Origin of the sequence: Paenibacillus sp. FSL R5-0378 (genome assembly GCF_038009285.1) — a bacterium.
Classification (GTDB): domain Bacteria; phylum Bacillota; class Bacilli; order Paenibacillales; family Paenibacillaceae; genus Paenibacillus_AQ; species Paenibacillus_AQ favisporus.
The window spans coordinates 5547184-5603835 of record NZ_JBBPAY010000001.1 but is presented as its reverse complement, the minus strand read 5'-3'; the positions used below and the strand labels follow the sequence as shown (position 1 = coordinate 5603835).

Annotated in this window: 66 protein-coding genes and 1 other annotated feature (2 of these 67 cut by a window edge); of the genes, 63 read left to right on the top strand and 3 right to left on the bottom strand. The window is 53.0% G+C overall.

What is annotated here, in order from left to right:
- The 6 genes from MKY74_RS25940 to MKY74_RS25915 form a co-directional block, all read left to right on the top strand.
- Positions 1–305, top strand: the final stretch of a protein-coding gene (locus MKY74_RS25940; RefSeq protein WP_076170063.1) for a pseudouridine synthase. Its footprint begins 436 nt before the window's first position; the window shows 305 of its 741 coding nt (coding positions 437–741); its start codon lies beyond the left edge, outside the window; the stop codon is at positions 303–305.
- 128 nt (positions 306–433) lie between these two features.
- Complete coding sequence (resA, locus tag MKY74_RS25935; protein ID WP_076170064.1) at positions 434–958, top strand: thiol-disulfide oxidoreductase ResA; 525 nt, start codon at positions 434–436, stop codon at positions 956–958.
- Entirely contained in the window at positions 958–2649 is a 1692-nt protein-coding gene (gene resB, locus MKY74_RS25930) for a cytochrome c biogenesis protein ResB (RefSeq protein ID WP_244169256.1), read from the top strand. Before resA ends, resB begins: the two co-directional genes overlap by 1 nt.
- Positions 2646–3908 carry a cytochrome c biogenesis protein CcsA gene (ccsA, locus tag MKY74_RS25925; RefSeq protein ID WP_076170065.1) on the top strand — a complete coding sequence of 421 codons (1263 nt, stop codon included), beginning with the start codon at positions 2646–2648 and terminating at the stop codon, positions 3906–3908. Before resB ends, ccsA begins: the two co-directional genes overlap by 4 nt.
- A gap of 181 nt (positions 3909–4089) precedes the next feature.
- Positions 4090–4806, top strand: coding sequence for a response regulator transcription factor (locus tag MKY74_RS25920; RefSeq protein ID WP_076170066.1), 717 nt, complete (start codon positions 4090–4092; stop codon positions 4804–4806).
- A gap of 1 nt (position 4807) precedes the next feature.
- Positions 4808–6241 (top strand): ATP-binding protein, encoded by a 1434-nt coding sequence (locus MKY74_RS25915; RefSeq protein ID WP_076170067.1) that lies wholly within the window; start codon positions 4808–4810, stop codon positions 6239–6241.
- Between the two features lie 163 nt (positions 6242–6404).
- Here the strand turns inward: MKY74_RS25915 and serA are convergent, their stop codons facing one another.
- Entirely contained in the window at positions 6405–8000 is a 1596-nt protein-coding gene (gene serA, locus MKY74_RS25910; RefSeq protein ID WP_076170068.1) for a phosphoglycerate dehydrogenase, read from the bottom strand.
- Between the two features lie 245 nt (positions 8001–8245).
- Positions 8246–8480 (bottom strand) — a binding site (T-box leader).
- Between the two features lie 247 nt (positions 8481–8727).
- Here serA and MKY74_RS25905 point away from each other — a divergent pair.
- The 3 genes from MKY74_RS25905 to MKY74_RS25895 are packed head-to-tail and all read left to right on the top strand — an operon-like array spanning position 8728 to position 10612.
- Positions 8728–9321 carry a CPBP family intramembrane glutamic endopeptidase gene (locus MKY74_RS25905; protein ID WP_076170069.1) on the top strand — a complete coding sequence of 198 codons (594 nt, stop codon included), beginning with the start codon at positions 8728–8730 and terminating at the stop codon, positions 9319–9321.
- Positions 9318–9761 (top strand): hypothetical protein, encoded by a 444-nt coding sequence (locus MKY74_RS25900; protein ID WP_076170070.1) that lies wholly within the window; start codon positions 9318–9320, stop codon positions 9759–9761. The genes MKY74_RS25905 and MKY74_RS25900 overlap by 4 nt, the downstream gene beginning before the upstream one ends.
- Positions 9755–10612, top strand: coding sequence for a metallophosphoesterase (locus tag MKY74_RS25895; RefSeq protein WP_076170071.1), 858 nt, complete (start codon positions 9755–9757; stop codon positions 10610–10612). Before MKY74_RS25900 ends, MKY74_RS25895 begins: the two co-directional genes overlap by 7 nt.
- 45 nt (positions 10613–10657) lie before the next feature.
- On the opposite strand, the gene MKY74_RS25890 is transcribed toward MKY74_RS25895, so the two are convergent.
- The gene (locus MKY74_RS25890) at positions 10658–11608 is read right to left on the bottom strand and encodes a polysaccharide deacetylase family protein (RefSeq protein WP_076170072.1); all 951 of its coding nucleotides are present in this window, start codon (positions 11606–11608) and stop codon (positions 10658–10660) included.
- 95 nt (positions 11609–11703) lie between these two features.
- Here MKY74_RS25890 and MKY74_RS25885 point away from each other — a divergent pair, with 95 nt between their 5' ends.
- The 24 genes from MKY74_RS25885 (at position 11704) to MKY74_RS25770 (ending at position 31719) form a co-directional block, all read left to right on the top strand.
- A complete protein-coding gene (locus MKY74_RS25885) occupies positions 11704–12012 on the top strand; it encodes a hypothetical protein (RefSeq protein WP_076170073.1) in 309 nt (102 codons plus the stop codon).
- A 186-nt stretch (positions 12013–12198) separates the two neighbouring features.
- Positions 12199–12813, top strand: coding sequence for a genetic competence negative regulator (locus tag MKY74_RS25880; RefSeq protein ID WP_076170074.1), 615 nt, complete (start codon positions 12199–12201; stop codon positions 12811–12813).
- 127 nt (positions 12814–12940) lie between these two features.
- Complete coding sequence (prsW, locus tag MKY74_RS25875) at positions 12941–13636, top strand: glutamic-type intramembrane protease PrsW (protein WP_076170075.1); 696 nt, start codon at positions 12941–12943, stop codon at positions 13634–13636.
- 78 nt (positions 13637–13714) lie between these two features.
- The gene (locus MKY74_RS25870) at positions 13715–13864 is read left to right on the top strand and encodes a hypothetical protein (protein ID WP_163879344.1); all 150 of its coding nucleotides are present in this window, start codon (positions 13715–13717) and stop codon (positions 13862–13864) included.
- Between the two features lie 84 nt (positions 13865–13948).
- Positions 13949–15310 (top strand): germination protein YpeB, encoded by a 1362-nt coding sequence (gene ypeB / locus MKY74_RS25865; protein WP_076170076.1) that lies wholly within the window; start codon positions 13949–13951, stop codon positions 15308–15310.
- Between the two features lie 148 nt (positions 15311–15458).
- The gene (locus MKY74_RS25860; protein ID WP_208629297.1) at positions 15459–16112 is read left to right on the top strand and encodes a flagellar brake protein; all 654 of its coding nucleotides are present in this window, start codon (positions 15459–15461) and stop codon (positions 16110–16112) included.
- 69 nt (positions 16113–16181) lie between these two features.
- Positions 16182–16403, top strand: coding sequence for a hypothetical protein (locus MKY74_RS25855; protein WP_076170077.1), 222 nt, complete (start codon positions 16182–16184; stop codon positions 16401–16403).
- A 106-nt stretch (positions 16404–16509) separates the two neighbouring features.
- Entirely contained in the window at positions 16510–17214 is a 705-nt protein-coding gene (gene cmk, locus MKY74_RS25850; RefSeq protein ID WP_076170078.1) for a (d)CMP kinase, read from the top strand.
- Positions 17211–17807: a lysophospholipid acyltransferase family protein gene (locus MKY74_RS25845; RefSeq protein WP_285855049.1), complete on the top strand. Its 597-nt coding sequence runs from the start codon at positions 17211–17213 to the stop codon at positions 17805–17807. The genes cmk and MKY74_RS25845 overlap by 4 nt, the downstream gene beginning before the upstream one ends.
- Before the next feature lie 123 nt (positions 17808–17930).
- Positions 17931–19160 (top strand): 30S ribosomal protein S1, encoded by a 1230-nt coding sequence (gene rpsA / locus MKY74_RS25840; RefSeq protein ID WP_076170079.1) that lies wholly within the window; start codon positions 17931–17933, stop codon positions 19158–19160.
- Between the two features lie 252 nt (positions 19161–19412).
- A complete protein-coding gene (gene der / locus MKY74_RS25835) occupies positions 19413–20735 on the top strand; it encodes a ribosome biogenesis GTPase Der (RefSeq protein WP_076170080.1) in 1323 nt (440 codons plus the stop codon).
- A gap of 11 nt (positions 20736–20746) precedes the next feature.
- Positions 20747–21370: a glycerol-3-phosphate 1-O-acyltransferase PlsY gene (gene plsY / locus MKY74_RS25830; RefSeq protein ID WP_076170081.1), complete on the top strand. Its 624-nt coding sequence runs from the start codon at positions 20747–20749 to the stop codon at positions 21368–21370.
- Complete coding sequence (locus MKY74_RS25825) at positions 21360–22400, top strand: NAD(P)H-dependent glycerol-3-phosphate dehydrogenase (protein WP_076170082.1); 1041 nt, start codon at positions 21360–21362, stop codon at positions 22398–22400. The genes plsY and MKY74_RS25825 overlap by 11 nt, the downstream gene beginning before the upstream one ends.
- A gap of 70 nt (positions 22401–22470) precedes the next feature.
- A complete protein-coding gene (locus MKY74_RS25820; protein WP_076170083.1) occupies positions 22471–22746 on the top strand; it encodes a stage VI sporulation protein F in 276 nt (91 codons plus the stop codon).
- Between the two features lie 224 nt (positions 22747–22970).
- Positions 22971–23150, top strand: a complete 180-nt coding sequence (locus MKY74_RS25815; protein WP_076170084.1) for a DUF2768 family protein — start codon at positions 22971–22973, stop codon at positions 23148–23150.
- Between the two features lie 23 nt (positions 23151–23173).
- Positions 23174–23476, top strand: a complete 303-nt coding sequence (locus tag MKY74_RS25810; protein ID WP_084203878.1) for a 2Fe-2S iron-sulfur cluster-binding protein — start codon at positions 23174–23176, stop codon at positions 23474–23476.
- Positions 23477–23503: 27 nt separating this feature from the next.
- Positions 23504–24145, top strand: coding sequence for a hypothetical protein (locus MKY74_RS25805; protein ID WP_076170085.1), 642 nt, complete (start codon positions 23504–23506; stop codon positions 24143–24145).
- Entirely contained in the window at positions 24142–24501 is a 360-nt protein-coding gene (locus MKY74_RS25800) for a 2Fe-2S iron-sulfur cluster-binding protein (protein ID WP_076170086.1), read from the top strand. Before MKY74_RS25805 ends, MKY74_RS25800 begins: the two co-directional genes overlap by 4 nt.
- A gap of 78 nt (positions 24502–24579) precedes the next feature.
- Entirely contained in the window at positions 24580–25341 is a 762-nt protein-coding gene (locus MKY74_RS25795) for a DUF3939 domain-containing protein (RefSeq protein WP_244169257.1), read from the top strand.
- 471 nt (positions 25342–25812) lie between these two features.
- Positions 25813–27291 (top strand): stage IV sporulation protein A, encoded by a 1479-nt coding sequence (gene spoIVA, locus MKY74_RS25790; RefSeq protein ID WP_076170087.1) that lies wholly within the window; start codon positions 25813–25815, stop codon positions 27289–27291.
- Between the two features lie 286 nt (positions 27292–27577).
- Positions 27578–28654, top strand: coding sequence for a sugar ABC transporter substrate-binding protein (locus MKY74_RS25785; protein WP_144025412.1), 1077 nt, complete (start codon positions 27578–27580; stop codon positions 28652–28654).
- A gap of 149 nt (positions 28655–28803) precedes the next feature.
- Entirely contained in the window at positions 28804–30300 is a 1497-nt protein-coding gene (locus tag MKY74_RS25780; RefSeq protein WP_076170189.1) for a sugar ABC transporter ATP-binding protein, read from the top strand.
- Positions 30290–31276, top strand: coding sequence for an ABC transporter permease (locus MKY74_RS25775; protein WP_076170089.1), 987 nt, complete (start codon positions 30290–30292; stop codon positions 31274–31276). Before MKY74_RS25780 ends, MKY74_RS25775 begins: the two co-directional genes overlap by 11 nt.
- A gap of 170 nt (positions 31277–31446) precedes the next feature.
- Positions 31447–31719 (top strand): HU family DNA-binding protein, encoded by a 273-nt coding sequence (locus MKY74_RS25770; RefSeq protein WP_076170090.1) that lies wholly within the window; start codon positions 31447–31449, stop codon positions 31717–31719.
- A 45-nt stretch (positions 31720–31764) separates the two neighbouring features.
- On the opposite strand, the gene MKY74_RS25765 is transcribed toward MKY74_RS25770, so the two are convergent.
- Positions 31765–31941 (bottom strand): hypothetical protein, encoded by a 177-nt coding sequence (locus MKY74_RS25765; RefSeq protein ID WP_167372869.1) that lies wholly within the window; start codon positions 31939–31941, stop codon positions 31765–31767.
- A gap of 104 nt (positions 31942–32045) precedes the next feature.
- On the opposite strand from MKY74_RS25765, the gene mtrB reads away from it, so the two are divergent.
- From mtrB to qcrB, 30 genes are all read left to right on the top strand, one after another.
- Positions 32046–32279 carry a trp RNA-binding attenuation protein MtrB gene (mtrB, locus tag MKY74_RS25760; RefSeq protein ID WP_076170091.1) on the top strand — a complete coding sequence of 78 codons (234 nt, stop codon included), beginning with the start codon at positions 32046–32048 and terminating at the stop codon, positions 32277–32279.
- Between the two features lie 185 nt (positions 32280–32464).
- Complete coding sequence (locus MKY74_RS25755; protein ID WP_076170092.1) at positions 32465–33016, top strand: hypothetical protein; 552 nt, start codon at positions 32465–32467, stop codon at positions 33014–33016.
- Between the two features lie 124 nt (positions 33017–33140).
- Positions 33141–34022, top strand: coding sequence for a heptaprenyl diphosphate synthase component 1 (locus MKY74_RS25750; RefSeq protein ID WP_076170093.1), 882 nt, complete (start codon positions 33141–33143; stop codon positions 34020–34022).
- A gap of 8 nt (positions 34023–34030) precedes the next feature.
- Positions 34031–34765 carry a demethylmenaquinone methyltransferase gene (locus MKY74_RS25745; protein WP_076170190.1) on the top strand — a complete coding sequence of 245 codons (735 nt, stop codon included), beginning with the start codon at positions 34031–34033 and terminating at the stop codon, positions 34763–34765.
- Positions 34758–35630 (top strand): UbiA-like polyprenyltransferase, encoded by an 873-nt coding sequence (locus MKY74_RS25740; RefSeq protein WP_076170094.1) that lies wholly within the window; start codon positions 34758–34760, stop codon positions 35628–35630. Before MKY74_RS25745 ends, MKY74_RS25740 begins: the two co-directional genes overlap by 8 nt.
- Entirely contained in the window at positions 35627–36280 is a 654-nt protein-coding gene (locus tag MKY74_RS25735; RefSeq protein ID WP_076170095.1) for a UbiX family flavin prenyltransferase, read from the top strand. The genes MKY74_RS25740 and MKY74_RS25735 overlap by 4 nt, the downstream gene beginning before the upstream one ends.
- 180 nt (positions 36281–36460) lie before the next feature.
- Positions 36461–37435, top strand: a complete 975-nt coding sequence (locus MKY74_RS25730; RefSeq protein WP_076170096.1) for a polyprenyl synthetase family protein — start codon at positions 36461–36463, stop codon at positions 37433–37435.
- An 89-nt stretch (positions 37436–37524) separates the two neighbouring features.
- Positions 37525–37968 carry a nucleoside-diphosphate kinase gene (gene ndk, locus MKY74_RS25725; RefSeq protein WP_076170097.1) on the top strand — a complete coding sequence of 148 codons (444 nt, stop codon included), beginning with the start codon at positions 37525–37527 and terminating at the stop codon, positions 37966–37968.
- Complete coding sequence (locus tag MKY74_RS25720; protein ID WP_076170098.1) at positions 37959–38798, top strand: CheR family methyltransferase; 840 nt, start codon at positions 37959–37961, stop codon at positions 38796–38798. The genes ndk and MKY74_RS25720 overlap by 10 nt, the downstream gene beginning before the upstream one ends.
- A gap of 81 nt (positions 38799–38879) precedes the next feature.
- Positions 38880–39044, top strand: coding sequence for a hypothetical protein (locus tag MKY74_RS25715; protein ID WP_167372870.1), 165 nt, complete (start codon positions 38880–38882; stop codon positions 39042–39044).
- A gap of 347 nt (positions 39045–39391) precedes the next feature.
- Complete coding sequence (aroC, locus tag MKY74_RS25710; RefSeq protein WP_076170099.1) at positions 39392–40561, top strand: chorismate synthase; 1170 nt, start codon at positions 39392–39394, stop codon at positions 40559–40561.
- A gap of 2 nt (positions 40562–40563) precedes the next feature.
- Complete coding sequence (gene aroB / locus MKY74_RS25705; RefSeq protein ID WP_076170191.1) at positions 40564–41670, top strand: 3-dehydroquinate synthase; 1107 nt, start codon at positions 40564–40566, stop codon at positions 41668–41670.
- Entirely contained in the window at positions 41663–42037 is a 375-nt protein-coding gene (gene aroH, locus MKY74_RS25700; protein WP_076170100.1) for a chorismate mutase, read from the top strand. Before aroB ends, aroH begins: the two co-directional genes overlap by 8 nt.
- 316 nt (positions 42038–42353) lie before the next feature.
- Positions 42354–43907: an anthranilate synthase component I gene (trpE, locus tag MKY74_RS25695; RefSeq protein ID WP_076170101.1), complete on the top strand. Its 1554-nt coding sequence runs from the start codon at positions 42354–42356 to the stop codon at positions 43905–43907.
- A gap of 25 nt (positions 43908–43932) precedes the next feature.
- Complete coding sequence (gene trpD / locus MKY74_RS25690) at positions 43933–44973, top strand: anthranilate phosphoribosyltransferase (RefSeq protein ID WP_076170102.1); 1041 nt, start codon at positions 43933–43935, stop codon at positions 44971–44973.
- Positions 44963–45793 (top strand): indole-3-glycerol phosphate synthase TrpC, encoded by an 831-nt coding sequence (gene trpC / locus MKY74_RS25685; protein ID WP_076170103.1) that lies wholly within the window; start codon positions 44963–44965, stop codon positions 45791–45793. The genes trpD and trpC overlap by 11 nt, the downstream gene beginning before the upstream one ends.
- The gene (locus MKY74_RS25680) at positions 45786–46457 is read left to right on the top strand and encodes a phosphoribosylanthranilate isomerase (protein WP_076170104.1); all 672 of its coding nucleotides are present in this window, start codon (positions 45786–45788) and stop codon (positions 46455–46457) included. The genes trpC and MKY74_RS25680 overlap by 8 nt, the downstream gene beginning before the upstream one ends.
- On the top strand, positions 46454–47653 hold the full coding sequence (gene trpB, locus MKY74_RS25675; protein WP_076170105.1) for a tryptophan synthase subunit beta: 1200 nt from the start codon (positions 46454–46456) through the stop codon (positions 47651–47653). The genes MKY74_RS25680 and trpB overlap by 4 nt, the downstream gene beginning before the upstream one ends.
- Complete coding sequence (gene trpA, locus MKY74_RS25670) at positions 47650–48456, top strand: tryptophan synthase subunit alpha (protein ID WP_076170106.1); 807 nt, start codon at positions 47650–47652, stop codon at positions 48454–48456. Before trpB ends, trpA begins: the two co-directional genes overlap by 4 nt.
- A 28-nt stretch (positions 48457–48484) precedes the next feature.
- On the top strand, positions 48485–49585 hold the full coding sequence (hisC, locus tag MKY74_RS25665) for a histidinol-phosphate transaminase (RefSeq protein ID WP_076170107.1): 1101 nt from the start codon (positions 48485–48487) through the stop codon (positions 49583–49585).
- A 24-nt stretch (positions 49586–49609) separates the two neighbouring features.
- The gene (locus tag MKY74_RS25660; protein ID WP_076170108.1) at positions 49610–50707 is read left to right on the top strand and encodes a prephenate dehydrogenase; all 1098 of its coding nucleotides are present in this window, start codon (positions 49610–49612) and stop codon (positions 50705–50707) included.
- A 499-nt stretch (positions 50708–51206) separates the two neighbouring features.
- A complete protein-coding gene (locus MKY74_RS25655) occupies positions 51207–51800 on the top strand; it encodes an RNA polymerase sigma factor (RefSeq protein ID WP_076170192.1) in 594 nt (197 codons plus the stop codon).
- Positions 51797–52399 carry an anti-sigma factor family protein gene (locus MKY74_RS25650; RefSeq protein WP_076170109.1) on the top strand — a complete coding sequence of 201 codons (603 nt, stop codon included), beginning with the start codon at positions 51797–51799 and terminating at the stop codon, positions 52397–52399. The genes MKY74_RS25655 and MKY74_RS25650 overlap by 4 nt, the downstream gene beginning before the upstream one ends.
- A gap of 40 nt (positions 52400–52439) precedes the next feature.
- Entirely contained in the window at positions 52440–53027 is a 588-nt protein-coding gene (locus MKY74_RS25645; protein WP_076170110.1) for a histidine phosphatase family protein, read from the top strand.
- A 93-nt stretch (positions 53028–53120) separates the two neighbouring features.
- Complete coding sequence (locus tag MKY74_RS25640; protein ID WP_076170111.1) at positions 53121–54248, top strand: hypothetical protein; 1128 nt, start codon at positions 53121–53123, stop codon at positions 54246–54248.
- A 44-nt stretch (positions 54249–54292) separates the two neighbouring features.
- Positions 54293–54799, top strand: coding sequence for a gamma carbonic anhydrase family protein (locus tag MKY74_RS25635; protein ID WP_076170112.1), 507 nt, complete (start codon positions 54293–54295; stop codon positions 54797–54799).
- 24 nt (positions 54800–54823) lie between these two features.
- Entirely contained in the window at positions 54824–55003 is a 180-nt protein-coding gene (locus tag MKY74_RS25630; RefSeq protein WP_076170113.1) for an IDEAL domain-containing protein, read from the top strand.
- Positions 55004–55154: 151 nt separating this feature from the next.
- Entirely contained in the window at positions 55155–55595 is a 441-nt protein-coding gene (locus MKY74_RS25625; protein WP_076170114.1) for a DUF2487 family protein, read from the top strand.
- Positions 55596–55765: 170 nt separating this feature from the next.
- Complete coding sequence (locus MKY74_RS25620; RefSeq protein ID WP_179232023.1) at positions 55766–56308, top strand: ubiquinol-cytochrome c reductase iron-sulfur subunit; 543 nt, start codon at positions 55766–55768, stop codon at positions 56306–56308.
- A 15-nt stretch (positions 56309–56323) separates the two neighbouring features.
- Positions 56324–56652 carry the 5' portion of a menaquinol-cytochrome c reductase cytochrome b subunit gene (qcrB, locus tag MKY74_RS25615; RefSeq protein ID WP_076170115.1) on the top strand. 343 nt of this gene lie beyond the right edge of the window, so only the first 329 of its 672 coding nucleotides appear in the window; its start codon is at positions 56324–56326; its stop codon lies beyond the right edge, outside the window.

Below are 56652 nucleotides of genomic sequence, written 5' to 3'. Positions count from 1 at the left end.
TGGACAAGCTCAAAGCCGGCATTCAGCTGGAGGACGGTATGACAGCCCCTGCCGAAGTCGAATATAAAGATATCGACACAGAGAAGAACGAAGCCGTAATCAGCATCACGATTCATGAAGGCCGCAATCGGCAGGTCAGACGAATGTTTGATGCGATCAAGCACCCGGTGATCCGGCTGAAACGTGTGGCGTTCGGCGACCTGCTGCTGCACAATTTGAAGCGCGGCTTGTACCGCCACCTGACAAAGGATGAAGTGCAAAGTTTATTAAATATGGCTAAATCGGGAAATTTAAACAAAAGATAGAACGGAAGGACACATAATTTTCAAATACTCCCGGAGCACCTGTGACATTATTTCGCTATAATTGTTCATAGGTTGTTCAAACTCTGCGCTTAAAATATGTGATTTGTCATGGAAAGGGAGCTTTTGGCATGGGTAAATCTAGAAAAAAGGTTCAAATCATTATCCTGCTGTTGATTGTCATTTTGGGCGGTTACGCCATTACGACACAGGTTTCGGGCTCTAATGGCAAACCGACGGAAGGCAGTAAGGCGCCGAACTTTGACTTGCTCGGGCTGGACGGCAAGGTTCATACGCTCGATGAATATAAAGGCAAGGCGCTTGTTGTCAATTTCTGGGGAACCTGGTGCGAACCATGCGTGAAGGAAATGCCCGCTCTGCAGGCCCAGTATGATAAGTGGAAGGATAAGGATGTCGTCATCGTTGGCATCAACGCCGGCGAGGACAAAATGGCCGTGGAAAATTTTGTGAAGCAGGTCCATGTCAGCTTTCCGGTAATGCTGGATCCCGAGAAGGACGCCATTCAATCCTACGGAATATCCCCGCTGCCTACGACGTTTTTTGTCTCGCCTAACGGGAAGATCAATAAGATCCATCTGGGACAGTTGGATTTGCAAACTCTCGATCAGCAAATTGAAGAGTTGGTGAATTCCTGATGATGAAGGAAGTTATTGCATTCAAGAACACCAAGTGCGAGTGCGGGCACCAAAACCCCGTGGGTACGGTGCTCTGCGAGGCTTGCGGAAGGCCATTGGAAGAACAAGACCGCGAGTCCAACGAAGTTCTGGAGATGCGCTATGACGGGATGGCACGACGCTCTCAGCGTGCCAACCCGAATTTCATAGACCGGATCTGGAACTTCTTTTCGTCTGTAAAGATCGCCGTATACATGATTATCCTGACCCTGCTCGGATCGATGCTCGGGACGATTTTCCCCCAGGAAAACACATTTCTGAACATCGATCCTTCAACGTACTACAAGGAAACTTACGGCACGCCCGGATTGATTTATTACAAGCTGGGCCTGTCGCATACGTACGAATCCTGGTGGTTTGTCCTCCTGCTCGTCATGATCGGCGCGTCGCTGGTCATCTGCAGCCTGGACCGGGTGCTGCCACTGTACAAAGCGCTTACCAAGCAAAGAATTTTGAAGCATAAGCAGTTCCTGACCCGTCAGCGCGTGGTGTATCAGGGACCGGTAGAGCTGGAGTCCAAGGAATGGGTGGAGCAGGCATCCGTCCACATCAAGAAAAGAGGCTACCGTGTACATACCTTGGATAACGCTTTACTCGCAGAAAAGTACCGCTTCAGCCGCTGGGGGCCATACGTCATCCATATCGGGCTGATCATTTTCCTGCTGGCCGTGCTGGCCCGCGGCTTGCCCGGTCTGCACATGGATCAGCATGTCGCTTTTCCAGAAGGCGAAATCAAGCACATTCCGAATACGTCGTATTATTTGAAGAACGAGAAGTTTACGGTTGAATATTACTCGGAACAAGATTTGCCAAAGGAATTTCAGGGCAAAAACAAGGTGCTTCCAAAACTGTTCAAGACGCAGGCGACCCTGTACGAATGTACGGCCAACTGCAATGATCCGTCCAAACAGCCTACGCTGAAGGCCGTTGATCATCACAATATCGAGGTTAATGACCCGATGGATTACAAAGGCCTGAAGGCCTATCAGTTTGACTACGATTTGACACCGGTCCTCCGTTCGGTCAAGCCTTCCCTGGTGGACAAGAAGACCGGCAAAGATTACGGAACGTTCCAGCTGAAGATCAAGGATCCAGAGCGGAACTACAAGGTAGGGCCATATTCGCTTGAGTTGAAGGAGAAGTACAACGATTTTGGGCTGGACGAGAACGGTCAGCCCGTCACGAAAACTCCGAATCCAAACGCGCCGGCTTTTCTCTTCCTGATTAAAGGGCCGAATTTGCCAGCCGAAGGCGTACATTATTTCTATTTCCCGAAACAAATCGACAAGGAGCGCTTCCAGCAGGATGCCATAAACGCCAAAATGAACGGCGGCAGCGTTCCACTTGAGCTGGATGTCAAAGGAATGGGAAATGTGGACTTATCGATGTCGACCACCTATTTGAACATCCGGGTGGACAAAGCGATGCCTTTTGTCTGGGTAGGCGCAGCCATCGTCATGCTTGGACTTGTACTCGGCTTCTATTGGCAGCACCGCCGGATCTGGCTGCGGATTGACGACGGGAACCTGACCCTCGGTGCGCATACCAACAAGAACTGGTTCGGCATCCGCCGGGAAATTGCGGCAATACTTCGCAAAATGAATCTGGAAGTGGACGAGAAGTCCTTGGATAACGGAGGGAATCACTCATGAGTGGATTGTTAAATTTCAGCAGCAACATGTTCGTCGTCGCATTCTTCCTGTACTGCGCGGCGTTCATCCTGTTCGCGGTCGCCATTATGGGCCGCCGGTGGAGCAACAGGGATCCGGAGTCGCACCGCAGGAAGTGGGGGAATATCGCGTTCGGGGTATCCTCTCTCGGCCTGGTGCTGGAGCTAACGTACTTCTTTACCCGGTGGGCGGGCGGCGGACATATTCCCGTCAGCAACATGTACGAATTCATGTCATTCCTTTCGATGATGGTCATGGTGGCGTTTACGGTGGTATATCTCATTTACCGCAAAACGATACTCGGCTTGTTCGCCGTTCCGATCACGATCATCATCATGGCATACGCCGCGGTGTTTCCGCAGGAGGTGCAGCCGCTGATTCCGTCGCTGCAGTCCTATTGGCTGAAAATCCACGTCACGATGGCGGCGGCCGGAGAGTCGTTCTTCGCGATCGCATTTGCGGCAGGCTTTATGTACCTGCTGCGCACGGTGAATTTCAGCAGCACGGATAAAAAGGACAGACGCCAGCGGCGCTGGGTCGAAATCGTATTTTTCTCGATCATTCTGGTTATCTCGTTTATCATTACGGTCTTTGCCTTCCGTGCAGCCGGTTATGAATCCGTGTTCACCCAGACGAAGGCTTCCGGAACGGCCGGGCAAACGGCGAGCGTTACGCAGACCGTCGAATACAAGCTGCCGCCGATCGTAGCGCCTTACCACAGCAAGGTCGAAAGCTATCAGCCGTTCCTCGGCATGACGAAGCCCCTGTTCAGCGCTCCGTCCTGGATGAACGGGATCAACGCGGGACGCAAGTTCAACACGATAATTTGGACGGTGATCTCCGGCATTATCCTATACGGAATCCTCCGGTTGATCGCGCGCAAGCCGCTTGGACGTGCGGCCTCTCCGTTCCTGGACGGGATCGACCCCGATGATTTGGATGAGATCAGCTACCGTGCGATCGCCATCGGGTTTCCGATCTTTACGCTCGGCGCCTTGATCTTTGCAATGATTTGGGCTCAGGTGGCCTGGGGACGCTTCTGGGGATGGGATCCGAAAGAAGTGTGGGCGCTCATCTGCTGGCTGTTCTACAGTGCCTACCTGCACCTCAGATTGTCCCGCGGCTGGCAGGGGCGCCAGTCGTCATGGCTGTCGGTTCTCGGCTTCCTGGTGGTCATGTTTACCCTCGTCGGCGTGAACCTGGTCATTGCCGGACTTCACTCCTATGCGGGTACAAACTGATCCAGTTATGACAATTTATATAGATTGAACTGGAGTTAATTGTCACTCTAGTTCAATCCATTTAGCACTGAATAATCCGTTTCACATTGCTCGCTTGGATGTTGAAACGGATTTTTGTTAAGATTAGCATGGAGTTATGACAAGTTCTTCACAGAAACATAGAAGGGGTTGAGGTTGTCTTATGTCAGAACATACAAACCGGATCCTGGTCGTGGACGACGAGGAACGGATCCGCCGCCTGCTGAAAATGTATTTGGAGAAGGAAGGCTATGAAGTCGAGGAGGCCGAGGACGGCGAAACCGCGCTCCGTAAAGCTTCCAATCAGGATTATGGCCTGATCATGCTGGACTTGATGCTGCCCGGCATGGACGGCATCGAGGTGTGCAACCGGCTGCGCCAGCTCAAATCGACGCCTGTGCTGATGCTGACCGCCAAGGGCGAGGAGATCAACCGGGTTCAAGGCTTTGAAGTCGGCGCGGACGATTATGTCGTGAAGCCATTCAGCCCGAGGGAAGTCATTTACCGGGTAAAAGCGATTTTGCGGCGCTCTTCGGCAACGGCGTACCTGTCGAAGGAAACGAATTCGAGCAACAACATCGTGTTTCCGCATCTTGTGATTGAGCACGATGCCCACCGGGTGACAGCGAACGGACAAGAGGTCAGCTTGACGCCTAAGGAATACGAGCTGCTGCATTACCTGGCGGTCTCGCCGGACAAGGTTTTTTCCCGGGAAGAATTGCTGAAGGATGTATGGAACTATGAATTTTTCGGCGACCTGCGGACGGTCGACACGCACGTAAAGCGCCTGCGGGAGAAGCTGAACAAGGTATCACCGGAGTCGGCGGCGATGATCACCACCGTCTGGGGCGTAGGCTACAAGCTCGAGGTACCGAAATAACATGAATTTCTGGACCTCTCTTGTCGGGAAGCTCTGGGCTACCATCATCTGCCTGGTAGCATGCATCCTGATTATTCTCGGGTTATTTCTGCTTCCATACATCGATATGAATTATTCGAACTCCGGGGACATCAAGCGGCTGTTTACGTACACAGCTATCATCGGGTTTTCAATGACGACCTTCTTTGCGCTGTTTCTGCTGACGAAGATTACGCAGCCGATGCAGCAGATGATTCAGGCTACCGAAGCGATCCGTAAGGGCGAGTACAACACGCGCTTGTCGATCAATACGAGCGACGAGATCGGAAAGCTGGCGAACACGTTCAATCATATGGCGGCTGAGCTGGAAGACAATATCCGCAACTTGAACCAGGAAAAGGAGCATTTGGCGAGCGTCCTCCGAAGTATGAGCGACGGCGTCATTACGTTCGATACTTCAGGCAAGGTGATCTTGACGAATCCACCGGGACAGAAGCTGATCACCCAATGGAAGGATATCCACTGGAACTTGGACCAGGAGGACGCCGAAGGGGAGGAAGAACAGCAGGTACCTGAGCCTTTGCTGGACCTGTTCGACAATATGCTGGAAGGCAGCGGCGACACGAGCACGAATCTTCACGTCAAGCAGGGCGTCTGGTCGGTTCATATGGCGCCTCTGTATTCGGATAACGACATCCGAGGGGCGGTTGCGGTGCTCCGCAACGTAACCGAGGAAGTGCAGCTGGAGAAAATGCGCCAGGACTTCGTTGCCAACGTGTCGCATGAGATCCGCACGCCGCTGTCCATGATGCAGGGATACAGCGAAGCGCTGCTGGATGGCATGGCGGCGTCGCCGGAAGAGAGCCAGGAACTGATTCAGGTCATTCATGACGAATCCCTTCGCATGGGGCGGCTGGTTAAGGATCTGCTTGACATGGCGCGGATGGAAGCGGGGCATGTCGACATGGCCAAAAAGCAGCTTGACCTCAACGAGCTGCTCGAGCGCGTATACCGCAAGTTTATGGTACGGGCCAAGGAACGGAATATCGAGCTCCTTTATGACCGTAAGACGGAGGATATGGTGCTTGAGGAGGCCGACGAAGACCGTTTGGAGCAGGTGATGACCAACCTGCTGGACAATGCGTTCAGGCACACGCCAGAAGAGAAGAAGATCAGCATCCTTGCCGACCGTGTTCTGTCGGACAAAAAGCCGATGATCCGAATCGTGGTAAAGGACGAGGGCGTAGGCATTCCGCCGGAGGATCTGCCGTTCGTGTTTGAACGGTTTTACAAGGCGGACAAGGCACGGGTACGCGGGGAATCGGTCGGTACGGGTCTTGGGCTAGCCATTGTTAAGAACATCGTAGAATCGCACCAGGGCAGCATTCAGGTGGACAGCATCCTGGGCGAAGGAACGGCCTTTACGATGCTGCTGCCTGTCGAAAGCCGTAAATAATGGAAAAAGAACAGGAAACACCTCTGACGGGGTGTTTTTTTGTTGAAGAAAAAAGATTAATCTTGTTCAACGTGGAACATCGCTTGTTTCCCACCAACAAAAAACAGCGTAAGCCAGGCTCACTTGACCCTGCTTACGCTGTTCTTCATAAAGTATAGACCGATTAGGAAAGGACGATTTCGACGGCACTGTTGAGTTCCGGAATCGTCGTCAGCTCATTCAGCACTTCTTTCTGCACGCCTTTGTCGACGGTCAGAATCATGATGGCTTCGCCGCCGATAATTTTCCGGCCGACCTGCATCGAAGCGATGTTAACGTCGTTCTTGCCGAGCAGCGTTCCGACTTGGCCGATAATACCCGGTTTGTCGTTATGGGAAATCAGGATTTGATGACCCTCCGGAGCGATATCGACAGGGAACTTATTCAGCTGCACGATCCGCTCGCCATAGCCGTTAAGCAGCGTGCCCGCTACCAGACGCTCTTCGTTCTCGGAGGTTTTGAGGGTCACGGTAAGCAGGTTCGTAAAGCCTTTGGATTTAGGAGCCGTGGATACGGCCACGTTGACTTCACGGTTTTTGGCGAGATGCATGCAGTTGACGATATTGACTTCGCTGCCAAGGTGGTGGGCAAGCACGCCTTTGACGATATAGCGGGTCAGCGGAAGGGTGTCAATGTCGGACAAATCTCCCGCATAGTCCACGTGAATTTCATGGATCGCCTGGTTTTTCGTAATTTGGGCGGCAAAGCTGCCCAGTTTCTCCCCGAGCGAGAAGTAAGGCTGCAGACGGCTCATGATGCTCGGTGCCACCGGCGGCATGTTGACGGCGTTCTTGAACGGCTCGTCGCGCAGAATATGCAGCACTTCTTCGGACACGTCAATGGCTACGTTCTCCTGGGCTTCGATAGTGGAAGCGCCGAGGTGAGGCGTAACGATAATTTTCGGATGGTTCAGGAACGGATGGTCCTGCTGCGGCGGCTCCGATTCAAACACGTCGAATGCGGCGCCGGCAACGATGCCTTCATCAATCGCTTCAACCAGGGCCATCTCGTCAATGACGCCACCGCGGGCGCAGTTGATGATGCGCATACCCTTTTTCATCACTTCAAATTGCGGACGGGAAATCATATGGCGGGTCTCCGGCGTAAGCGGCGTATGCACTGTCATAAAATCGGCATTCCGGATAATATCATCCACCGTTGCCAGCTTTACTTCCAGCTTCTCGGCGCGTTCCTGGGTCAGGAACGGGTCGAATGCCAGTATGTTCATGCCGAACGCTTTGGCACGTTTGGCCACCTCGCTGCCGATCCGTCCCATACCTAGTACGCCAAGCGTTTTGTTGCGAAGCTCGACGCCAAGGAACGATTTGCGGTCCCAGGTTCCGCCGATCGTTTTGGCATAAGCTTGAGGGATGTGACGGGCCAGTGCCATCATCATCGCAAAGGTATGCTCGCAGGTGGTGATCGTATTGCCGTCAGGGGCATTAATAACGATGATGCCGCGTTGGGTTGCCGCTTCGAGGTCGATGTTGTCCACGCCGACACCGGCGCGGCCGACGACTTTCAGGCGGGTTCCCGCGGCCATAATTTTTTCGGTAACACGCGTTTGGCTGCGAACGAGAAGGGCGTCATAATCCCCGATGATCGCCGCAAGCTCGTCTTCGGAGAGCCCTGTATTTTTCTCTACCGTAACATCAGGTGCATCGACTAACTGCTGGATTCCGAGATCGCTGATCGGATCCGATACTAACACTTTAAACATTGGTTTCCATCCTCCTTAAATATCTAGAACGCTTATATATAAGGACATGTCCGATAGGAACATATCCGTGAAGCCGAGAGTGGAGCCGCTGAGCAGCCTATGGGAGACAATCAGGCGGACGCCTAAGTTCATTCCGTAAAGCAACGCGGTACTGTGCCAAAGGATGAACGTGCAGCTGGCCGGATTTTTCTCCTTATTCTTGGTTGGACAACAAAAAAACTCCCGATCCGCATACTACTTCCGTAGTAAGGGACGAGAGTTATCGTGGTGCCACCCTAATTCACCGCCGTCTTCGCGAACGGCAGCCTCAAGGTCTTCCGATTGGAGACCTGATTGATAACGGAATCATCCGACTGCACCTACTGGGTAGTTCAATGCAGTTGCTCTGGAACGCTAAAGATGACTTCTCTGTCACCGGTTTGCACCAACCACCGGCTCTCTGGAGACGATAAAGCCTCTTCTTTCCTTCATCGTGTTTCGCTCAATTAATTTTTCCATAATGTATCACGCGCCTATCAGGCGTGTCAATAGGTAAAAGTGCTTCCCTTGAATGTTCTGCTCTTAATCTGCTATGATTCTAATGCTGGGAGGACTTTTTTAACAAAGTTAAATCGTATATTTCGGGGGTCCCGCAGAACACAAACAGATGTTGGAGTAAAGCCTTCACGTTGTGGGATGTTTGCAACCACTCTAGTAACAGAAACTTAATAGACAGGCAGGCCTCATCATGAAAAAAAGGAAATGGAAATTACCCAAAATTCAGCAGGCTAAGCCTGAACAGCTGAATGACCGTCTACTTCTGATCAATTTGTATATCACCCAGGGCCTAACCTTATTGATCGGTCTCGTATGGATTCTGCTGCAGCGAAGAAATCCGCTTGCCTTGTTTCAGCTTCAGCATCCCGGACAAGTTGCGGCATGGGGGCTTGGGCTGGCCGCCGTTATGTTTGCCGTCGATTTCCTCGTCTCCCGGATTACGCCGGAGGAAGTGATGGATGACGGCGGAATCAACAACATGCTGTTCCAGCGCCGTCCCGTATGGCATATTATAGTCATCTCCGCGGTCGTGGCGGTATGCGAGGAGCTGCTGTTCCGTGGAGCCGTACAGCATGCATTCGGTCCGTATTGGACCAGTATATTATTTGCGGTCATTCACGTCCGGTATTTGAAGCACTGGATTCCAACCGGCTGGGTTTTTTTGAGCAGTTACGGCCTCGGATATATCTACATACATTCCGGAACACTGCTTGCCCCGGTCTTATGCCATTTTATGATTGATTGTGTATCCGGGCTAGTGATTCGATTTCGGAGGGAAGCATGAACAGCGAATTGAGCAGAGTTGAAACGTACAGAAAAAATCGGAAGAAGACCCCGGTAAAAAAGGCGCCTTCAGCCGATGCCGGTCAACGGACTACGCCCAAGTCCAAGGCAGCAGAGACGTCTTCAACACGGGCGGCCGGAACGCTGAGACGCGGAAAAACGGCAGAAAATGCAGGGAAGCGGCCGGCGGCCGCCAGAACTGCTGCAGCCGCTTCCGGCTCGGCGGCAGCCCCGCAGTCCCGGCGGAGTAACCGGACTGCCGGAAAAAGAGAGGCAGGCGAGGAATCCGCCGTTCCGGCAAGAGCGGACACTTACGGTTCCCGGCGCATCAAGATCAGTAAATATTTTACGAACTCTTTAATCTTTTTATTTATCGGCTTAACGGCATTTCTTGTTTATTGGGGAATTAAGGGCGCCCCCCCGCTGGAGGACCTATGGTAGCCCCCTGGCTCGTCTGGGCAGGGGCAGGCGTCGCGGCTGCGGCTGCAGCGCTTTACGCCAGGATGTCGTATGAAGCGAGGCTGGAGCTGGTTCAGCAGGCCGACGTGAGGCTGGAGAGGCTGCCAAAGCCCTTTGACGGCTGCAAGCTTCTGTTCATATCGGATCTGCATAGCAGAAGGCTGACGGGGAAGACGATACGGCAGCTGGCCGGAACGGTTGATTGGGTGATCCTTGGCGGGGATATTATGGAACGGAATGTACCGCTGAGCCAGGTGGAGCACAACTTAAGGCTGCTCACGGAAATCGCCCCGGTATATGCCGTATACGGCAACCATGATTATAAGGCCGATCCCGAAGGTTTGGAAAAGCTGATGAACGCATGCGGAGTCACTTTGCTGCGGGATGAGAACGTTCCTCTCCTGCGAAACGGCGCGCGCCTCTGGTTAACCGGTGTTGATTATCCGCGGTACAAACGAAACGATTATCCTCCGGTTCCACAGCTGCCTGTCCGTGACGCCGGTGCGGAATGCCGCATCCTGGCCGTTCATGACCCAGCCTGGCTTCAGAAGCAGAAGACGATCCAGGCGGACCTTGTGCTTGCCGGCCATACCCATGGCGGACAAATTACGCTGCCTTGGCTCGGACCGATCCGGCTGAATCAATTTTACCGCAAGTATGCTTCGGGATGGTTTGAATGGGAGCAGCCGGAAGCGGAGGTCCGCCGGCCGCGCATGCTGATCAGCCGCGGTTTCGGCACAAGACGCGTTCCGCTCCGCCTGTGCTGCCCTGCAGAAATGCATGTCCTTACGCTAAGGACAGAATCCATAGAAAAAACACAGATAAACGAGTAAAAGCAGCCGATATGCCGGCTGCTTTTTTATGCATTGCATGATTCCTTACTTGATTTGAGTATCGATGCTTTCGGGATCTACAAAGGTGTAGCCTTTGCTTTCCAGCTTGGTAAGGAGCGTATCCAGCGCTTCGACGGTCCACGGAAGCTCATGCATTAAAATGTTGCTGCCGCTGTGCAACTGGTCCAGCACGTGTGAGATAACCTTGTCGGCATTGCCGCTGCTTTTGGAGCTCATCGTCCAATCGAGCGAACCGTTGGACCAGGTCATGTACAGGAGACCGTTCTCCTTGGCGATTTTCTTGCCGGTATCACCGCCAGCCCCATTGGGGGGACGGAAAAATACCGGCGCTTTGCCAACGGTTGCCTTGACGATCTGCTGCGTATCCTCGATTTGTCTGCGTACTTCCGCTTCAGGCTTATTTTTGAGGATGATATGGTCCCAGCTGTGGTTGCCGATGGTCTGCCCGCGGTCCGCTATTAATTTCAACAGCTCGGGATGCTGCTTGACGCGGTATCCATTGACAAAAAATATCGCCTTGGCGTGATGCTTGTCCAGCGTATCGATCAACCCGTTGATCATTTCGGCCTTTTTAGGGCCGTCGTCGAAGGTTAGCAGTACGACTTTTTTCGAAACCCCTTCAACACTCGGAACGATATCGTAAGCTTTATTCATGCGATACTGCACCTTTACCGCTTTTGTACCCGACTGCTGATCGTTGGAATCCGGCTTGGATGCGCTGCCTTGATTCGTTTGATCGTTATTCGTTTGATCGTTATTCGTTTGATCCTTATTCGTTTCCGGAGAACTTTCCGGTACCGATCCGCCGGGTTGAACGCCGGACGTCCCGTTTGTTGTGGTGCTGCCTGGATGGTTTGTATGTACTTCGTTTGTTTGAGCCGGAGGGACCGCCTTTTGGTCTTTTTGTCCCTCGTTTCCGCAGGCGCTAAGGATGAGCAGGGAGCATAGAGCCAGCGCCGCCGTGATTTTAACCATGATTTCATCTCGCTTTCCTGAATTTATGCCGCATGAGCAGGACCATATTCGCTCAAAATATATTCGACTTCATCCCATAAGGAGGTTGTACCTAAATGAACACTTCTGCTTTTATTGGCGGTATTTTGATTGGTGCTGCTGCAACGACGCTCTTGTCCAGAAACCGGGGACGCAGCATGATTACGTCTGTCATTGGCGGCAATGCCAAGGACAAAATGATGGATATGGCGAACATCGGCATGGGCTCGTCCCATCGTCACGACGCTCATGGTTCCCACAACGATTCGTATTCCAAGGGATCGAGCGTTACCCAGATTAAAGATTTTATCCGCACCAATCCGGATGTCAAGCGGGAAGTGGACATGATTCTGAAAGAGACAAATACGGTGATACCTGGATTGTAAACGCGTCAAACCCATTAGAATCATTTAAAGGGCGGTTATCCGCTCCAAATGATTCTTTTTTTGTCCATTTTACAGCGTGCATTTATGGTTATATAATGATAACATACTTACATAGAACTATTTTCAGCACATATTATGGGAGACATCATAATTTGTTATAACAATGCTTACAAGGAGGATCCTGTCATGAAAATAGAACGCTTAAGCTCAGATAAGATACGGATTTTCCTTACGTTTGACGACCTGAGTGAACGGGGCATCCAGAAGGAGGACATGTGGCAAGAAATCCCGAAGGTGCACGAGCTGTTTACCGAAATGATGGATCAGGCCTATAACGAACTGGGCTTTGATGCAACGGGACCGCTCGCCGTGGAAGTGTTTGCCCTTCCTGCTCAAGGAATGGTCGTCATCGTGACCCGGGGGAAATACGATCATCATCAGTACAGTCAACTGGGTGAAGATGAACTCCCTGAAGAAGTTTACGAAATGGAAGTCACGCTTGAACAAAGCGACTCCATCGTGTATGCTTTTAACGACTTCGAAGTGCTGATCGAAGCTGCACACGTACTTCAACGACATATCACCGAAGCCGGGCGGCTTTATCATTATAGAGATAAATGGGTACTGTACATGGACCCCGAAGAAATCGACGCTAATCAGCTTCCTTCGCTGATCGCGGTTCTTGCCGAGTTCGGAGAAGCTGCATCCTATACGGAAGCCGTACTTGAGGAATATGGCAAAGTCGTCATTGCCGAGAATGCGGTCGACGTCATTTGCACACATTTCAAGCGCCAGGATTAACACCGTTGTCCTGATTGAGACATCCCATGAGGATTCATCTTCATGGGATGAACTTTGCTTTGAAGCTGGAGTTACATTCGGCAGGGCCGCTTAAGGTCACTGCCAGGAAGTGGAGGGATTAAGAACGGTGCTTTTGTTTTCGGTTATTGCGTCGGCATTGGCGCCGGGTCTTGCCCTACTGACCTATTTTTATTTAAAGGACAGATACGATCAGGAACCGCTGCTTATGGTGATCAAGGTGTTTCTGCTTGGTTTTATGATCGTGGTTCCGGTCATGATCATCCAGCGGGGCCTTACAACGGGGCTCGGCGGCAATCCGTATCTGGATTCTTTTGTCATATCGGCGTTTGTTGAGGAATTTTTGAAATGGTTCGTGCTGTTTCACATGATATACAACCATACGGAGTTTGACGAGCCGTACGACGGAATCGTGTATGCCGTAGCGATTTCGCTTGGTTTCGCGACTGTGGAGAATGTGATGTATGCCTGGTACAGCCACGCATCCTTCGGGGCGATGTTCCTGCGGGCGCTGCTTCCGGTATCGGGGCATGCCATGTTCGGGGTGATGATGGGTTATTACCTCGGCAGAGCGAGGTTTTCGACCGGAGCCAAGGCCAAGCGTTTTCTGGTCTATTCGATGATCATCCCGTGGTTCTGGCACGGGGTCTACGACTTTATTTTAAGCACGATGACGCATTATTGGATCTGGTTTATCGTCCCGCTGATGGCTTTTTTATGGTACGGAGGCATGGGCAAGGTATACCGGGCCAACAACCGCTCCCCGTTCCGTTTCCTGAAGCGGGAGGAAGAGGTTAATACGTAATTAAATTGGGCACACTTTATCCTAAGAAGTTACAATCCGCATTCGGATACAATCTTTTTAGGATGGAGGTGTCCTTTTTTGCGTGTCAAAGTAAAAATCGTCTGCAGGCAGTGCGGGGAACGCTACGTGCTGCGCGGCAAAAAAGAACGCGGGAAGATCGAAACCGGCTTCAAGCAGTGCCTGTGCAACAACCAAAGCCAGTTCGATATCGAAGAAGACCCGTTTTGAACCGATACCTGGGAAACGATGCATAAGACTCCTTTCTTCTAGTCAAACTAACACCAGCTTTAAGTTGATGAAAGGAGACTTCACATGTACAAGCGATTAAGCGCTGTTTTATTTCCCATAGTCACCCTGTTTATGATCGGAGCGTTTGTGTGGGGGTACCAAGAGAACCAGGAGAAGAACGCCGTGCTGATCAAGGCGGAAAACCAGTATCAGCGGGCTTTTCATGACCTGTCCTATCATATGGACCGCCTGCACAGCGAGCTTGGCAATACGCTGGCCGTAAGCTCGGCTTCCAATGCGATGCACCGGAAAGGGCTGGTCAACGTGTGGCGGCTGACAAGCGAAGCGCAGAACGAAATCAACCAGCTGCCGCTCACCATGCTGCCGTTTAACAAAACCGAAGAGTTTCTGTCCAAAATATCGAAGTTTTCCTACCAGACCTCCATGCGGAATTTGGAGAAAGAGCCGCTGTCAAATGAGGAGATCAAAAACCTGAAGGCGCTCTACGCCAACTCCGGACAAATCACCAAGGATCTCCAGGACGTGCAGTCCAAGGTGATCAGCAACCGGCTGCGCTGGATGGACGTGGAAAGCGCGATGGCTACGGAAGACAAGAAGCTGGACAACACCATTATCGACGGCTTCAAAACGGTAGACAAAAGGGTCGGCGAGTACCCGGAATTGAACTGGGGTCCGTCGGTATCCAGCATCTATGACAAGCGATCGGTGAAAAAGCTGTCCGCACAGCCGGTATCTCCCGAGGATATCAAGCGGAAAGCAGCCGATTTTGCCGGCGCGGGAGGAGGCCAATCCAACGTTCAAGTTACCGAAAACGGTAAAGGAACCGAATGGGCATCCTACACCGCCACCGTCAGATCCAACAATAGGCCTGCTCCGCTGTCGCTGAACTTCACCCGTCAAGGCGGCCACTTGATTTCCTTTTCCGATAACCGGGAAGTCGGACCGAAGGCGGTTACGATGGAAGAAGCCCGTAAGAAGGCCGATCAGTTTCTGCAAAGTAAAGGCTATAAGGATATGACGGCCGTTACAGCAGACCAGTATGATAATATGGGCAACTTCACATATGTGCGCAAGCAGGACGGCGTACTGGTGTACCCGGAAAAAATGACGGTTCGGGTCGGACTCGATAACGGCGAGGTGACCGGGTTCCAGGCCAGCGATCTCGTTTACGAGCAATCCCAGGCGCGTAAAATTCCAAAACCGAAGCTGACCTTGAGCCAGGCGCGAAAGAAGCTGAATCCCGAGTTTAAGGAAAACTACAACCGGCTGGCGCTGATCAAGGACGATTCGGGCCAGGAAGCTCTCTGCTACGAATTCGGAGGCAACATTAACGGCTCCAGATACCGGATATACATGGATGCCAATGACGGCTCTGAACGGGTCGTAGAGGAGCTCAAGGATTCGGATAAAAAAGCGGTAAAATAGGCAAAAAGTTGCAAGGATCAAGTGATGAGCAAAGCCTCTCGGATCAGTCGAGGGGCTTTTTGTATTGCGCAAAAACACTGCTTACCTATGAACAAAGACATGGTATAATCAGGATAGAATGCTATTTTACAGGCTGGCGGTGAGTTTGTTGTTTCCTAAAATCAGCGATCAATTGTTTATCTCCGTGGATTCCGGAGACCAGAAAGAAGCGGGGATGGAGTACAAGTCCCGCATCACGGATGTGGAGGACGACTCCATTCTGATGGAGGTGCCCATCCAGGAAAAGACCGGGCAGCTGAAGCGGCTGCACATGGGTGACGAGCTTTCAGTGTATTTTTTGACCGACGGCGGCGTTAAAAATTTTTTCAATACTTACGTGCTCGGCTTCAAGGAAGACGTCGTCCGGATGGTGCGGATCCGCAGGCCTGAGCCCGAGTCGATCGGCAAAGTCCAGCGCCGAAGCTTTTTACGCGTCAATGCCGGATTGGAGGTGGCGGTCCAGACCGAACACAATATCCGCTTCGTCACGCGTACAGAAGATGTCGGCGGGGGCGGCATTTCCTTTTATAGTGACGCCGACATGGCGATCCGGGAAGGTGACATGCTGTCCTGCTGGGTGCTCGTACCGTATAAGAACGGAAACCTGGAGCACGTTCCGTTTAAAGGCAGCGTCGTCCGGATCCAGCAGCTCGACAACGGCCGGAAAATCATGATGCTGAAGTTTGAAGCGATTACGGATATGGAGCGGCAAAAGCTGATCCGGTACTGCTTCGAGCGCCAGTTTGATTTCCGGAACCGCTGAGAGATCGGGTGAGGGAATATTTTGCAATGCCAAGGATACACTAGTAGGAAAATTCAGGGAGTGTATCTGATGGATGAACAGGATCGCGTTCGGCAGTATCTCCGGCTGTTCGGGGAATGCTTTGACGTTTTGTCCAAATGGGTGAAAAGGGCTTTGATTGTGCTTGTCGTTATGCTGATCCTCATACAGGGGGCGCTTCATATCAAGCAGGTCAGACCATACTTGTCCCCGGTGTACAAGCTTGACGGCATCCCTGTCAAAGACCGGGATGTCAGGGATTGGAAAGAGTAAAATGGAGGGACGTTTTTGCATCGGAATAGGTTGTGTGGTATAATTTTCTCGACGCAGGCAATGCCTGCTTTTTTCTTGAGGCTTATGTTTGAGGAGGAATGCCCCTTTGGTTAGGCAGGGGACAGAGGATAACTTGAAAATCAACATTGCGATCGATGGACCTGCCGGGGCCGGCAAAAGCACGATTGCCCGCCTGGTGGCGAGAGCCCTCTCGTACATATACGTGGACACCGGAGCCATGTATCGGGCCGTAACGTGGTTTATGATGGAACAAGGAATTGGACCGGAATTTCCTGAAAAAGTGCTTCAACTCACCCAAAAGATGGTGATTGAATTAATACCCGGGGAAGACGGGCAGAAAGTTCTGGTCAACGGCGAAGATGTGACCCCTTACATCCGTTCTTTGCAGGTGAACGGGATGGTATCCCAATACTCGCAGATTGAAGGAGTAAGACGCCACCTCGTTGCGCTGCAGCAGCAGATGGCTCTGCACAAGGGCATAGTGATGGATGGACGAGATATCGGAACGACCGTGCTTCCCGATGCCGAAGTGAAGATTTTCATGACGGCAAGCGTCAAAGAGCGTGCTCTCCGCCGGTACAAGGAAATGAACGATGCGGAAGGATTGACACTTGAACAGCTTGAGAAGGATATCGAAAGACGTGACCGTCTGGATGCAGAGCGCGAAATTTCGCCGCTTCGCTGCGCCGATGACGCCATTGTCCTGGATACGACTCACATGGATATACCTCAGGTTGTCGACACCATCGTTGATTACTGCAAAACGTACAGGGGTGGGGAGAAGAATTGAAGATTTACGTTTTTTGCCGGGATATCCTTAGGGCCATATTCACCTTGTTGTACCGCTTTGAAGCGGTCGGCACGGAGAATATCCCCAAAGAAGGCGGGGTGCTGCTCTGCTCCAATCACAAAAGTCTGCTCGATCCGATATCCGTCGGGATCAAGGTGAAGCGGCAGGTCAAGTTCATGGCCAAGGAAGAATTGTTCAAAGTTCCTGTACTGGGATGGCTGATCACCCAGTTCGGAGCGTTTCCCGTCAAGCGGGGGGGAGTCAGCAAAGAGTCTTTCAAGACCTCCATCTCCATTTTGCGCGGCGGTGAAATCATGGGCATCTTTCCGGTAGGCACGCGCTTCTCCGATACTGGCGCCGCCAAGAAAGGGGCTGCCATGTTTGCGCTCCGCGGCAATGCCGCCGTCGTGCCGGCCGCGATTATCGGCGATTACAAGATTTTCAGAAAAATGAAAATCGTGTATGGACAACCTATCGTCCTGGATGACCTGAAAAGCGGCGAGGTGGATGGCGATCCGCTCGAGCTGGTGACAGAACGCATCATGGACCGGATCCATGAAATGGAGAAGACCGGAAGACCTTCGGGGAATTAGCCGGGCGTGCATGAACACAAGCACTTATTGGAAACATATGATTCGTACTGCTTTATGATGTTTTGAACTCTGCGTCAGCAGGTTTGAATAAATGGGTTTTTTTGAATTGAGGAGGGTATTGACATGTCGGAAGAAACGAAAAATCAAGAAACTGCAGAAGCGGTAAACCAAGAGGAATTGGATCAATTCGTATCCTTGAAAAAAGGGGACACCGTGAAAGGCACGATCGTCAAACTGGAGGACAACCAAGCTTATGTAAGCATTGGATATAAATATGACGGCGTCATTCCGGTCCGCGAACTGTCTTCCGTACACCTTGACAACGCATCCGAAGCGGTGCAGGTTGGTCAGGAAGTGGAATGCAAGGTTGTCAGCATCGACGACGAGAAGGAAAGACTTGTTCTTTCCAAGCGCGCGATCGACAGCGAGAATGCTTGGGATGAGCTCGAGAAGCATTTCGAAGCTCAGGACGCTTTCGAAGTTACCGTAGCTGACGTGGTAAAAGGCGGTCTCGTCGCAGACGTGGGCGCACGCGGATTTATCCCGGCTTCCATGGTTGAGCGTCATTTCGTTGAAGACTTCAGCGACTACAAAGGCCGCACGCTGCGCGTGAAGGTAAAAGAGCTTGACCGTGAGAACAACAAAGTGATCCTGTCGCAAAAAGACGTTCTCGAAGAAGAGTTCGAAGCCAACAAGCAAAAAGTGATGGGTGAACTTCAAGAAGGACAAGAAATCGAAGGTACGGTTCAACGTCTGACTCAATTCGGCGCCTTTGTTGATGTAGGCGGCGTTGACGGACTGGTTCACGTGTCCGAAATGGCTTGGCATCATGTGGACAAACCTTCCGATGTCGTGTCCGAAGGCGACCAAGTGAAGGTAAAAGTGCTCAAAGTTGATCCGGAAAAAGGCAAAATCAGCCTGAGCATCAAGGCTGCCCAGCCAGGACCATGGGAATCCGCAGCCGACAAGTTCCATACCGGCGATGTAGTAACAGGCGAAGTGAAGCGTCTTGTCACTTTCGGTGCTTTCGTTGAGCTGGCGCCAGGTGTCGAAGGACTTGTTCATATTTCGCAAATTTCCCATAAGCACATCGGTACACCGCATGAAGTGCTCAAAGAAGGCCAAGAAGTTCAAGTCAAAATTTTGGACATCAACACGGCTGAAAAGCGCGTAAGCCTGAGCATCAAGGAAACCGAGGAAGCTCCTGCGGCAGCTCCAAGACCGGAAAGAGCACCGAAGAGCAGCGCGCACAAGGATGATCTGAAAGACAACCCGAACGTATCGCTCAGCAACCAAGGCCTCAGCATTACACTCGGTGAACGTTTTGGAGACAAACTCAGCAAATTTAAATGATTTGGGCCTCCAAAATTGAAATCGGTGAACCCTTACACGGGTTTACCGATTTTTTTTTAGATTATCAAGTATGCTGACTCGGGCAAATTGGTTCGAGATGTTCGATCATGAAAGCCAAAGAATCGGCCATGCATGGTTCGGTGTATGCTTTGGAAAAATACAATTAACATTCGGCTATTCCTATGAAAGGTTAGCCAAAAGAAACGTTTTTTGCTATGATGATTATCGTAAGAATTGACAGGAGGAGTGACTATGGCAAGACCCGTAGTGGCAATCGTGGGCAGGCCTAACGTGGGGAAATCCACCATTTTTAACCGTTTGGTCGGGGACAGGCTGGCCATTGTAGAAGATAAGCCGGGCGTGACGCGTGACCGGATTTACAGCGTTGCCGAATGGAACGGCAAACCTTTCAGTGTCATTGACACGGGAGGTATTGAAATTGACGGTGACGATGAAATTTTGAAATCGATCCGTATGCAGGCTGAGCTTGCTATCGAAGAAGCCGACGTCATCGTCTTTATGTGCGATGCCAAGAGCGGCGTAACCCAATCTGACGAAGAAGTAGCCCAGATGCTTTTCCGTTCCGGAAAACCGATCGTGCTGGCCGTAAACAAAGTGGACAATTTGCAGCGCAATGACGACATTTACGAGTTTTACAGCCTCGGTTTTGGGGACCCGATCGCGATATCCGGCAGTCACGGAACCGGGATCGGCGATCTTCTGGACGCTATTGTAGATATTTTGCCAGACCTGACGGATGACGAGTACGATGAAGACGTGATTCGGGTTGCACTGATCGGACGCCCGAATGTCGGCAAATCGTCGCTCGTGAATGCGATTCTTGGCGAAGAACGCGTCATTGTCAGCGATATTGCGGGTACGACCCGGGATGCCATTGACACTCCGTTTGAGCGGGACGGGCAGCGTTACGTGCTGATCGATACCGCCGGTATGCGTAAACGCGGAAAAGTATACGAAACGACCGAGAAGTACAGCGTTATGCGGGCGATGCGCGCCATCGAAAGAGCGGACGTGGTGCTTGTCGTCATTAACGGTGAAGAAGGGATCATTGACCAGGATAAGCATATTGCTGGTTACGCTTACGAGGCCGGCAAAGCTTCTCTTTTTGTCGTCAATAAATGGGACGCCGTCGAGAAGGATGACAAGACGATGCACCAGTTTGAGAAAAAGATCCGCGATCACTTCCTGTTTATGACCTACGCGCCGATTCTGTTTCTGTCCGCCAAAACGAAGCAGCGGCTCCACAAGCTTCTGCCGGTCGTTCAGCACGTCGCCGAGCAGCATTCGCTGCGGGTGCAGACGCATCTCTTGAATGACGTCGTATCTGACGCCGTGGCGATTAATCCGCCTCCGACGGACAAGGGGCGCCGTCTGCGTATCAACTATGCGACGCAGGTTGCGGTCAAGCCGCCGACGATGGTCATTTTCGTGAACGATCCGGAACTGATGCACTTCTCTTACGAGCGTTATTTGGAGAACAAGATCCGGTCTGCTTTTGATTTTGAAGGAACGCCTATACGCATCTTTACTCGGCGCAAATCGGATGAAAGTTAGGGGAGAATAGCTTGGTTCTACAGATCATCGCCATTATACTGAGTTACTTGCTCGGTTCCATCAGCTTCAGCGTCGTCCTTGCCAAGCTGCTGAAAGGGATCGACATCCGTCAGCACGGCAGCGGTAATGCGGGAGCGACGAATACGCTGCGCATACTGGGAAAGGGACCGGCCGTTCTGGTTCTGGCGCTGGACGTCCTCAAAGGAATCGCGGCGGTGTGGATCGGCGTGTGGATGGGCGGAGGCGAGGCATGGGTTCCCGCATTATGCGGCATCGGTGCGATCGTCGGGCATAATTGGCCGGTGTATTTTCACTTCCGCGGGGGCAAAGGCATTGCGACGACCATTGGCGTCATGGCGACACTGAGCTTTCTGCCAGCACTGTATGCCGGCATTATCGCCATTCTGCTAATCGTGGTTACACGGTACGTGTCGCTGGGATCGCTGGTGTTCGTGGCGCTTACGCCTGTATTTTTGCTCATTTTGGGTTATGCCTGGCCGATTTTTTGGACCAGTCTCATTATTTGTTTATTTGCCTTCTGGAGACATCGGAGCAATATTGTGAAAATTCTTCAGGGTCGGGAAAACAAAATCGGATCCGGAGGGCCCAAAGGGGGTAAAGGGATTGTCAAATAAAGTGGCTGTATTGGTCGCGGGCAGCTGGGGAACGGCTTTGGCCAGCGTGCTGGCTGCAAACCATCCGGAGGTGGTGCTGTGGAGCCGAAATCCGGATCAGGTCAAGGAAATCAATGAGCAGCATACCAACAACCGCTATCTGCCGGACGCTCAGCTGCCAGTCAATCTGAAAGCGACAAGCGACATGGGTGAAGCGGTGTCGGGGGCGAAGGCCGTAGTGATCGTTGCCCCATCCAAAGCGATGCGGCAGGTGGCGCGGGATTTAAGCGCTCATTGGCAGAAGGATATGCTCGTGATCCACGCGACGAAAGGTTTTGAGACCGAAACGTTGAAGCGGATGTCTACGGTCATCGCTGAAGAGCTGGGCTGCGAAGAGGGAAGAATCGTAGTCATGTCCGGTCCAAGCCATGCGGAGGAGGTCGTCAAGCGGTGCCCGACCACCGTTGTGGTCGCATCACTGACCGAGAGCGAGGCGGTCGCCGCGCAGGACTTGTTTATGAATTCCGACTTCCGCGTATACACGAACCGGGATATGGTCGGGGTCGAGCTAGCGGGAGCGCTGAAGAACATCATTGCCCTCGGCGCGGGCATGTCGGATGGCCTTGGCTTCGGGGACAACGCAAAAGCGGCGCTGCTGACGCGAGGTTTGGCTGAAATCACCCGGATCGGCGTGGAGATGGGAGCGAACCCGCTCACGTTCTCCGGTCTTGCGGGCGTCGGGGACCTGGTGGCCACGGCAACGAGCAGGCACAGCCGGAACTGGCGGGCAGGCTCCATGCTCGGTCAAGGCAAAAACCTCGATGAGGTGCTGGATTCGATGGGCATGGTGGTGGAAGGTGTCCGGACGACCCAAGCGGCGCATGACATCTCGAAAAAATACGGCGTACAGATGCCGATAGCCGATCAGCTGTACCACGTGCTCTTTTTGAACCGGAATCCGCGCATTGCCGTCGAGGCGCTCATGGGCCGGGACCCGAAGACCGAAATGGAGACGATGAAGCTGGAAACGTGGGAGCAGTGGCACCGTTAATGCTTATTCACCTTTTTCCGCACCTCCTCATATATTAGGGTTGAGGAATGCCGGAGGAGGGGAGAAGACATTGAGCAAAAACATTTCTAGGGATGCGCTGAAGGCGATCAATAAGAAAACGGGCAAAAACATCTCTGAAAGTGCCGTCAAAAAACTGGCCAGCACGGTTAAGCCGTCGACCATGCAAAACGAGGCCCAGCTCCGTCAGCTGATTAAACAAGTATCCGCGATGGCCAACGTTCCCGTCAGCGAGGAAACCATCAAGGATATCATCAGCGCCGTGAAGAAAAGCGGGATGAATCCTGAAAACATGGAAGCGTTGATGAAAATGATGATGAAGAAATAATCATATAGGTCTGACGAAAAAAGAGCATGAAGTCTTTGGAGCCGGAGGCTGCAGGGCTTTTCGCTCTTTTTTTATATGTGTCAAATCGTCTCTGCTGTTCCGATGAGAGGAAGAAGTACGGGGACTGCTGACCGAGCCTTACTTTGTGGGCGCATTTTGCGAAATTGGACAAGTTTCGTGTTATAATACGGTTAATGATGGAACAGATTGGAGAGTTTTAGCGTATGGATCCAATGACAAAAATGTGGGTATCCCTGATCGCCATCTTGATTATGGGGCTATCCGTCTTTCTCATTACCTTCGCCCGAACCAAAACAAAGGGGGTTCTTCGGGGAGCCCTCTCTTTGGTCGCATTTGTCATTATGGTGGTCGGATTTTTGGGCGGCATGGCAGCATTAATGTAGCAAAGGAACGGTGGATAACGAACATGGAAGCAGCATTACAGCTTATTGGAAGAACAATCGAGAAAACTGTCGTGCCTGAACCGGGCAAAAGCATCCTTCAGCATGCGAAGGACAACAAAGTGGACTGGCAGCACCTCTGCACCCGCGGTACTTGTGCCCGCTGCCGTTGTCTGATTTCCGAGGGGTCAGAGCACCTGGAGGAACCGACGAAAGCGGAACATCTTCGCCTCGACCCGGAAGAGTTTGACGAGGGCTATCGTCTAGGGTGCCAAGCCGTAGTCAAGACGGCGGGAAAAATCGTAGCCAGAAACAAAACGTATTTTTAAATGGACCGGAAGATTGGAGTGTGTGCCGTGCAGATCCCAGCCGAATTACAGCAAGCCCTGCATGACGCCTCTCATGCGCTGTCGCAAACTTCATCCTCCTGGTTAATTGGCGGAAGCTGCGGGCTATTGCTTCAGGACGTGCATTTGGATAAACCACCACGCGATATCGACATCTACGCCGATTCGGCCTCCGTATCGGAGCTTCATCATGCCCTCGCAGGGCGGGCGGTGGATCAGCCGGTCCTGAGCGTTACGGATCAATACCGGTCCGTGTTAAGCCATTATAAGTTGAGCCGGTACACGCTGGAACTAGTTGGAGGGTTCGAAGTTCAGGCGGAGGGTTCGCATTATAAGGTTGAAATTAACCGGAGGCTGGTCTCTGCGGGCGTCCATGCGAAACTAAACTCAATACGGATTCCGCTGATGCCGCTCAGCCATGAGCTGCTGTTTAATGTGCTTCGGAACCGGGAGGACCGGTACACGGCGATTGCTGCTGCCATGCGGGCAGATTTGCAGGCCCATTTACCGCTTCTTGAGGATCTGCTCACCGATAACGCGTTCCAATCCGAGCACATCCAAATCATTTCCCAACTGCTCCATACCGAGTCGATAGTACGATTTGCGGTAAGCGGGCGGGATTCAGGCCATGCCGGGCGGGAACGCCAATGAACCATAAAGTTACGTTCCAGCCGTCAGGCAAAAGCGTTCTCGTCCGTGAAGGCATATCGCTGCTCCATGCGGCCAGGGATGCAGGTGTATACATGCCCACGCGATGCGGGGGCAAAATGGGCTGTTTGATGTGCAAAATTCAGGTTGACGCCGCCAGCGCCGGACAGCTTACCCCTCCTGCCGAGGCGGAGAAGCGAAAGCTCGGCTCCCTGATCCGCAACGGCACCAGGCTGTCTTGTCAAGCCAGAGTGCGCGGGGCGGTGACAGTGACAGTCCCGGAAGACAAACTGAAGGCGGCGGTCCGCAAGCAGCTGGAAGCAGCAAGGAACCGTGACAGGGAGGACGACCTGTGGTAGCGGCAGGCAGGACAAACACGTTACAGGCTGCTTGATGTATCAATCGGCTTTACTATATGCAAAGGGTGATATTTGTTGATGACACCGGCTTTGACCAACAAGATGATGAAGGGAGCCCGGAAGGCGGCTACGGCTGTCATGGTGCTGCTGTTGATCATGACCGCCACAGCCTGCATGTATCCGGACCAGAAGAGCGGTGAGACGAGGGTATCCTACCGTGAAAGCGTGAAGCGCATCCAGTCTGCGATGGACGATTTTCAAAAGGACCAGGGGATCCTGCCGATCATCAATGCGGATGAGACGACGCCGCGCTTTGAGAAGTTCCGTATCGACCTGGACCAGCTCCAAAAACGGGGCTACTTGGACGATATCCCGACGACCGCCTTTGAGAAAGGCGGAAGCGCATACTTCCTGGTACAGAACGAAGAAACCGACCCGACCGTTAAGGTCATGGATCTCGTCACGGTGCAAAAGGTCAACGACGTGCAGCGGGCTGTCGATTTGTATAAGTCCAAGCATGATGGGCAGCTGCCGGCCGGCGAAGAAATATATCCGGGGATCCATACCGTTGACCCGGATCTGGCCGGCACAAACAATGTTGAGCTGAAGAGCGTATATTCGGGTCAGGACATGAGCTTTATTATGGATGCCAAGGGCGTCGTGTACGCGGATTATGCGTTTGATATTATGCAGTTGATTGACAAGGAAGGCGTGAAGCCTTCCAAAGACGAGGATTTACGAGATTACCTCATCAAGTCTTCCGATTATGTACCGGTGAAGTCGCTGCCGTACGAGTGGTCCGGGGATGCGCCAGTCGCCAAATCGGAGACAGGGGCGTGAAGCTGAACGTACAGATTGGAAGTGAAAGGCCTGCTGGAAACAGCAGGTCTTTTTTTATGCGTATTGCTATGTTTTTCGGGATTCCCGCTAGCAAAACAGCATCAACAAGCGGATAAGCGGCTGTGCACAGGTAGTTATGTTGTGCTGCATGCTTCATATACATATTTATTTCTGCCCCGGCATATATCTGAGAGGGATGACGAGGGGCATGCGAACGACGCAGGGATTATATGAATTTTATTCCGAATACCCGTCATATTGTTTTTAATAGGTACATACTATGATACTAGTCCAAATGCCTACGGAGTAACGCCGCTTTGCCGTTTCCCATCCTACCTGACTACCGGCGGCGGACTACTGACGACATTGTAAGGCTCAAATCCGTTGCAATGGCTCGAGGCTCCAGATGGAACACGAAGCGGATGCTCTTAAAGCATTTTTCCTTCGGAGTAAATGAGGAGGGGATCTCTTTTGGAAAAAGTGGACATTTTTAAAGACATTGCCGAACGAACTGGCGGGGACATTTACCTGGGTGTCGTCGGCGCCGTCCGCACAGGAAAGTCAACATTTATTAAACGGTTTATGGAAACAATCGTACTGCCGAACATTGCAAGCGAAGCAGACCGCGCCAGAGCGGTCGATGAGCTCCCGCAGAGCGCTGCCGGGAAGACGATTATGACCACCGAGCCGAAGTTTGTACCGAACAATGCGGTGCAGCTGAAGGTCACCGAAGGTCTGGAAGTGAACGTCCGCCTCGTGGACTGCGTAGGCTATGCGGTAGAAGGCGCCAAAGGCTATGAGGATGAAAACGGTCCGCGCATGATATCGACGCCATGGTTCGAGGAGCCAATCCCGTTCCAAGAAGCGGCCGAAATCGGGACGCGGAAAGTGATTCAGGAGCACTCCACGCTGGGCGTTGTGGTGACCACGGACGGCACGATTGCCGAAATTCCGCGCCACTCCTATGTGGAAGCCGAAGAACGCGTCGTCGCCGAGCTGAAGGAAGTCGGCAAGCCGTTTGTGCTGGTCATCAACTCCACGAAGCCGCGGAGCGAAGAAACACTGCAGCTGCGCAATGAGCTCGCCGAGAAATACGACATTCCGGTCATGGCGCTCAGTGCGGCCACAATGACGGAGGATGACGTCACCGGCGTCCTGCGCGAAGTGCTGTACGAATTCCCGGTGCACGAAGTCAACGTCAACCTGCCTAGCTGGGTTATGGTGCTGAACGAGAAGCACTGGCTGCGCAGCAACTATGAAAATTCCGTACGCGATACGGTCAAGGATATCCGCCGTTTGCGCGACGTGGACCGGGTGGTCACCCAGTTCATGGACTACGACTTCATCAACCGCGCGGCGCTCAGCGGCATGAATATGGGCCAAGGGGTAGCCGAGATCGACCTGTTCGCTCCGGATGAACTGTACGATCAAATCCTGATGGAAGTGGTCGGGGTGGAAATCCGCGGTAAGGACCACCTGCTGCAGCTGATGCAGGAATTCTCGCATGCCAAGCGGGAGTACGACCGGTTCGCCGAGGCGCTGGAGATGGTCAAAACGACCGGTTACGGCATCGCCGCTCCTTCGCTGGCCGAAATGTCGCTCGATGAGCCGGAGCTGATCCGCCAAGGATCCCGTTTCGGGGTTCGCTTGAAGGCGACGGCGCCTTCGATCCATATGATCCGCGTCGATGTCGAGTCGGAGTTCTCGCCGATCATCGGTACGGAGAAACAGTCCGAGGAACTCGTGCGCTACCTCATCCAGGACTTCGAAAACGATCCGATCAAAATCTGGGATTCAGACATTTTCGGCAGATCGCTGCACTCTATCGTACGGGAAGGCATTCAAGGCAAGATCGCCATGATGCCGGATAATGCGAGATATAAACTGCAGGAGACGCTCGGACGCATTATCAATGAAGGCTCTGGCGGATTGATCGCGATTATTTTGTAACCCATCAGCATGAAGTAAAAACCGTAGGCAGGCGCCCGCTTGCTTGCGGTTTTTTTTGTGCTTGAATGCAGAAATGGATACCTGTTGATAGTAATTCCTGTTTTATACATAAAAATAAGCAAATGGCTGCTCGGAGCCGAGTTAAGGGATCGTTATGACAGGTTTTTTATGAAAAAAAGAAAGTATTTATACAAACTCTTAAAAACCTATTTACATACTTGGATATAGGCTTTATATTAGTGTATAACATTTTAACATAGTGAAGCTTTTAAGGGGGAAGAGAGAAATGCGTTTAAGAGGTAAAAAAAGGGGTTTCGTGTTGGCATCCGTTCTGCTGGTGCTGTCGATGGTGATGAGCGCCTGCGGTCATAACGCGCCGCCGGCATCGGACTCGGGGAGTGCATCCGGTGCAAATTCGGACAAGCCTCTGGCGGGCAAACGAGTTGCGCTTATCATGGAGTTTAACACAGGGACGTTTTCCCAGCAATACGTTCAAGGGGTGACCGAGGAAGTGGAGAAATTCGGCGGAAAGCTGACGAAGTTCGTGGCCGCCAACGATAAAGCAAAAATGGCGTCTCTGCTGGATTCGGCCATCACTCAGCATTTTGACTTGATTCTGACCGACCACGGCGATTCGCTCCTCGAACCTGGCCTGCGCAAGGCGGTGGAGCAGAAGATCCCTGTCGTTGTCTTCGACGCTGACGTGAACGTTCCCGGCGCGACCGTGCTCTCTCAGGACGACCAGAAGATGGCCGACCTGACGCTGCAGCAGATGAAGGAGGACATCGGGGGCAAGGGTAACATCGTCAAAGTATGGGTGGCCGGATTCGCACCGATGGAACGGCGCCAAATCTCTTACGCGAAATTTATGAAAGAGAATCCGGATATCAAGGAAATCGCTACGTTCGGCACCGCGAATAACCCGGCACTGGACACGCAGACCCAGATGGAAGCGATTCTGAAGCAGTATCCGAAGGGACAGATTTCGGCCGTTTGGGCTGCTTGGGACGAATTCGCCAAAGGGGCGGCGCGCGCCATCCAGCAGGCCGGACGCGATGAAATCAAGGTATACGGCATCGATATGAGCGACGAGGACCTGCAAATGATCCAGGATCCTAGCAACCCGTGGGTCGCATCCGCTGCTGTCGATCCAAAGGATATCGGACGCATCCAGGTCCGTTATGGCTACCAGAAGCTGCATGGGGATCAAACCGAGGACAAGGTCGTTCTGAATCCGGTGTACGTTTCCCGCGACGCGCTTCCTAAGGAGCAAATTTCCACCACCGAGCTGTCTCAATATGTAGACGGCTGGGGTGCCAGCAAGCAAGGGCTTCAGGACTGGATGAACGAGTACAGCAAGTAACAAAAGATCCGGTCAAACCGGCAAATGCAAGTCTTGGGGTGGTGCTGAGGCGCTGCCCTTTTTCAGGAATAGGGGACAAGCTGCACTCCACTTTGTGGGGTTACTTTTTGAAGGAGGAATGCCGTGTGACATCATCATTTCAGTTGGAAATGAGCGGAATCGGCAAACAATTTGGCGGCGTTCCTGCGCTGCATGCGGTGGATTTTTCGGTTCACGGCGGCCAGATTCATGCGCTGCTCGGTGCCAACGGCGCCGGGAAGAGCACGTTGATGAAGATTCTGTCGGGCGCTTATCAGCCGGACAGCGGGCGCATTGCGGCAAACGGCACGGAGCTGCACATCACCTCTCCGGCCGCGGCCAAGCAGCACGGCATTCACTGCGTGTATCAGGAGGTCGATTCAGCCCTCGTCCCGCAGCTGAGCGTCGCCGAAAACGTCATGCTGGACGCCTTGTCTTCAGGCCGGGGAAGCATGTGGGTCAATTACCGGTCTATGGACAAACAGGTCAAGGCGATTTTGTCCAGGCTGGATGACAGTATAGACATTCATAAAAAGGTATATGAGCTGTCGCTTGCTCAAAAACAGATTGTCCTGCTGGCCCGCATTTTGTCCCAGGACGCCAAGGTGATTATATTCGACGAGCCGACCGCTCCGCTGAGCGACAGCGAATGCGAGGCTTTTTTCCGGATGATGCACTCGCTGAAGGACGCCGGTGTGGCGTGCATCTTTATTACACACCGCCTGCCGGAAGTGCTGCAGCACAGCGATATGGTGACCGTGATGCGTGACGGCAGGAAGGTTTACACCGGCCGGACACAGGACATCACCGGGGAAGGCATTATCGGGCACATGCTCGGTAAAACGTTTGAAGAAGAGTTTCCGAAAAAGGATACCGTGATCGGGGAAGTGCTCCTTCAGGCCGAAGGCGTCAAGCGCGGACACAAGGTGCGGGGCGCGGATCTTGAGGTCCGCCGCGGTGAAATTGTGGCCGTAGTCGGCCTGGTGGGCGCCGGTAAAACCGAACTGGCCCGGATCCTGAGCGGTGCGGATCAGCCGGACGAAGGCAGCATCCATCTGAAAGGGAGGAAGCTGTCGCTTAAGCAACCGGCGGACGCGGTATCCGCGGGAATCGTCTCCATCCCGGAGGAGCGCCGGAAAGAGGGAATCTTTATTCACGAATCGGTGGATTTGAACCTGTCCATACCGGTGCTGAACCAAGTCAGCAGGCTGGGGTTCATCTCGCGGAAGAAGGAGAAGGCTTTATCCGCCAAAATGGTCGGCGCCCTTGGAGTCAAGGCCGCCTCCGGCAGCCAGCTGGTGAAGTTTCTGAGCGGCGGCAATCAGCAGAAGCTGGCGATCGGCAAATGGCTGGACAGCGGGGCGGAAGTTTTTATTTTTGACGAACCGACCAAAGGGGTCGATATCGGCGCGAAAAGCGATATATTCCGCATTATCGGAGATTTGGCGGATGCCGGCAAGGGCATTTTGTATTTTACCTGCGAATTGGCAGAAGGACTGGGAATCGGCGACCGGATCGCCGTCATGAGCGGCGGAACCATCAGCAAAGTATTTGCTCGGGGGGAAGCGACGCAAGCCCAGCTCCTATATTATGCGAGCGGAGGCTTGGAGGAAGACCATGAAGGATAAACTGTTAAACTTGGCGTTCCGGTACGGGGCGGTTGTCGTTATCATCGGGGTTATTGCATTTTTTTCGTTCAGACTGCCTTATTTCTTCACGTACGGGAACCTGACCGACATACTGGGCTCGATCACGATCGTGACCTTTGTGGCGATTGGGGTGACCTTGTCGCTGGTCGTGGACGGCTTTGACCTGTCGGTAGGCTCAACCGTGTCGCTGACCACCGTAGGCGCTGCGTCGCTGATGATATGGTATGAGCAGCCGCTGTGGGTCGTCATCATCGTGCCGCTCATCCTGGGTGCCATCATCGGGCTCGTTAACGCCTTCCTGATCGTCAAGCTGCGGATTCCGGATCTTCTGGCGACCCTTGCCGTGATGTACATTGTCGGCGGGATTCACAAAACGTATGCCGCGGGTTATACGATTTACAACCATATGGAATTTCCGGACGGCACCAAAGCCCCCGGCGAGATGAGCGCAGCCTTTCTGCAGCTTGGACAGGGCAAATGGTTCGGCATTCCGATTTCGGCCGTCCTTCTCATTATCGCTGTGGCGCTTGTGCATATTTTTCTGACGCGGACCAAATACGGCCGCCAAATGTACGTCACGGGCGGTAATGAGGAAGCGGCGCGCCTGTCCGGAATCAAGGTGAAAAGGGTGCGTACGCTGGCGTACGTCGCTTCCGGCGTGTTCGCCGCGATTGGCGGGATTATTTACGCCTCCCGGGTCGGATCCGGTCAAATCGACGCGGGATCGCCGCTCTTGATGGAATCCGTGGCGGCCGTGTTCGTCGGTTTTTCGGTCTTCGGCGCCGGCATGCCCAACGTCATCGGCACGTTTATCGGGTCGGTATTGATCGGGGTACTGGTCAACGGACTGACCATGATGAATTTGCAGTATTTTACACATGACATCGTCAAAGGGATCGTTCTTGTCCTCGCACTTGCCGTCACTTTTTACGTTTTAAACCGCTCGCGAACGTAAAACTCTTGAAATTCTGCGGTTGCTGTATTACTATAAGTTTGTTCCGCGCCTGCGGCTGAATACGGTCTATATGGCGATTCTATCTGTAAATCTCACAGATGAACGTATATTTTACGGCAAAACGGAAAGATTGATAACATCGATTTATTATTTTGGGAGGTGAAATGATAGTGAACAAGTCCGAACTGATTTCCCAAGTAGCTGAAACGACAGAACTGTCCAAGAAGGATGCGACGAAAGCGGTTGACGCTGTATTCGAATCCATCGCACAGGCTCTGCAAAACGGGGACAAAGTCCAACTCGTTGGATTTGGTAACTTTGAAGTGCGCGAGCGTTCCGCACGTAAAGGCCGTAACCCGCAAACCGGTGAAGAAATCGAAATCCCTTCGAGCAAAATTCCGGCATTCAAGCCTGGTAAAGCGCTCAAAGACGGAATTAAATAAGATTTCTACATATTCCATACGCAAGAAGAGGACCGTGACGCTCGTTCACGGCCTTTTCTTTTCTGTAGGGCTGACATGTCCTTCGAGAGGATTGCCGTTGTCGTCCTTTTCCGAATAGGCGATCAGGATGACGGGAGAACCCGTCAGCTGGCTCAGCTGCTGTTCGTATTCGCGAAGCTTGGAAATTTGCCCTTCCCGTAAGGGCGCCGGTTCATATTGCATGTTCTCAACTCCTTGGACTTTATTACATTGGGTAGTATAGCCAGAGGATTTTAAAATAATTATACGCTGTGTGTAAGGCTCGCTGAAAAAAGGAGGATACACTCATGGAAAATAAAGGGAATACGGGGAACAGCGATTTTATCGTGATCAAGGCGAAGGATCAAGGGGTGCAGGTCATTGGACTGACCCGAGGCCAGGATACCCGGTTTCATCACACGGAGAAGCTGGACAAAGGCGAAGTGCTGATCGCCCAGTTTACGGACCATACCTCCGCCATTAAAATTCGCGGCAAAGCCGAAGTGTGGACGAAACACGGAAGTCTCGAAAGCGACAGCTAATAGCAAGGAGCTCATAAAAACAGCTCTTGAATGCAAATTAGCTGCTGGTCAGGGGATGGCAAATTACCTTAAGCGCAATCTGTACAAACGCAGGCATAGCCTGCTTTTTTTCGTTGTAGAATGAGGTATGGACAGCACGTGTCCGGACGAAACTAAGGGATACTATGACGATGGGAGGGCTGTACTTGAAACGATTTCTCATTCCTGGCCTGGTGCTTGCCGTTACGCTGGGCTCGGTCCTCATCCTGCCTGCACTGTACCATGCGGAGCACACATTTGCCCGGGAAAGCCGGGCTTTGGCCGCGTTTCATCCCCAATCGGGCTGGACGCTCGACAATGCGAATATCGTGGATGCGCTGGACAGCCTTCCCCTGACGCTGCCGATCCGCAAGGTGGAGTGGGAATCCCGCGTGCTGACGGTTGACCTGAAAGTGGCCACACCGGAGGTGTCCGTGTCTGAAATCTATTCGAATATCGCCGAGATCCTCACATTTAGCTTTGACGGCACTTCCAATGTCGACCAGATTCTCCTTCGGCTCGTCGCAGAAGACAAATGGCTCGGCACAAGGCATCTGCTGCTTGCTGCGGATGTCCGGCGGACGGAGTGGAGTCCGGAGCTGAAACAGGCGCTTGGCGAAGCAGGAGAAGGCCCGCTTGCGGACGATATCAAAGCCCGATTCCACCTCACCGAAACGAAACTGTGGAGAGACCGGTTCGATCCGCAGGAAAACGGGTAAAAAGAAGTAAGCATACTGTGCGTGGTCTGACAAGTTGTGCTATAATAAAAAAGATTGTGAACAAAAGTTCTTGCTCGCAACAGACGACATAGAAGTGAGAAAGTTATAGGCTCGGAGGCTGACGATGAAACCGTACCGCATACCCCAACTAGCAAAGAAATATGTCGATTACGACATGATCCAAACCCATACGGAGCTGCCGCCCTATCCGGATGCCCGTGTTCATCTTCTATATATTTTTCTGAACCAGGGAAGCCGCAAGCCTTCCGTGCATACAGAGCTGCTGGCGCTTGTCACGTCGCTCGTTCAGATAGGTATTGACACGCATGAAACGATCGACACCATCCAGGGCAAACAGAACGAGGGAGAAATGCGTTCCCGTCAGCTTAAAGTGCTCGCGGGAGACTATTTCAGCAGCCGGTTCTATCAGCTTCTGTCCCAGAAGGGGCAAATCGAGGCTGTATCGACGCTGAGTGCGGCCATTTGCGATGTAAATATTTTGAAAATGAATCTGTACGGCAAAATGAAAAGCCTTCTCCTGTCAGCGGAGGAATACTTACGGCAACGGGTACAGCTGAATATGCAGCTGTTTCTTTCTTTTACCCCTTTTCTGGATGACTCGTTAAAAGAACTGTGGAAATCGCTTCTCCGCGGCTTCAGCGAATGCGAAACGGTCGTTCGTGAAATGCAGCTGAGCTCAGGCTCGGAGCCATTCTTGTACAGCTATTCGTTCTGGCACATCCTGGATGTGGCCTCGGATGAAGACAAGCTGGCCCTGAAGGAAAACCGGGTTGAGCCGAAAGACTGGAAGAAGATGCTGCTTAAGTACAAGGCCGGAGAACATTTGGCGGATAAGCTGCAGCAGGCGGTGAACAGCGTGCAGTCCATCCTGAAAATGGTTAAGGGAGACGGAATGTTCCGGGAGATCGGACAGGTGCTTGACCCGTTCCTTCGTCAGCTTAACACACCGGGATCCGCAGTAGGGGAGGGATTGGCGAGAGGATGAATACCAGCATGAGTGAACGGGACACGAAGACGGAAAACAAATACTCACATGTCCAATCCGTTTTTGAGAGCATTGCACCGAAGTACGATGTGATGAACGATATTATAAGCTTTCGCAGGCACAAGGCCTGGCGGAAGTTCACGATGAAGAAAATGGCGATGAAACCCGGAGATACGGCGGTTGATCTGTGCTGCGGGACTTGCGACTGGACGTTGAGCATGGCGGAAGCCAGCGGCACGGGGCAGATGGTCGGCCTCGATTTCAGCCCGAACATGCTGAAGGTCGGCATGGACAAAATCAAGGCGAGACACCTCGAGGATCAGATTACGCTGGTTCAGGGGGATGCCATGAATTTGCCGTTTGAGGATAACCGTTTTGACTACGCCACCATCGGCTTTGGTCTGCGGAACGTGCCTGACCTGGTGCAGGTGCTGAAAGAAATGCAGAGGGTCGTCAAGCCTGGAGGCATGGTTGTATGCCTGGAGGTGTCCAAGCCGACGTGGCAGCCTTTCAAAGGAATTTATTATTCTTATTTCAAGTATATACTGCCTGGACTCGGAAAGGTGTTGGCCAAAAGATATGAGCAGTACAAATGGCTGCCGGAATCGTTGGCTCTTTTCCCGGGAAGAGAGGAACTGGCAAGCATATTCCGCAGCATCGGTCTTCAGAATGTCGAAGCCTATCCCCTAACTGGCGGCGTCGCAGCATTACATATTGGGATCAAGGAGAATCGGCATGTTTAAGAAAATCGGCATTTTTCTAGAAATGATCAAAATTGAGCACACATTATTTGCGTTACCTTTTGCGTTTATGGGCGCGATCCTCGGATCGGTCGTCGTAAACGGTCACCTTCCATCATGGGCCCAGATCGGCTGGGTCCTGTTAGCCATGTTCGGGGCCAGGAGCGCGGCCTTCGGCTTGAACCGGATGATCGATCAGGTGATCGACAAGAAAAATCCGCGGACGGCGAACCGGGCCATTCCGGCAGGGCTGCTGAAGAGCGCGGAAGTGATCCTGTTTACGGTCGTTTGCTTCCTGCTTCTGCTGTGGGCGGCCTATGAGCTGTCTCCGCTGGCGCTCAAACTGCTTCCGATCGCCGTGTTTTTTCTCGTCATTTATTCCTACACGAAACGGTTTACCTGGCTGTGCCATATCGTGCTCGGCTTAACGATCGCGCTTGCCCCGCTCGGCGGCTGGGTGGCCGTGACCAACGAAATCGACTGGCCGTCCATCGTTCTGTACGTATCGGTTGCCTTCTGGACTGCCGGCTTTGATATCATTTATGCGATCCAGGATATCGATTTTGACCGGAAGGAAGGCTTGTACTCCATTCCGGCACGCTTCGGCGTCCGCAAGTCGCTGCTCATCGCACGGTATTTTCATTTCATTACCGCGATCGGATTCGTTATCCTGTTCTTTACGACCGAGCTGAGCTGGTGGTATTTTGGTGGGATGCTGATCGCTTATATTATTCTCTTCTACGAGCATTTTATTTTGTCCCCGAATGACATGAGCAAGCTGCAGGTCGCCTTCTTTACGATGAACAGCGTCCTCAGCATTCTCGTATTCGTATTCACCCTGATTGATTTGGTGGTGCAGTACTTGTGACGCAAACGGAGAACAAGAGAAGAAGCTGGGTCGTCGGGATTACCGGCGCCAGCGGTTCGGTGTATGGGGTTCGGTTAACGGAGGTTCTGCTGAAGCAGGGCTATGACGTACACATCGTCGTCTCGAATGCAGGCTGGCGGGTGCTTGGCGAGGAGCTCGGCTGGAAAACAGCTCAAAGGGAGCTTGTGCTAAGCGAGAAATTCGGCGGCCATCCGGGCAGCCTCTATTACCATCCGGTGGCGGATATCGGAGCAACGATTGCCAGCGGCTCCTATCAGGTGGAGGGTATGGTGATTGCGCCATGCTCAATGGGGACACTGTCCGCTGTAGCTAACGGATCGTCCGACAATTTGATGACCCGCGCTGCAGACGTCATGCTGAAAGAAGGAAGGCCGCTGATTTTAGTACCCCGTGAGACGCCGCTGCATGCCATTCACCTGGAAAATATGCTGAAGCTCGCCAGGCTCGGAGTGAAGATGATTCCGGCGATGCCGGCTTTTTACTTTCATCCCCGGACGATCGAGGATTTGATCGACTTCCAGGTGGGAAAGGTGCTTGATATGATGCGGATCGAGCATGAGCTGTTCAGGCGTTGGGACGGCGGGCTGGCCGGACAGGCCAAAGCTGCAGAGTCCGGTACCAAAGAATAGACAGTCCTCCAAACCCATTCGTGCAGCACGAATTGTATGCTATGATTTAAATAAGATGAAAATGAATGGAAGAACGCCAGTGCTCTTTGTTTCTGCTATGCGGGCCATGCTCAAGCCGATGATTTGAACATGAACGGACAGGGAAATGCGGAGTAACATTACGCTGATACGGGTGAAGGAATGAAGAGATTAGACATATTCGGCTTACTGAAAAAAGATATGAATCAAATCGAACAAGAGCTCTTTCGCAGCATTGAGGGCGATCACGAGCTGCTGAACGAGACGTCCATGCACCTGCTGAAGGCAGGCGGCAAGCGGCTGCGCCCGGTGTTTGTGCTGATGGGCGGCAAGTTCGGCAGCTATGACCTGGACAAACTGAAGCATGTGGCAGTTCCTCTGGAGCTGATCCACATGGCTTCCTTGGTGCACGACGACGTCATTGACGACGCCGAGACGCGCCGCGGTCAATTGACCGTCAAGTCCAAGTGGGATAATAAAATCGCGATGTATACGGGGGACTATATATACGCCCGGGCGCTGCTGCTTGCCACCAAGCTGGAGAACCCGAAGATTCATCAAATCCTCTCCAAAGCGATGGTCGAGATGTCCATCGGGGAAATGGAGCAAATTCGGGACTTCTTCAATACGGAACAGAGCATCCGTCGTTACCTTCTCCGTATCCGGCGCAAAACCGCCCTTCTGATCGCGATCAGCTGCCAGCTGGGAGCGGTAGCGGCTGAGGCGGAGCCGAAGGTAGGCAACCTGCTCTACCGCTACGGCTACAACGTAGGGATGGCATTCCAGATTCAGGACGATCTCCTGGATCTGTGCGGAACGGAGAAACAAATCGGCAAACCGCCTGGAAGCGATATCCGGCAGGGCAACATTACGCTGCCTGTGCTGTATGCCCTGGAGGACGAGGCGGTTCGGGAACCGCTGCTGAAGGAGATCGCCGTCATCCGGGAACAGAACGGGGAATGCGACGTTTCCGCAGCGGTTTCGCTCATCAAATCCAGCACAGGAATTGCCCGGTCAGAGGAGCTGGCTACCCGCTATATCAACAAGGCGCTGGAGGCGCTCGACCGGCTTCCGAACCAGCGGACGAAGAAAAATTTGCGCGATATCGCCCATTTTGTGACCAAACGTTCGTATTGATACTTCCGCTGATCCGACTTTCTGTTTACAATACAAATCATAACTATGTACAACATTCGCAATGACTTGAGGAAATGGAGAGTGAGTTTATGCAGCGAACTTTTTTAATGATCAAGCCTGATGGAGTGCAGCGTGGTTTAATCGGTAAAATTATCGGCAGATTGGAAGACAAAGGTTTCAAAATGGTGGCCGGCAAGCTGGTGCAGGTGTCGGACGAGCAGGCCAAGCGTCATTACGCGGAGCATGAGGGCAAGGACTTTTATGACAATCTGGTAAAGTTCATCACGTCCGGCCCTGTGTTCGCCATGGTATGGGAAGGGGATAACATTATTCAATTGTCCCGCATTCTGATGGGCAAAACAGAAGTCACGGAGGCTCTGCCGGGCACCATCCGCGGGGACTACGCTTCCCATACGCCCCATAATCTGATTCACGGCTCGGATTCACCGGAGAGCAGCGCACGCGAAATCGCCAATTTCTTCGAAGCGCATGAACTGGTGGATTACGACCGCAGCATTACGCCGTGGATGTAAAGCCTGTTTTATATAATAGCGGCGCGTCGGAAGAGCCAGGGACGCCCGACCCGGATTACATAGGGTTTATCCAGAATATTAAGCGAAGCACGGGAATCGACCTTTCGGACTATAAGGAAGCCCAAATGAAGCGGCGTCTGACGACGCTCAGGGTAAAGAACGGATACAGCAGTTTTGCGGAGTTTTTCGAGGCGCTGCAAAAGGATAAGCGCTTGTTTCATGAGTTTCTGGACCGGATGACGATCAACGTCTCGGAATTTTGGCGTAACCCGAACCGCTGGGAAGTGCTGCGCGATGTGATCCTTCCCGAATTGACCGCAGGTGCGCGGTCCAGGCTTAAGGTATGGAGCGCCGCATGTTCCACGGGAGAGGAGCCCTATACGCTGGCCATGATTTTGGACGGCAAAGGGCTGCTGCAGACGAGTACGCTGGTCGCCACCGATATCGATGAGGGCGCGCTGGCCAAAGCGAAACAGGGCTTGTACCTCGAGCGTTCGCTGAAGGACGTGCCGAAGGAAGTCGCGGCCCGGTATTTTTCCCAGGAAGGTCCGATGTACAAGTTCAGCGAAGGGCTCAAGGCAAACGTCCAATTTCGTAAGCAGAATCTGCTGACCGACACGTTTGAGCAGAATCACGATCTCATCGTCTGCCGGAATGTAATGATTTATTTTACTGAAGAAGCCAAAGCCAAGCTTTACCATAAATTTGCCTCTGCCCTGCGTCCAGGGGGATATCTTTTTGTGGGGAGCACCGAGCAAATTTTTACGCCCGGCCAATACGGGCTCGAGCCGACCGAAACCTTTTTTTACCGGAAAAAGGCCGACGCTTAAGGTGTCAAGGTATATTCAAACCTTCTCTTTGCGATACTACGATTATATTACGGCATCAGACAAAGCGGAGGTTTGCACATCATGGACAAACGAAAGGTAATTACCGCGTATCAGCGCGGGTTTATTACCATTCAGGAATGCGGACAGATTCTGGGCATTGAGAGCGTCCAACTGAGCCGCCTGGTACAGGATTCCCTGGAAGGTCAGAAGAATACGCAGCGAAGCGGTCAGCCGGTCAGCCGGTAGGCAGGCGGAAGCTGGCGCTAATAAGCACCGTTCTTTCACTAGGAAAGACGGTGCTTTTTTGTGCTTGGTTACGGGGCTATTCTTTCAGGTGCCCCGATGCAAAGGACTGAAGCTGTAAACGAACCGAACAGCTGGCCTTGATCGTGGGCTTTCAATATAACGGGCTAATATGAACCAAGCTTCTCCTTGAATCATCTTCAATACAGCGAAGTGTTTTCCCTAGCTTTAGCACATTGTATATAGCTGTAGGGGTTTCTTGTCAAAGCGTGGCACCTATACTATAATGGCAAAAGATATCTGCGGATTTTAGCCAGTTAATGTTTAACAGTTTAAAGGGGGAAAGCACCATGAGTATACGCTACTTAACGGCGGGGGAGACGCACGGACCTCAACTCACGGCCATTATCGAAGGATTGCCGAGCCAGTTGAAACTGGACTTTGAAGCCATCAATTTTCAGCTTGCACGCAGACAGAAGGGGCATGGACGCGGGCGCCGCATGCAAATCGAGAAGGATACGGCGAATATTGTAGGCGGTGTCCGGCACGGTTATACGACGGGAGCGCCTGTTGCCCTCGTGGTCGAGAACAAGGACTGGGCGAGCTGGAGCAGCATCATGAACGTGGAGCCGATCGAAGGGTCGGATGAAGAGAAACGCCGCGTTCACCGTCCCCGCCCGGGACATGCCGACCTGAACGGAGGCCTGAAATACAATCATAAAGACCTGCGGAACGTGCTGGAGCGCTCCAGCGCGCGCGAGACGGCAGCACGAGTTGCCTGCGGGGCGATCGCCCGCCAGTTTCTCGAAGCTTTCGGCATCAAAATTGCCGGGCAGGTCATCCGGATCGGCGAGATTGAAGCGCCGGCCAACAACCTGAGCGTCGACGAACTGATCGAACGCACCGAGGCTTCTTCGGTTCGGGTGGTAGATCCTGAGACGGAAGCGAAAATGGAAGCCTACATCGATGAAATCAAGAAAGAAGGCGATTCCATCGGGGGGATCGTGGAGTGCGTCGTTGAGGGCGTACCGGTCGGTCTGGGGAGTTACGTGCAGTACGACCGCAAGCTGGACGGACGGATCGCTCAGGCGGTCATGTCGATCAACGCGTTTAAAGGCGTCGAGATCGGCATCGGGTTTGAGGCCGGCGTGCTGCGCGGATCCCAGGTTCACGACGAGATCCTGTACGAGGAAGGCAAGGGATATACCCGAGCCAGCAACCGCCTGGGCGGTTTTGAGGGCGGCATGACCAACGGCATGCCAGTTGTCGTCCGGGGCGTGATGAAGCCGATCCCGACGCTGTACAAACCGCTGCAGACCGTGGATATTGACACGAAAGAGCCGTACACCGCTCAGGTAGAGCGTTCGGACGCCTGTGCCGTTCCGGCGGCGAGCGTGGTAATGGAGCATGTGGTCGCATGGGAAATCGCCAAGGCGTTCCTGGAGAAGTTCGGCGGCGATTCCATGGACGAAATCAAAGCCAACTATGAAAATTACCTTGCCCAAGTGGAGAGGTACTAATGATGAGAACCGTACAAGTGGAGCTTGGCGACCGTTCGTATCCGATCTATATTGGCCCGTCCCTTCTTCCCGAAACGGGAAGTTATCTGGAGAAGCATGGGCTGACCAAGAAAAGCACGCATCTGATCGTCACGGATGAGCAGGTTGCGGCCCGCCATCTGGACACCCTCAAGCAAAGTCTGGAAAGCCAGGGATATACAGCGGTCGTCTCGATCGTCAAATCGGGGGAAACGTCCAAATCCCTAGCAGTGTATGAAGAAGTGATGACGACAGCTATCCAGGGCGGTCTGGATCGCAGCTCGGCCGTTCTGGCACTCGGCGGAGGCGTAGTCGGAGACCTTGCCGGCTTCGTGGCTGCTACATATATGCGCGGCGTCAAGTTCGTGCAGATTCCGACCACGATTCTGGCGCATGACAGCAGCGTCGGCGGGAAGGTAGCCGTCAACCATCGGCTCGCCAAAAACATGATCGGCGCCTTCCACCAGCCCGAGCTGGTGCTATACGACATGGATACGCTGCAGACGCTGCCGGCGCGTGAAGTATCCGCCGGTCTTGCCGAGATGGTCAAGCACGGCCTGATCCGGGATGCGGAGTTTGCCGGCTGGTGCCGCGACCACGCGTCTGAGCTGTTGTCCCTGGACCGGGAGGCGCTGGCGTACGGATTGGAACGCGGCTGCTCCATCAAGGCCAATGTCGTGTCGGCCGATGAACGCGAGGGCGGCCTGCGCGCCATTTTGAATCTGGGCCATACGATTGGCCATGCGATTGAAGCGGTGGGGGGTTACGGAGAATTTTTGCACGGTGAGGCGATTTCCATCGGGATGGCGGGCTCAGCAATGCTGGCTGTCAAACTGGGACGCGATGCCTCCATCTATCCGGAAACGGTGTCCATGCTGAAGGCACTGAAGCTTCCGGTCGTACTGCCGGAGCACTTGCCCACGGATGAGCTGATCGCGGCGATGAAGCATGACAAGAAATTTACGGAAGGCACCATGGTGTTTATCGTCCCGGATCGGATCGGGGAGGTCAGCATTGTGAAAGACATTCCGGAGGCTCTGGTCCGCGAAGTGATCGAAGAGCTGAGAAGAAAGGAGCCTGAGCATGTATAACCGGGGAATACGGGGAGCAACGACAGTAACCCGCAACGACGAACAGGAAATTCTGGATGAAACCCTTCGTTTGATGAAGGAAATTGCCGACCGCAACGAGATCAATCCGGAAGACATTTGCAGCATCTGGATTACGCTGACCCAAGATCTCGATGCAGCCTTTCCGGCCAAAGCGATCCGCCAGCTGGAAGGCTGGGAGCTTGTGCCCCTGATGTGTTCGATGGAGGTGCCTGTCAAGGGAAGCCTGCCGCGCTGCATCCGTCTTATGGTGACGGTCAATACCGAGAAGGGTCAGGCAGAGATCAACCACGTCTACCTGAATGAAGCGAAGAAGCTGCGCCCGGATTTGGCCGCACCCAAAGCCTGAGTTGAAAAACATGGTTGCCATAACAGGGAATGTTCCTGTATAGTGTAGGTAGTTGAGATGAGTAGAGTTTAGATGAGATGAGTTAAGTATAGAAGAGCAGAGTCCATAAGGTTGCATATATTTCGTCAACATGTCCGTGCTGAGGCAGTCAAGGCGTTTCCTTGTATTAGGGAATGGGTGAATGCTGATGCGGTTCATGCTGTCGGACTCTTTCATATACTTATTGAAATCCAAACCTCTACTTCGGTAGAGGTTTTTTTGTTGCTTTCGAGTCTGCTGCTCAACAAAGTCCTGATCAATCGAAGGAGGGTACACGATGTTGAATCCTAGTAAAGAGCAGGTCATCGCCCTGGCCGGACAGTACAATCTGATCCCGGTTGTCAAGCGGCTGCTGGCCGACATGGAAACGCCAATCCGTATATTTCAGCGCTATGCCCAGCGGGAATGCGCATTTCTGCTTGAGAGTGTAGAGGGAGGAAGCCAGTGGGCCCGTTATTCGTTTATCGGGACGGACCCGTTCATGATGATCTCCGGCAAGAAGGGGGAAATCGTGCTGGAGCAGGGCGGACAGAAGCAGCTCATGAAAGGGAAGCCTGTTGAGGAGCTCAAAGCGCTGCTTCGCACATATCGAAGCCCGAAACTCGATGATCTTCCTCCATTCACGGGAGGAGCGATCGGCTTCTTCGGATACGATCTGCTGCAGTATTATGAGAAGCTTCCCGCGCATCAGGTCGACGATCTGGGGATGGACGACATCCGCTTCATGTTCTGCGACACCGTCATCGTGTTCGATCATGTGAAGCAGCAAATTTTGCTGGTCGGTAACGTGCATGTAAAGGAAGGGGACAACGACGAAGCGATCCGCAAAACGTATGACGAGGTGGACCGCAGGCTGGAGGAGATCGCGGGGCAGCTGCAAGAGCAGGGTCCGCGAGAGAATGTCAACGGCCGCAGCATTCCGGTGGATATCGACCTCGGCGAAATCAAGTCGAACATGACCAAGGAGCAGTATATGGCGAACGTTCGCCAAGCGCAGGAGTATATTCGCGCAGGGGACATTTTTCAGGTAGTGCTGTCCCAGCGCTTTCATATCGAGACGGAGGTGTCCCCGCTGCATGTGTACCGGGTGCTGAGAACACTGAATCCTTCGCCTTATATGTATTATTTGAAAATGCATGAAGAAATCATTGTCGGCACCTCACCCGAGGCGCTGGTCAAGGTCGACGGCAACCGGGTCAGCACCCGGCCGATCGCCGGCACGCGGCCGCGGGGAGCCGATGAGGCCGAAGACAGCCGCCTTGCCGCCGAGCTGCTCGCCGACGAGAAGGAGCGCGCCGAGCATTTGATGCTCGTGGATTTGGGACGCAACGATCTTGGCAGGGTGTCGGCGTTCGGCACCGTGAAATGCGACAGCTTTATGGAAATTGAGAAGTATTCGCATGTGATGCACATGGTTTCGAATGTGTCGGGGACGCTGCGGGACGACAAAGATTTCTTCGATGCCTTTCTGTCCTGCCTGCCGGCGGGAACGGTGTCCGGAGCACCGAAGCTGAGAGCGATGGAGATCATCGCCGAGATGGAGCGGGAGGCGCGCGGCGCTTATGCCGGTGCCATCGGGTATCTGGGATTTAACGCCAACATGGACTCTTGTATTACGATCCGGACGATCATATTCCGCAAGGGCAAGGCGTACGTGCAGGCGGGCGCAGGCATCGTGTGGGACTCCGTTCCGGAGAAAGAGTATGAGGAGACGATGAATAAAGCCAAAGCGCTCCTGAAATCGATCCGGACGGCGGAAGCGATGTTCCCGCCGGTTAAACTGGAGCGGGAAGTGACCAATCAGGATTATTTCTTTGAATATACACCTTAATGGACCGGAAAGGAGAGGAAAGAGCATGAGCGCAAGCGAATTGATACATGCGAGTTTGTCACAATTAATCGGAGGCGCGGATCTTTCAAGGGAGGAAGCCCGCGGACTGATGCAGTGCATCATGGAGGGAGCGGCGACATCTTCCCAGATTGGGGCGCTGCTGACAGCGCTGCGGATCAAAGGGGAGACCGTGGAGGAAATCACAGGGTTTGCCGAAGCGATGAGAAGCGTCGCGAGCCATGTAGCGACCGATAACGCAAGGCTGCTGGATACCTGCGGAACGGGCGGATCAGGGATCCACAAATTCAACATTTCCACCGTCTCGGCGATTATTTCTTCTTCCGTTTCGGTCCGGGTGGCTAAACACGGCAACCGCTCGGCTTCAGGCCGCGCGGGCAGCGCCGATGTGCTGGAGGCGCTCGGCGTTAACATTCACTTGAGCAGTGAACAGGCTAAACGTTGCCTCGAGGAAATCGGCATCTGCTTCCTGTTCGCCCAAATCTACCATCCGTCCATGAAACATGCAGCCGCTCCGCGCAAGGAGCTCGGCGTGCGGACGGTATTTAATATGCTGGGACCGCTGACGAATCCGGCCGGAGCCGACCGTCAGCTGCTGGGAATCTACGACCGGAACAAGACCGAAACGATCGCAAACGTGCTGAAGGAGCTCGGCTCCAAACGGGCGCTCGTTGTGACCAGCCTGGAAGGTCTGGACGAAATCAGCATCTCGGGGCCGACGCAAATTTCCGAACTGCGTCACGGCGAAGTGCGGACCTATCAGATTCACCCGCATGATCTCGGGTTGGACGTCCACCCGCTGGAAGCCGTTCTGGGCGGAGATGCAGTTCAGAATGCCGCCATTATCCGCTCGGTGCTGGCAGGCGAGAAGAGCCCGTACCGCGACATCGTGCTGGCCAACGCGGGGGCATGTATCTATGTCGCGGGGCTTGCAGACAGCATCGCGGAAGGCGTGCAGGCGGCGGCTCGGGCCATCGACAACGGCAGCGCATCGGCCAAACTTGAGCAACTGATCCAAATGACAGGAGAGCTGAGCTATGTATCTTGATAAAATCGTACAAACCAAACGGACCGAGGTGGCCCGACTCGCCGAGCATTTTTCACTTGCGGAAGCGGAGCGCCAAATCGCGGCGATGCCCGCGACCAGAGGATTCCACCGGGCGCTGACTGAAGGACGCAAGCGGAGCATGGGGCTGATCGCCGAGGTAAAGAAGGCGTCGCCTTCCAAGGGGCTCATCCGTCCGGATTTTCATCCGGTGCGTATCGCCCAGGCTTATGAAGCGGCAGGGGCCGACTGCCTGTCGGTTCTGACGGACGTCGAATACTTCCAGGGGAGCGGGCAGTATTTGCGCGATGTGCGCGCCGCGGTGGACCTTCCGCTGCTGCGGAAGGACTTCATCATCGACGAGCGGCAAATTTATGAAGCCCGCCTCCTCGGTGCGGACGCGGTGCTGCTGATTGCGGCCATTCTGGAGCCCGATCAAATCGCCGCATACCTGCAGCGGGCGGGTGCGCTCGGGCTCGACGCCCTGATTGAGGTTCACAGCCGGGAAGAGCTCGAAGCCGTGCTTGGCCTCGGAGCGGATCTGCACCAAGGAGCGCTGATCGGGATCAACAACCGGAATTTGCATACGTTCGAGACTTCCCTGGAGGCAACGGCAAAGCTTCGGGAGCTGATTCCACAAGGGATTCCAGTCATCAGTGAGAGCGGCATCGCGGGCAAAGAAGATATGGCGTATTTGGAGCAGGCGGGAGCAAGCGGCGTGCTGATCGGAGAGTATTTCATGCGCCAGGACGACATCGCGGAGGCGGTCCGTGACTTGATGGGGCCGACCTTATCCGGGGAAGAAGTGAAGCATCGTGGGTGATACGGCGGTAAAAATTTGTGGACTTCAGGACGTTGAAGTGCTAAAATCAATGGTAAACTTGCCTGTGGATTATATCGGATTCGTATTCGCGCCGAGCCGGCGCCGGGTAACGCCTGAGCAGGCTGCCCTGCTTTCAGCACAGTTGAAGGCGTGGAAGACGCCCGAAATTCCGCAAAGCGTCGGCGTGTTCGTCAACCCGGAACTGGAAGAGCTTGCCGCGATCGTGGAGGAGGCCCAGCTCGACGTCGTTCAGCTCCATGGACAGGAAAGCCCGCAATTTTGCCGGGAGGTCAAGGAGCGCTTGGGGACCCGGGTATTCAAGGTACTATCAGTTCAATCCCTTAATGAGAATTCCGAAGCATCTATAAATCATGAACTTTACGCAGGCGTGATCGACGGCCTGCTGCTTGATACATTCGATCCGGTGTATGGCGGAGGATCGGGAAGCACGTTTGCCTGGGAGGGGATACCGGCATACCGCGACTGGGCGAGAAACCATGGGATCCCGCTGTTTGTAGCCGGAGGCCTTCTGCCGTCCAACGTGGCCGAGCTGATCGATAAGTACAGCCCGGACGGCGTAGACGTTTCCAGCGGCGTGGAAAGTGACGGAGTGAAGGATATAGACAAAATCGCAGCATTTGTGGGAAGGGTGAAGCAGGCATGACAACACAATTACCAGACAAGAACGGGCGCTTCGGCCCGTTTGGCGGAAGATTCGTTCCCGAGACGCTCATGAACGCGCTGATCGAGCTCGAGGAGTCATACAACCGATATTCGGACGACCCAAGCTTTCAGGAGGAGCTGAACTATCTGCTTAAGCAGTACTCCGGCCGTGAGACGCCCCTGTACTATGCGGAGCGTCTCAGCAAGCATTTGGGGCAGGCGAAGATCTACCTGAAACGGGAGGATCTCAACCACACCGGCGCCCATAAAATCAACAACGCGCTCGGACAAGGAGTCCTCGCCAAACGAATGGGCAAGACGAAGGTCATTGCCGAGACGGGAGCAGGCCAGCATGGTGTGGCCACGGCAACCGTAGCCGCACTCCTTGGAATGGAATGCAAGGTGTTCATGGGGGAAGAGGATACGAAACGGCAGGCGCTGAACGTATTCCGGATGCAGATGCTGGGCGCCGAAGTCGTACCCGTTACGTCCGGTTCGCGGACGCTGAAGGACGCCGGCAACGAGGCGCTGCGGTACTGGGTCAGCCATGTCGACGATACGTTCTACATCCTCGGCTCTGCCGTAGGGCCGCATCCATATCCGATGATGGTGCGCAACTTCCAGCGGATTATCGGCGACGAGACGCGCCGCCAGATCCAGGAGGCGGAAGGGTGTCTTCCGGACTATGTTGTCGCAGCCATCGGCGGCGGCAGCAATGCGATCGGCATGTTCTTTCCGTTTATCGAGGACAAGGACGTCCGGTTGATCGGCGTAGAGGCCGCTGGTAAGGGTGTGGAGACCGCCTTCCACGCCGCGACGATGAGCAAAGGCACTCATGGCGTTTTCCAAGGGTCTATGAGCTATCTGCTGCAGGACGATTTCGGCCAGGTGCAGGAAGCCCACTCCATATCGGCCGGTCTGGATTATCCGGGCGTCGGACCGGAGCACTCTTACCTTAAGGATATTGAGCGCGCCCAATACGTTCCGATCACGGACCAGGAAGCGCTCGATGCGCTTCAGCTGCTATGCCGGACGGAAGGGATCATTCCGGCTCTGGAATCCGCACATGCGATCGCTGAAGTAGTGAAGATGGCGCCGAGGCTCGGAGAGGACGACATCGTCGTCATCTGCCTGTCCGGACGGGGAGACAAGGACGTGGAGTCCATCATGGCTTATACGGGAGGTAAACAGGCATGAATTTGATGGATCAAACGTTTGCCCGTCTCAAACAGGAGAATCAAACGGCGCTGATTCCGTTTCTGACCATCGGTGACCCGGATCCCGATACGTCGGTTGAAATTATAGCCGGTCTCGAAGCGGCCGGAGCCGACATGATCGAGCTGGGCGTGCCGTATTCGGACCCCTTGGCCGACGGCCCGGTTATTCAGCGGGCTTCCGAGCGGGCGCTGAAGCATCAGGTGACGATCAAAACCTGCATGGAAACGGCGGTCAGAGCACGAAAGGCAGGGGTGAAGCTGCCATTCATCCTGTTTACTTATTATAATCCGGTGCTTCAGTTCGGGCTGGACCGCTTTTTTGAAGAGGTCAAAGCACATGACATTAGCGGCATTATCATTCCGGACCTGCCGATTGAGGAGTCAGCCGACGTGCGCGCCCGGGCCGAGCGCTCGGATATTCATGTCGTGCCGCTGGTGGCTCCGACCTCCCATGAGCGGATCAAATCGATCGTGGAAGGAGCCAGAGGCTTCATTTACTGCGTATCCTCGCTTGGCGTGACGGGTGAGCGGGCGAGCTTCCACGAAGGCGTGGAAGATTTCATCGCCAGCGTGAAGAAGTATACGGACATTCCGGTGGCGATCGGCTTCGGTATTTCGAACAGGGAGCAGGCGGTGCGCTTTTCCCGGATCTGCGACGGTGTCGTCGTGGGCAGCGCCATCGTCCGCAAGGTCGAAGAGGCCATTCCGCTGCTGCAGGGCGGAGATACGCATGAACAGGGCCTTTTGCAAATCCGTGAATTTGTGGCACAATTAAAACCATAATCTTGAGTTGAAAGTGAGGGGGGATACGGTGAAACCAAAATCCCAGATAGTGAACATTCCGGTCTATGAGCCGGGCAAACCGATTGAAGAAGTCAAGCGGGAGCTTGGTCTCAGCGAAGTCATCAAGCTGGCTTCCAACGAAAATCCTTACGGCGCTTCGCCGCGTGTGAAGGAGGCGGTGCTTGCCGAGCTCGACAACATCAGTCTGTACCCGGACGGAGGCGCGGTGGAGCTTACGGCGGAAGTAGCCCGCTTCCTTGGCGTTGAGCCCGGACAAATCATTTTCGGCTGCGGCTCGGACGAAGTCATCGCCCTGATCTGCCGCGCGTTCTTGGTTTCCGGCGACGAAACCATCATGGCGGATCAAACCTTCTCCGTGTATAAAAGCAACGCCGACATCGAAGGGGCCGTCAGCATCGAGGTTCCGCTGGTGAACGGAAAGCATGATCTTGAAGCGATGCTCTCCAAGCTCAGCAGTAAGACGAAGATCGTGTGGATCTGCAACCCGAACAACCCGACGGGAACGATTCTTTCCGAAACCGAATTGACCGGTTTCCTGGATCAAGTTCCATCGAATGTGATGGTCGTGCTGGATGAGGCTTACTTCGAGTATGTAACCGACCTCTCCTACCCGGACGGAAGCAAGCTCCTATCCCAATATCCAAACCTGGTCGTTCTCCGGACCTTCTCGAAGATCTACGGCATGGCTTCCCTGCGGATCGGCTACGGCGTAGCTCAGCCTGAGGTCATTCAGCTGATCAACCGTGTTCGCGAACCGTTCAACACAACGCGGGCAGCCCAGGCAGCGGCCAAAGCGGCGCTTGCCGATCAGGAATACGTGGCCAGCTGCCGCATCGCGAACGCGGAGGGCATCAAGCAGCTGCAGGCTGAGTTCGACCGGCTAAGCCTCGATTACTTCCCCGCGCACGGCAACTTTATTATGGTCAATGTGCGTAAGCCTGCGGTGGAAATGTTCCAATCGCTGCTTCAGAAGGGGATCATCGTTCGCGCCGGATTCGGCAAGTATCCGAACCATGTTCGTGTAACCGTTGGATCCGAGGAACAAAATAAAGCATTTATTCACGCATTGGAGCAGGTATTGAGCGAAGATAAGGCCCAAGTGCAGTAAGTGCGAACAAACGAGTGAGGGAACATGAATACAACGAAGATTGCTATATTTGGAGTGGGTCTGATCGGCGGTTCGCTGGCGCTTTGCTTTAAAGGGAAGCCCGGCTTAACCGTCGTGGGCCATGCCCATCTCCCTGAATTGGCCGACAAATATATGAGCCGCGGCGTCGTCGACGCAGCGACGCTGTCCATGGAAGAAGCCGCACTTGATGCGGACTTCATTTTTTTGTGCGTTCCTGTCGGTATGCTGGAAGAATACCTGGACCGGTTAAGCGCCCTGCCATTGAAAAAGGGCTGCATCATCACCGATGTGGGCAGCACGAAGGCAAGTATCGCGCAGGCGGCGCGTGCGCATGATTTCAAGAACTTTTACTTCATCGGCGGGCACCCGATGGCCGGCTCCGAGCGTTCCGGTGTAGAGGCGGCCACGCCGCTGCTGTTTGAGAACGCGTATTACGTGCTGACTCCGCCTCCGGGCACGCCTGATCATGCTTATGACGCGCTGGCGCAGCTGCTGTCATACACCCGCGCCCAGATCGTCAAGGTGGATCCGGTCCTGCACGATGAAATCGTCGGGGCGATCAGCCATCTGCCGCATATCATCGCAGTGGCGCTGGTGAACCAGGTGTGCGATTACAATCATTCCAATTCCTTATACCGGCTGCTGGCGGCAGGCGGTTTTCGTGACATTACCCGGATCGCATCCAGCGATCCGCTGATTTGGCGCGACATTCTGCTGGGCAACAAAAACGTGCTGCTCAGACAGCTCAAGGACTGGAATGAAGGCATCGCCGCGTTCGTAGAGATGCTGGAGGACGGCGATGGACAGGCCATTCAAGAGGCGTTTGCCAAGGCGAACGATTTCCGCAGCGAGCTTCCGGAACGCCGCAAGGGCATGATTACGCCTAGTTTTGATCTGTACCTCGACGTACCGGATACGCCCGGTATTATCGGGAAAATCGCCACAGAGCTGGGCGTTCGGCACATCAACCTCAGCAACATGCAGATCATCGAGAGCCGGGAGGACGTCCCGGGCATTCTGCGCCTGTCCTTCAGGCAGGAACATGATTTGGAGCGGGCCAAGGAACTGCTGCAATCCATGAGTTATCAGGTATCGCAGTAAATTTTAAAACGTTTACAAAAAAACGCTTACTTTAGTGTTGACAAAATGAAAACGTATACATATAATAAAAGTACAGTATGGTTTCTCTCCACTCCTATCCAAATAAATGGCACTTTGTGCAGCCACCCGATGCGGGTGGTTTTTTTTTGCCTTTTTTTATTTTGCGGCCATTTTTTTTCTATAATCTAGCAACATTTACGGTGCGAAATTCGTCTATTAAGAGATTAGTGATGATTCAGCGTGTCCCAAAAAGCGTTAATATCTCCTTGGATTTGGCAATTCTTCTTGAGGTTCGACTGACTAGCAGGAATTAATATGTTACAATGGAAATGATATATTTGTAGAATCGTTGCCGATTTTGCCGAATACATAGCTTTTTGGACGTTTATACTGCCGCGCGGTGGCGTAAATACCGCAACTTTTCATCACCTGTTCAGTACAAACATATAACTGAATCGAACGGGGATGCTTGTGTACGGTCGAGGAGGTCACAATGGAAATGACGGATTCGCAGATGATACAGGACATCAAGAAGGGCAATGTAGAGCTCTTCTCTGAATTGATGCGCCGTTATCAGCGGAAAATATTGGCTTTTGTATATCATATGCTTAAAAGTTCACATTTGGAGTTAATGGCGGAAGACCTGTGTTCAGAGACGTTTTACAAGGCTTTCAAGAGCCTGCATTCGTTTCGTGAGGTCGACGCATCGTTCTCCACATGGCTCTATACGATTGCCCGGAACACGGTGCTCAGCGAGCTGAGAAAGCAGCGCAGCGCCAATGTGCCGCTGGAGGAGAGCGGGGTTACACCGGTTGCGCCGATGGAGGTGGCGCCGGAGCAGGCCATTTTGCGCACCGAGAAGGTGGAGCTGGTTCGCGAGGCCATTAACAACCTGCCGGAAAAGCAGCGATCCGCGCTCATTTTACGGGAATACGATCAGCTCGATTACCAGGAGATTGCCGACATTTTAGGTCAAAGCGTCAGCTCTGTAAAATCTCTTCTATTCCGGGCAAGGTCCAGTGTAAAAGTTCAGCTGGAGCCGTATTTTTACGAGCTGACGTATGAAGAATATGAAGGGATGAAAAGCAAATGAATTGCGATGAGGCTCACAGCCTGTTCGGCATCGTTTTGGATTTGGAAGAAGACGATCCGAGACGGATTGAGCTCGAACAGCATACAGCCACTTGCAGTGATTGCCAAGCAGAATTGGCGTTATGGAAAGAAAGCCGGGTTCTCATGATGGAATTGCAGGAGGAGCCGACGGAAGAACAGGCGGAAGAAATCAACCGGAACGTCATGGACCGTATATACCGGGAGTCCCCGTGGCTGATTCCGGACCAGAGCAAACCTTTTGCCGTACCTGCATCTACCCGAAAACGCATGTCCTGGTGGATTGCCGGGTTTGTCATGGTATTTTTGGTGAGCTTTCTGTATTGGGCCATCATGGATAAGCCGTTTGCTAAAGAGACAGCCGAAGCGGTACCTACCGGGATTCTTCCGACCGGCGTTGCGGGTTCGTCCGTGGTGACGGAACAGGTCAGTTATGTGATCCCGAAGACGAACAGCGGGATTATCGAGCCGCTTGTCGCCGGCATGGGTCCGACCCATCCACAGTACTGGATGATCCTGTCGGTACTCGGGGTAGGAATGGCCCTGTTTTCATTGGGAAGGGTAAGCCGTATCAGAAAATAGGTTCTTTCGCATATATATATAGAAGAAAGGGGATACGCGTATGATGATCGGTTTGATCCGCCACGGCCTGACGGATTGGAATAAGCTCGGCAAAATTCAGGGACAGAGCGATATCCCTTTGAATGAAGAGGGCAGGCAGCAGGCGGAGCGGCTTGGGGAAAGGCTGCTTCACGAACCGTACCACTGGGATTTTATCATCAGCAGCAAGCTCTCCCGCGCGCGGGAAACCGGGCAAATTCTGGCCGACAAGCTCCACATTCCGCTGCTTGAGCCTGATGAGCGGCTGAATGAACGGAGTTTTGGGCAAGCGGAGGGACTGACGGCCGATGAGCGGGAAAGCCGCTGGGGCAAGCAGTGGGATGTGCATGACCTGGGCCAGGAGACGATCGAGCAGATTGAGGCTAGAGCTTTGGCGTTTATGGAGGATATGTGGACGGCTTACCCCGATAAAAACATGCTCGTCGTGAGTCACGGCGGGCTGCTGGCACAGCTGTACAAGTCATTGTATAGGGATAAATATACGGAACGGATTGGCAACCTGTCGCTTACGATCCTGGAGAAAAAGGATATCGACTGGATCCCGCTCCTCTATAACTGCACCCGCCATTTGGCGGAAAAGAACGGATAACTCGGACAAGCGCCGGGTTATTTTTTTTGCCCGGATCGAATAAAAATTGTAATAATTCCCATAATGGTAGTAAAACGGCGAGGCGATGATGACATGAATTTAGCGGATATGCTTTCGTATGCGGATATCGGCCAGCTGACTACCATTGCAAGCCACTACCAATGCCAGTGCAAACGGAATTCCAAGCATGAACTGATCCAGAGCATCCTGGTCACGCTGAACCGGAGGGAGTTTATCGCGCAGCAGGTCAACACGGTTTCCCTTCAAGATTTACGCTTTCTGAACTCAGTCTTGTTTGACAGCAGATCGTTTTACAGCGTAGAAGATCTGGCGGCTGTCGTCCGGCAGACGGCTTTTGACCTCCCGGCAAACGAGGTGCATGAGACCCCGAGGGAAGCTATCGCCCGCTATAAGCGCAGCGGCTGGCTGTTCAACGGAATGACATCAAGCACCAAGTATCTGTTTCAAATGCCGAGTGATCTGAAGGACCGGTTCCGGGCCGAGCTTGGACACACGCTGAAGCGAAAGGTCGTTAAATCCGGAGAGCCTCCGGTTTACCGGGAAGAGCAGGATCTGTGCGCCGAGGATCTGATGTACATGCTGAAGTATGTGAACCAGCAGGAGATCGAGCTGAATCAGGAATTCGTAATGTACAAGCGATACCAGCAGCAGCTAATGGACATGTTCCATGTCAGCGAGCCCCTGCTGACCAAAGGGGGATGGCGCTTTGGCTACGGCAGGAGCTTCAATGCATACCCCAACCGGATGGCGCTTCTGTATGACTATGCGTTCTACCATAGATATATCGAAGAAAACGGCAGCCGGCTGGAGCTGTCGGGCAAGGGCGCAGAGCTGCTGGAAAGCGTGACGAAAGAGAGCATGGTACAAATTTTCCGCTTTTGGTTAAAACTTTATAAAAGCGCCATACCTAACTTGGCATCCCTCGTATATTGGACCGGGGAATGCGCCAAGGAATGGGTAACCGCCGCTTCCCTGCATGATGCTTTGGGCTGGCTGATCAAACCGTTTTATTACGACACTGCAGAGTCGATATTAAATGAAAGAATTATCGCGATGATGATGCATCTTGGGCTGATCCGCATCGGAGAAAGTCCGGAGAGCGGCACGGTTTTGAAGATGACCGCTTTCGGACAAAAGCTGGCCAGCAAAAGCCTGAACCTCGGAAGCGGCGAGCTGGAACCGCTCATTGACAAGTCATAGCCGCCTTGTTACAATCACTCCCAAAGTTAAGGGGTGATGAAAACATGCTGTTACCTTACGGCCAGCATCTGCCAAAGATCCACCCATCCGTCTATGTCGCGGAGGGTGCCAAAATTGTCGGTGACGTTCAAATTGGACAGCAATCAAGCGTATGGTTTAACGCCGTGCTTCGAGGTGATATGGCACCCATCGTGATCGGTGACCGGTGCAATATTCAGGATGGAGCGGTAGGTCACGTCAATACGGACGAGCCGCTGATTCTGGAGAACGACGTCTCCGTCGGACATGCCGCCATCGTTCACGGCTGCACAATAGGCAAAGGTACATTAATCGGAATGGGGGCCATCGTACTGAACGGGGCCGAGATTGGTGAATATGCTTTAATAGGGGCAGGATCTATCGTTACTGAAAATAAAAAAATACCACCCTATACGCTTTCTCTGGGTTCGCCGGCGAGAGTGGTCCGTGAATTAACCGAAGAAGACTTGCGCAGAATGTATCGTACCACTCAAAACTATGTGGACAAGGGTAAAGAGTATAGGATGTTCTAATCAAAGGTTCGGAGGTGCATCCTAATGGATAAGATGAAAGCTACTTATGAAGTCATGTTGGGGCTGGCGGCTGAAATGGTATGGGACGAAGCGTTGCGAAAACACCGGAGCGAGGAGCTTTACCGCGAAATAGACAGGGCTCTGGCATCCGGAGACGAGGCGGCTTTCCGTAACCTGACGGATGAACTGAAGTTGCTTAATTAAGTGGAATAAATGAAAAGAAATGCAGGCTTTCATGCTGCATTTCTTTTTTGTTGGGACGGCCTGCGCGAATGAATTTTACAAATTGCTGACAGGGGAACAAGCATATTATAGAATGGAATGGTGAAAAATAATGGAAAGGGTGAACCCTTGAATGAAGTTCAGCGAAGTGGAAGAGGCAACATGGAGTGAGCTCTCCCCCTATTTCGACACCTGCCTCATCCCTTACACCGGCCTGTCGGGCAAAGAGTCTCCCATAGAAGCGACGGAGGCGCTGGCGAGGCTGCGGGATTTTATGGACCTGGTCGAGATCCCGTTTAAAGGGAGGATCATTACATATCCGGCCGTACAATACGGCCAAGGAGAGGATCTGTCGTTATTGCAGGAAGTTTGTCGCAATGTTAGGGAAGCGGGCTTTGCTTACATCATTGTCATGACGGCAGACATCGAGCTGATCCAAGGAAAGATTGAAGGCTGCGATTTGGTTCTGTCCCGAAAAGTATACAATGAAGAAACGGGCGGAGCAGGTATAGCAGGCCAGATTAAGGATAAAATACAGGAAATGTGGCAGCGTGACAGCAAGAAGGAAATGTGACAGAAATTCAACAATTTAATTGGCTAAATCTTCTTCCGCCTGATAAAAGAGTTGGATATTCTTGACGGTCTTATAAGGCTAATATATTATTATTATGTCCTAGTAAGTCGTGTGATAATAATCATTGAAAGCACTTTAAGACTTGGTTGACAAAGGGGGTTGAAGACATTATGAGCAACCAAAATGAGCACCATGAACCATCTCACAAACCACCCGGTCGTAAAGAAATGTCCCGTCGACAATTTCTGACTTATACATTGGGCGGTGCCACTGCTTACATGGCAGCCGGTGCAGTCCTGCCGATGGTGCGTTTTGCTGTGGATCCGATCTTGCACAAGAAGGGCGAGGGAGAGTTCATTAAAGTTGTCGAAGAAAGCAAAATTACCGACGAGCCTCAAGAATTCTCTTTTGAGCTGAAGCAGCAGGATGGATGGTATGCAAGCACTGCTACATTAACTGCTTGGATACGCAAGGATGAACAGGGAAAAATCTATGCGCTGTCCCCGATCTGTAAGCATTTGGGCTGTACGGTCGGCTGGAACAATGATAAAAGCTTCCCGGATGAATACCACTGCCCATGCCACGGGGCGCGTTATACCAAAGAAGGCAAGAACTTGGCCGTTGCGCCGAAGCCGCTCGACACTTACAAAATAAAGATTGAAAACGGTTGGGTGTACCTTGGCGGAGTCGAGCCGAATACTGAAGTAAAATAGGAGGCGTAGAATCGGATGTTTAAGAATGTCTACAACTGGATTGATGAACGTCTTGATGTCACGCCGATTTGGAGAGACGTGGCGGACCATGAAGTGCCGGAGCACGTTAACCCGGCGCATCATTTCTCTGCGTTTGTATACTGTTTTGGCGGATTGACGTTTTTTATCACGGTCATCCAGATCCTGTCGGGGATGTTCCTGACCATGTATTACGTTCCGGACATCATTAACGCCTACGCCAGCGTTGAGTACCTACAGACGAAAGTAGCCTTCGGGCAAATCGTCCGCGGTATGCACCACTGGGGGGCGAGCTTGGTTATCGTTATGATGTTCCTACATACCAT

Bases quoted from the DNA above. Each gene is read 5' to 3' on its own strand.
- resA (WP_076170064.1), top strand. From the start codon at position 434: ATGGGTAAATCTAGAAAAAAGGTTCAAATCATTATCCTGCTGTTGATT.
- resB (WP_244169256.1), top strand. From the start codon at position 958: ATGATGAAGGAAGTTATTGCATTCAAGAACACCAAGTGCGAGTGCGGG.
- ccsA (WP_076170065.1), top strand. From the start codon at position 2,646: ATGAGTGGATTGTTAAATTTCAGCAGCAACATGTTCGTCGTCGCATTC.
- MKY74_RS25920 (WP_076170066.1), top strand. From the start codon at position 4,090: ATGTCAGAACATACAAACCGGATCCTGGTCGTGGACGACGAGGAACGG.
- MKY74_RS25915 (WP_076170067.1), top strand. From the start codon at position 4,808: ATGAATTTCTGGACCTCTCTTGTCGGGAAGCTCTGGGCTACCATCATC.
- serA (WP_076170068.1), bottom strand. From the start codon at position 8,000: ATGTTTAAAGTGTTAGTATCGGATCCGATCAGCGATCTCGGAATCCAG.
- MKY74_RS25905 (WP_076170069.1), top strand. From the start codon at position 8,728: ATGAAAAAAAGGAAATGGAAATTACCCAAAATTCAGCAGGCTAAGCCT.
- MKY74_RS25900 (WP_076170070.1), top strand. From the start codon at position 9,318: ATGAACAGCGAATTGAGCAGAGTTGAAACGTACAGAAAAAATCGGAAG.
- MKY74_RS25895 (WP_076170071.1), top strand. From the start codon at position 9,755: ATGGTAGCCCCCTGGCTCGTCTGGGCAGGGGCAGGCGTCGCGGCTGCG.
- MKY74_RS25890 (WP_076170072.1), bottom strand. From the start codon at position 11,608: ATGGTTAAAATCACGGCGGCGCTGGCTCTATGCTCCCTGCTCATCCTT.
- MKY74_RS25885 (WP_076170073.1), top strand. From the start codon at position 11,704: ATGAACACTTCTGCTTTTATTGGCGGTATTTTGATTGGTGCTGCTGCA.
- MKY74_RS25880 (WP_076170074.1), top strand. From the start codon at position 12,199: ATGAAAATAGAACGCTTAAGCTCAGATAAGATACGGATTTTCCTTACG.
- ypeB (WP_076170076.1), top strand. From the start codon at position 13,949: ATGTACAAGCGATTAAGCGCTGTTTTATTTCCCATAGTCACCCTGTTT.
- MKY74_RS25855 (WP_076170077.1), top strand. From the start codon at position 16,182: ATGGATGAACAGGATCGCGTTCGGCAGTATCTCCGGCTGTTCGGGGAA.
- rpsA (WP_076170079.1), top strand. From the start codon at position 17,931: ATGTCGGAAGAAACGAAAAATCAAGAAACTGCAGAAGCGGTAAACCAA.
- der (WP_076170080.1), top strand. From the start codon at position 19,413: ATGGCAAGACCCGTAGTGGCAATCGTGGGCAGGCCTAACGTGGGGAAA.
- MKY74_RS25815 (WP_076170084.1), top strand. From the start codon at position 22,971: ATGGATCCAATGACAAAAATGTGGGTATCCCTGATCGCCATCTTGATT.
- MKY74_RS25810 (WP_084203878.1), top strand. From the start codon at position 23,174: ATGGAAGCAGCATTACAGCTTATTGGAAGAACAATCGAGAAAACTGTC.
- MKY74_RS25800 (WP_076170086.1), top strand. From the start codon at position 24,142: ATGAACCATAAAGTTACGTTCCAGCCGTCAGGCAAAAGCGTTCTCGTC.
- MKY74_RS25795 (WP_244169257.1), top strand. From the start codon at position 24,580: ATGACACCGGCTTTGACCAACAAGATGATGAAGGGAGCCCGGAAGGCG.
- MKY74_RS25785 (WP_144025412.1), top strand. From the start codon at position 27,578: ATGCGTTTAAGAGGTAAAAAAAGGGGTTTCGTGTTGGCATCCGTTCTG.
- MKY74_RS25780 (WP_076170189.1), top strand. From the start codon at position 28,804: ATGAGCGGAATCGGCAAACAATTTGGCGGCGTTCCTGCGCTGCATGCG.
- MKY74_RS25775 (WP_076170089.1), top strand. From the start codon at position 30,290: ATGAAGGATAAACTGTTAAACTTGGCGTTCCGGTACGGGGCGGTTGTC.
- MKY74_RS25765 (WP_167372869.1), bottom strand. From the start codon at position 31,941: ATGCAATATGAACCGGCGCCCTTACGGGAAGGGCAAATTTCCAAGCTT.
- mtrB (WP_076170091.1), top strand. From the start codon at position 32,046: ATGGAAAATAAAGGGAATACGGGGAACAGCGATTTTATCGTGATCAAG.
- MKY74_RS25750 (WP_076170093.1), top strand. From the start codon at position 33,141: ATGAAACCGTACCGCATACCCCAACTAGCAAAGAAATATGTCGATTAC.
- MKY74_RS25745 (WP_076170190.1), top strand. From the start codon at position 34,031: ATGAGTGAACGGGACACGAAGACGGAAAACAAATACTCACATGTCCAA.
- MKY74_RS25740 (WP_076170094.1), top strand. From the start codon at position 34,758: ATGTTTAAGAAAATCGGCATTTTTCTAGAAATGATCAAAATTGAGCAC.
- MKY74_RS25730 (WP_076170096.1), top strand. From the start codon at position 36,461: ATGAAGAGATTAGACATATTCGGCTTACTGAAAAAAGATATGAATCAA.
- ndk (WP_076170097.1), top strand. From the start codon at position 37,525: ATGCAGCGAACTTTTTTAATGATCAAGCCTGATGGAGTGCAGCGTGGT.
- MKY74_RS25715 (WP_167372870.1), top strand. From the start codon at position 38,880: ATGGACAAACGAAAGGTAATTACCGCGTATCAGCGCGGGTTTATTACC.
- aroC (WP_076170099.1), top strand. From the start codon at position 39,392: ATGAGTATACGCTACTTAACGGCGGGGGAGACGCACGGACCTCAACTC.
- aroB (WP_076170191.1), top strand. From the start codon at position 40,564: ATGAGAACCGTACAAGTGGAGCTTGGCGACCGTTCGTATCCGATCTAT.
- aroH (WP_076170100.1), top strand. From the start codon at position 41,663: ATGTATAACCGGGGAATACGGGGAGCAACGACAGTAACCCGCAACGAC.
- trpE (WP_076170101.1), top strand. From the start codon at position 42,354: ATGTTGAATCCTAGTAAAGAGCAGGTCATCGCCCTGGCCGGACAGTAC.
- trpD (WP_076170102.1), top strand. From the start codon at position 43,933: ATGAGCGCAAGCGAATTGATACATGCGAGTTTGTCACAATTAATCGGA.
- trpC (WP_076170103.1), top strand. From the start codon at position 44,963: ATGTATCTTGATAAAATCGTACAAACCAAACGGACCGAGGTGGCCCGA.
- trpB (WP_076170105.1), top strand. From the start codon at position 46,454: ATGACAACACAATTACCAGACAAGAACGGGCGCTTCGGCCCGTTTGGC.
- trpA (WP_076170106.1), top strand. From the start codon at position 47,650: ATGAATTTGATGGATCAAACGTTTGCCCGTCTCAAACAGGAGAATCAA.
- MKY74_RS25660 (WP_076170108.1), top strand. From the start codon at position 49,610: ATGAATACAACGAAGATTGCTATATTTGGAGTGGGTCTGATCGGCGGT.
- MKY74_RS25655 (WP_076170192.1), top strand. From the start codon at position 51,207: ATGACGGATTCGCAGATGATACAGGACATCAAGAAGGGCAATGTAGAG.
- MKY74_RS25650 (WP_076170109.1), top strand. From the start codon at position 51,797: ATGAATTGCGATGAGGCTCACAGCCTGTTCGGCATCGTTTTGGATTTG.
- MKY74_RS25645 (WP_076170110.1), top strand. From the start codon at position 52,440: ATGATGATCGGTTTGATCCGCCACGGCCTGACGGATTGGAATAAGCTC.
- MKY74_RS25640 (WP_076170111.1), top strand. From the start codon at position 53,121: ATGAATTTAGCGGATATGCTTTCGTATGCGGATATCGGCCAGCTGACT.
- MKY74_RS25635 (WP_076170112.1), top strand. From the start codon at position 54,293: ATGCTGTTACCTTACGGCCAGCATCTGCCAAAGATCCACCCATCCGTC.
- MKY74_RS25630 (WP_076170113.1), top strand. From the start codon at position 54,824: ATGGATAAGATGAAAGCTACTTATGAAGTCATGTTGGGGCTGGCGGCT.
- MKY74_RS25625 (WP_076170114.1), top strand. From the start codon at position 55,155: ATGAAGTTCAGCGAAGTGGAAGAGGCAACATGGAGTGAGCTCTCCCCC.
- MKY74_RS25620 (WP_179232023.1), top strand. From the start codon at position 55,766: ATGAGCAACCAAAATGAGCACCATGAACCATCTCACAAACCACCCGGT.